At 70.1% G+C, this 54,722-nt stretch carries 59 protein-coding genes and 1 tRNA gene (1 of these 60 cut by a window edge); 33 read left to right on the forward strand and 27 right to left on the reverse strand.

Annotation, left to right across the window (positions count from 1 at the left end):
* Window positions 1-128: 128 nt before the first annotated feature.
* The 4 genes from ACIP98_RS01170 to ACIP98_RS01185 form a co-directional block, all read right to left on the reverse strand.
* Entirely contained in the window at window positions 129-350 is a 222-nt protein-coding gene (locus ACIP98_RS01170) for a hypothetical protein (protein WP_319660208.1), read from the reverse strand.
* A 4-nt stretch (window positions 351-354) separates the two neighbouring features.
* Entirely contained in the window at window positions 355-912 is a 558-nt protein-coding gene (locus tag ACIP98_RS01175; protein WP_401973088.1) for a DUF5994 family protein, read from the reverse strand.
* A gap of 203 nt (window positions 913-1,115) precedes the next feature.
* Window positions 1,116-1,361, reverse strand: a complete 246-nt coding sequence (locus ACIP98_RS01180; protein ID WP_319660210.1) for a hypothetical protein — start codon at window positions 1,359-1,361, stop codon at window positions 1,116-1,118.
* A gap of 71 nt (window positions 1,362-1,432) precedes the next feature.
* The gene (locus tag ACIP98_RS01185) at window positions 1,433-1,798 is read right to left on the reverse strand and encodes a DoxX family protein (RefSeq protein ID WP_401973089.1); all 366 of its coding nucleotides are present in this window, start codon (window positions 1,796-1,798) and stop codon (window positions 1,433-1,435) included.
* A 105-nt stretch (window positions 1,799-1,903) separates the two neighbouring features.
* Here ACIP98_RS01185 and ACIP98_RS01190 point away from each other — a divergent pair, with 105 nt between their 5' ends.
* From ACIP98_RS01190 to ACIP98_RS01200, 3 genes are all read left to right on the forward strand, one after another.
* Entirely contained in the window at window positions 1,904-2,281 is a 378-nt protein-coding gene (locus ACIP98_RS01190; protein ID WP_401973090.1) for a winged helix-turn-helix transcriptional regulator, read from the forward strand.
* Window positions 2,282-2,383: 102 nt separating this feature from the next.
* A complete protein-coding gene (locus tag ACIP98_RS01195; RefSeq protein WP_319660394.1) occupies window positions 2,384-2,899 on the forward strand; it encodes a SigE family RNA polymerase sigma factor in 516 nt (171 codons plus the stop codon).
* Between the two features lie 69 nt (window positions 2,900-2,968).
* Window positions 2,969-4,240, forward strand: coding sequence for a hypothetical protein (locus ACIP98_RS01200; RefSeq protein ID WP_401973091.1), 1,272 nt, complete (start codon window positions 2,969-2,971; stop codon window positions 4,238-4,240).
* A gap of 224 nt (window positions 4,241-4,464) precedes the next feature.
* Here ACIP98_RS01200 and ACIP98_RS01205 read toward each other — a convergent pair whose 3' ends face one another.
* From ACIP98_RS01205 to ACIP98_RS01220, 4 genes are all read right to left on the reverse strand, one after another.
* Entirely contained in the window at window positions 4,465-6,138 is a 1,674-nt protein-coding gene (locus tag ACIP98_RS01205) for an esterase-like activity of phytase family protein (RefSeq protein ID WP_401973092.1), read from the reverse strand.
* Window positions 6,139-6,299: 161 nt separating this feature from the next.
* Window positions 6,300-7,271, reverse strand: coding sequence for an alpha/beta fold hydrolase (locus tag ACIP98_RS01210; protein ID WP_401973093.1), 972 nt, complete (start codon window positions 7,269-7,271; stop codon window positions 6,300-6,302).
* A 21-nt stretch (window positions 7,272-7,292) separates the two neighbouring features.
* Window positions 7,293-7,697 (reverse strand): hypothetical protein, encoded by a 405-nt coding sequence (locus ACIP98_RS01215; RefSeq protein WP_401973094.1) that lies wholly within the window; start codon window positions 7,695-7,697, stop codon window positions 7,293-7,295.
* Between the two features lie 24 nt (window positions 7,698-7,721).
* Window positions 7,722-8,018 (reverse strand): hypothetical protein, encoded by a 297-nt coding sequence (locus ACIP98_RS01220; RefSeq protein ID WP_401973095.1) that lies wholly within the window; start codon window positions 8,016-8,018, stop codon window positions 7,722-7,724.
* Window positions 8,019-8,503: 485 nt separating this feature from the next.
* Here ACIP98_RS01220 and ACIP98_RS01225 point away from each other — a divergent pair, with 485 nt between their 5' ends.
* A complete protein-coding gene (locus ACIP98_RS01225; protein WP_401973096.1) occupies window positions 8,504-8,746 on the forward strand; it encodes a hypothetical protein in 243 nt (80 codons plus the stop codon).
* Window positions 8,747-9,549: 803 nt separating this feature from the next.
* Here ACIP98_RS01225 and ACIP98_RS01230 read toward each other — a convergent pair.
* Window positions 9,550-9,894, reverse strand: coding sequence for a hypothetical protein (locus ACIP98_RS01230; RefSeq protein ID WP_401973097.1), 345 nt, complete (start codon window positions 9,892-9,894; stop codon window positions 9,550-9,552).
* Between the two features lie 481 nt (window positions 9,895-10,375).
* On the opposite strand from ACIP98_RS01230, the gene ACIP98_RS01235 reads away from it, so the two are divergent.
* A complete protein-coding gene (locus ACIP98_RS01235; RefSeq protein ID WP_401973098.1) occupies window positions 10,376-10,912 on the forward strand; it encodes a hypothetical protein in 537 nt (178 codons plus the stop codon).
* 134 nt (window positions 10,913-11,046) lie between these two features.
* Complete coding sequence (locus ACIP98_RS01240; RefSeq protein ID WP_401973099.1) at window positions 11,047-11,391, forward strand: hypothetical protein; 345 nt, start codon at window positions 11,047-11,049, stop codon at window positions 11,389-11,391.
* A gap of 231 nt (window positions 11,392-11,622) precedes the next feature.
* On the opposite strand, the gene ACIP98_RS01245 is transcribed toward ACIP98_RS01240, so the two are convergent.
* Window positions 11,623-11,829, reverse strand: a complete 207-nt coding sequence (locus tag ACIP98_RS01245; RefSeq protein WP_401973100.1) for a hypothetical protein — start codon at window positions 11,827-11,829, stop codon at window positions 11,623-11,625.
* Window positions 11,830-12,255: 426 nt separating this feature from the next.
* Here ACIP98_RS01245 and ACIP98_RS01250 point away from each other — a divergent pair, with 426 nt between their 5' ends.
* On the forward strand, window positions 12,256-13,143 hold the full coding sequence (locus ACIP98_RS01250; RefSeq protein ID WP_401973101.1) for a hypothetical protein: 888 nt from the start codon (window positions 12,256-12,258) through the stop codon (window positions 13,141-13,143).
* Window positions 13,144-13,507: 364 nt separating this feature from the next.
* Here ACIP98_RS01250 and ACIP98_RS01255 read toward each other — a convergent pair whose 3' ends face one another.
* Both ACIP98_RS01255 and ACIP98_RS01260 read right to left on the reverse strand, forming a co-directional pair.
* Window positions 13,508-14,038, reverse strand: coding sequence for a DUF6083 domain-containing protein (locus tag ACIP98_RS01255; RefSeq protein WP_401973102.1), 531 nt, complete (start codon window positions 14,036-14,038; stop codon window positions 13,508-13,510).
* 100 nt (window positions 14,039-14,138) lie between these two features.
* A complete protein-coding gene (locus ACIP98_RS01260) occupies window positions 14,139-14,897 on the reverse strand; it encodes a GntR family transcriptional regulator (protein ID WP_401973103.1) in 759 nt (252 codons plus the stop codon).
* Between the two features lie 179 nt (window positions 14,898-15,076).
* Here ACIP98_RS01260 and ACIP98_RS01265 point away from each other — a divergent pair, with 179 nt between their 5' ends.
* From ACIP98_RS01265 to ACIP98_RS01310, 10 genes are all read left to right on the forward strand, one after another.
* Complete coding sequence (locus ACIP98_RS01265; protein WP_401973104.1) at window positions 15,077-15,406, forward strand: hypothetical protein; 330 nt, start codon at window positions 15,077-15,079, stop codon at window positions 15,404-15,406.
* 3 nt (window positions 15,407-15,409) lie between these two features.
* Window positions 15,410-16,792 (forward strand): FtsK/SpoIIIE domain-containing protein, encoded by a 1,383-nt coding sequence (locus ACIP98_RS01270; RefSeq protein WP_401973105.1) that lies wholly within the window; start codon window positions 15,410-15,412, stop codon window positions 16,790-16,792.
* An 84-nt stretch (window positions 16,793-16,876) separates the two neighbouring features.
* Window positions 16,877-17,065, forward strand: a complete 189-nt coding sequence (locus ACIP98_RS01275; RefSeq protein ID WP_401973106.1) for a hypothetical protein — start codon at window positions 16,877-16,879, stop codon at window positions 17,063-17,065.
* Window positions 17,066-17,144: 79 nt separating this feature from the next.
* Entirely contained in the window at window positions 17,145-17,837 is a 693-nt protein-coding gene (locus tag ACIP98_RS01280; RefSeq protein WP_401973107.1) for a DUF2637 domain-containing protein, read from the forward strand.
* 15 nt (window positions 17,838-17,852) lie between these two features.
* Window positions 17,853-18,041: a mobile element transfer protein gene (locus tag ACIP98_RS01285; protein ID WP_089225140.1), complete on the forward strand. Its 189-nt coding sequence runs from the start codon at window positions 17,853-17,855 to the stop codon at window positions 18,039-18,041.
* A 24-nt stretch (window positions 18,042-18,065) separates the two neighbouring features.
* A complete protein-coding gene (locus ACIP98_RS01290; protein WP_401580340.1) occupies window positions 18,066-18,335 on the forward strand; it encodes a hypothetical protein in 270 nt (89 codons plus the stop codon).
* Window positions 18,336-18,429: 94 nt separating this feature from the next.
* A complete protein-coding gene (locus tag ACIP98_RS01295; RefSeq protein WP_401973108.1) occupies window positions 18,430-18,612 on the forward strand; it encodes a hypothetical protein in 183 nt (60 codons plus the stop codon).
* Window positions 18,613-18,617: 5 nt separating this feature from the next.
* Entirely contained in the window at window positions 18,618-20,018 is a 1,401-nt protein-coding gene (repSA, locus tag ACIP98_RS01300) for a replication initiator protein RepSA (RefSeq protein ID WP_401973109.1), read from the forward strand.
* Window positions 20,015-20,227 carry a helix-turn-helix domain-containing protein gene (locus tag ACIP98_RS01305; RefSeq protein ID WP_401973110.1) on the forward strand — a complete coding sequence of 71 codons (213 nt, stop codon included), beginning with the start codon at window positions 20,015-20,017 and terminating at the stop codon, window positions 20,225-20,227. Before repSA ends, ACIP98_RS01305 begins: the two co-directional genes overlap by 4 nt.
* Window positions 20,227-21,387: a tyrosine-type recombinase/integrase gene (locus ACIP98_RS01310; protein WP_401973112.1), complete on the forward strand. Its 1,161-nt coding sequence runs from the start codon at window positions 20,227-20,229 to the stop codon at window positions 21,385-21,387. Before ACIP98_RS01305 ends, ACIP98_RS01310 begins: the two co-directional genes overlap by 1 nt.
* Before the next feature lie 51 nt (window positions 21,388-21,438).
* Here the strand turns inward: ACIP98_RS01310 and ACIP98_RS01315 are convergent.
* Window positions 21,439-21,512: transfer RNA gene (locus ACIP98_RS01315), tRNA-Gly, on the reverse strand.
* 313 nt (window positions 21,513-21,825) lie between these two features.
* On the opposite strand from ACIP98_RS01315, the gene ACIP98_RS01320 reads away from it, so the two are divergent.
* The 3 genes from ACIP98_RS01320 to ACIP98_RS01330 all read left to right on the forward strand — a co-directional run bounded on the left by ACIP98_RS01320 (window position 21,826) and on the right by ACIP98_RS01330 (window position 23,157).
* Window positions 21,826-22,005, forward strand: a complete 180-nt coding sequence (locus tag ACIP98_RS01320; RefSeq protein ID WP_384280842.1) for a hypothetical protein — start codon at window positions 21,826-21,828, stop codon at window positions 22,003-22,005.
* 71 nt (window positions 22,006-22,076) lie between these two features.
* Entirely contained in the window at window positions 22,077-22,652 is a 576-nt protein-coding gene (gene dcd, locus ACIP98_RS01325) for a dCTP deaminase (protein ID WP_319660220.1), read from the forward strand.
* 4 nt (window positions 22,653-22,656) lie between these two features.
* Window positions 22,657-23,157: a phosphoribosyltransferase gene (locus ACIP98_RS01330; protein WP_319660221.1), complete on the forward strand. Its 501-nt coding sequence runs from the start codon at window positions 22,657-22,659 to the stop codon at window positions 23,155-23,157.
* A gap of 75 nt (window positions 23,158-23,232) precedes the next feature.
* Here the strand turns inward: ACIP98_RS01330 and ACIP98_RS01335 are convergent, their stop codons facing one another.
* The gene (locus ACIP98_RS01335; RefSeq protein WP_401973114.1) at window positions 23,233-24,072 is read right to left on the reverse strand and encodes a calcium-binding protein; all 840 of its coding nucleotides are present in this window, start codon (window positions 24,070-24,072) and stop codon (window positions 23,233-23,235) included.
* A 593-nt stretch (window positions 24,073-24,665) separates the two neighbouring features.
* Here ACIP98_RS01335 and ACIP98_RS01340 point away from each other — a divergent pair.
* Complete coding sequence (locus ACIP98_RS01340; RefSeq protein ID WP_401973116.1) at window positions 24,666-25,532, forward strand: GNAT family N-acetyltransferase; 867 nt, start codon at window positions 24,666-24,668, stop codon at window positions 25,530-25,532.
* A gap of 86 nt (window positions 25,533-25,618) precedes the next feature.
* Here ACIP98_RS01340 and ACIP98_RS01345 read toward each other — a convergent pair whose 3' ends face one another.
* Complete coding sequence (locus ACIP98_RS01345; protein WP_401973117.1) at window positions 25,619-26,473, reverse strand: Yip1 family protein; 855 nt, start codon at window positions 26,471-26,473, stop codon at window positions 25,619-25,621.
* A gap of 226 nt (window positions 26,474-26,699) precedes the next feature.
* On the opposite strand from ACIP98_RS01345, the gene ACIP98_RS01350 reads away from it, so the two are divergent.
* A complete protein-coding gene (locus ACIP98_RS01350) occupies window positions 26,700-27,479 on the forward strand; it encodes a thioredoxin domain-containing protein (RefSeq protein WP_401973119.1) in 780 nt (259 codons plus the stop codon).
* A gap of 87 nt (window positions 27,480-27,566) precedes the next feature.
* Here ACIP98_RS01350 and ACIP98_RS01355 read toward each other — a convergent pair whose 3' ends face one another.
* Window positions 27,567-29,834 carry a (Fe-S)-binding protein gene (locus tag ACIP98_RS01355; protein ID WP_319660225.1) on the reverse strand — a complete coding sequence of 756 codons (2,268 nt, stop codon included), beginning with the start codon at window positions 29,832-29,834 and terminating at the stop codon, window positions 27,567-27,569.
* A 335-nt stretch (window positions 29,835-30,169) separates the two neighbouring features.
* Here ACIP98_RS01355 and dnaK point away from each other — a divergent pair, with 335 nt between their 5' ends.
* From dnaK to ACIP98_RS01375, 4 genes are read left to right on the forward strand one after another with little or no spacing between them, the layout of a single operon-like run.
* The gene (dnaK, locus tag ACIP98_RS01360; RefSeq protein WP_319660226.1) at window positions 30,170-32,014 is read left to right on the forward strand and encodes a molecular chaperone DnaK; all 1,845 of its coding nucleotides are present in this window, start codon (window positions 30,170-30,172) and stop codon (window positions 32,012-32,014) included.
* Window positions 32,011-32,682, forward strand: coding sequence for a nucleotide exchange factor GrpE (gene grpE / locus ACIP98_RS01365; protein WP_401973121.1), 672 nt, complete (start codon window positions 32,011-32,013; stop codon window positions 32,680-32,682). The genes dnaK and grpE (ACIP98_RS01365) overlap by 4 nt, the downstream gene beginning before the upstream one ends.
* Window positions 32,683-32,721: 39 nt before the next feature.
* A complete protein-coding gene (gene dnaJ, locus ACIP98_RS01370) occupies window positions 32,722-33,906 on the forward strand; it encodes a molecular chaperone DnaJ (protein WP_401973123.1) in 1,185 nt (394 codons plus the stop codon).
* Window positions 33,907-33,925: 19 nt separating this feature from the next.
* Entirely contained in the window at window positions 33,926-34,375 is a 450-nt protein-coding gene (locus ACIP98_RS01375) for a heat shock protein transcriptional repressor HspR (RefSeq protein ID WP_401973125.1), read from the forward strand.
* A gap of 9 nt (window positions 34,376-34,384) precedes the next feature.
* Here ACIP98_RS01375 and ACIP98_RS01380 read toward each other — a convergent pair whose 3' ends face one another.
* From ACIP98_RS01380 to ACIP98_RS01390, 3 genes are all read right to left on the reverse strand, one after another.
* Window positions 34,385-34,927, reverse strand: a complete 543-nt coding sequence (locus ACIP98_RS01380; RefSeq protein ID WP_319660229.1) for a hypothetical protein — start codon at window positions 34,925-34,927, stop codon at window positions 34,385-34,387.
* The gene (locus tag ACIP98_RS01385; RefSeq protein ID WP_319660230.1) at window positions 34,924-36,081 is read right to left on the reverse strand and encodes an ImmA/IrrE family metallo-endopeptidase; all 1,158 of its coding nucleotides are present in this window, start codon (window positions 36,079-36,081) and stop codon (window positions 34,924-34,926) included. Before ACIP98_RS01385 ends, ACIP98_RS01380 begins: the two co-directional genes overlap by 4 nt.
* A 65-nt stretch (window positions 36,082-36,146) precedes the next feature.
* Window positions 36,147-38,171 carry a PA14 domain-containing protein gene (locus ACIP98_RS01390; RefSeq protein ID WP_319660231.1) on the reverse strand — a complete coding sequence of 675 codons (2,025 nt, stop codon included), beginning with the start codon at window positions 38,169-38,171 and terminating at the stop codon, window positions 36,147-36,149.
* Between the two features lie 205 nt (window positions 38,172-38,376).
* Between ACIP98_RS01390 and ACIP98_RS01395 the strand changes: the two genes are divergently transcribed.
* Window positions 38,377-38,841: a hypothetical protein gene (locus ACIP98_RS01395; RefSeq protein WP_319660232.1), complete on the forward strand. Its 465-nt coding sequence runs from the start codon at window positions 38,377-38,379 to the stop codon at window positions 38,839-38,841.
* Here ACIP98_RS01395 and ACIP98_RS01400 read toward each other — a convergent pair.
* The 6 genes from ACIP98_RS01400 to ACIP98_RS01425 form a co-directional block, all read right to left on the reverse strand.
* Window positions 38,799-39,095 carry an NIPSNAP family protein gene (locus ACIP98_RS01400; protein WP_319660233.1) on the reverse strand — a complete coding sequence of 99 codons (297 nt, stop codon included), beginning with the start codon at window positions 39,093-39,095 and terminating at the stop codon, window positions 38,799-38,801. The genes ACIP98_RS01395 and ACIP98_RS01400 overlap by 43 nt on opposite strands.
* Window positions 39,096-39,111: 16 nt before the next feature.
* The gene (gene grpE / locus ACIP98_RS01405) at window positions 39,112-39,741 is read right to left on the reverse strand and encodes a nucleotide exchange factor GrpE (RefSeq protein WP_319660234.1); all 630 of its coding nucleotides are present in this window, start codon (window positions 39,739-39,741) and stop codon (window positions 39,112-39,114) included.
* The gene (locus ACIP98_RS01410; RefSeq protein ID WP_319660235.1) at window positions 39,738-40,898 is read right to left on the reverse strand and encodes a hypothetical protein; all 1,161 of its coding nucleotides are present in this window, start codon (window positions 40,896-40,898) and stop codon (window positions 39,738-39,740) included. Before ACIP98_RS01410 ends, grpE (ACIP98_RS01405) begins: the two co-directional genes overlap by 4 nt.
* A 22-nt stretch (window positions 40,899-40,920) precedes the next feature.
* Window positions 40,921-42,504 (reverse strand): Hsp70 family protein, encoded by a 1,584-nt coding sequence (locus ACIP98_RS01415; RefSeq protein ID WP_401973129.1) that lies wholly within the window; start codon window positions 42,502-42,504, stop codon window positions 40,921-40,923.
* Window positions 42,505-42,618: 114 nt separating this feature from the next.
* Window positions 42,619-43,023, reverse strand: coding sequence for a TIGR03618 family F420-dependent PPOX class oxidoreductase (locus ACIP98_RS01420; RefSeq protein WP_319660237.1), 405 nt, complete (start codon window positions 43,021-43,023; stop codon window positions 42,619-42,621).
* Between the two features lie 13 nt (window positions 43,024-43,036).
* Entirely contained in the window at window positions 43,037-44,794 is a 1,758-nt protein-coding gene (locus tag ACIP98_RS01425; RefSeq protein ID WP_401973132.1) for a PA14 domain-containing protein, read from the reverse strand.
* 166 nt (window positions 44,795-44,960) lie between these two features.
* Between ACIP98_RS01425 and clpB the strand changes: the two genes are divergently transcribed.
* Together clpB and ACIP98_RS01435 are read left to right on the forward strand one after the other, a co-directional pair.
* Window positions 44,961-47,558, forward strand: a complete 2,598-nt coding sequence (gene clpB / locus ACIP98_RS01430) for an ATP-dependent chaperone ClpB (RefSeq protein WP_401973134.1) — start codon at window positions 44,961-44,963, stop codon at window positions 47,556-47,558.
* A gap of 95 nt (window positions 47,559-47,653) precedes the next feature.
* On the forward strand, window positions 47,654-48,199 hold the full coding sequence (locus tag ACIP98_RS01435; protein ID WP_319660240.1) for a YbjN domain-containing protein: 546 nt from the start codon (window positions 47,654-47,656) through the stop codon (window positions 48,197-48,199).
* 134 nt (window positions 48,200-48,333) lie between these two features.
* Here the strand turns inward: ACIP98_RS01435 and ACIP98_RS01440 are convergent, their stop codons facing one another.
* Window positions 48,334-49,527 (reverse strand): pyridoxal phosphate-dependent aminotransferase, encoded by a 1,194-nt coding sequence (locus ACIP98_RS01440; protein WP_319660241.1) that lies wholly within the window; start codon window positions 49,525-49,527, stop codon window positions 48,334-48,336.
* An 809-nt stretch (window positions 49,528-50,336) separates the two neighbouring features.
* Here ACIP98_RS01440 and ACIP98_RS01445 point away from each other — a divergent pair.
* A complete protein-coding gene (locus ACIP98_RS01445) occupies window positions 50,337-50,873 on the forward strand; it encodes a hypothetical protein (RefSeq protein ID WP_319660242.1) in 537 nt (178 codons plus the stop codon).
* Window positions 50,874-51,144: 271 nt separating this feature from the next.
* Here ACIP98_RS01445 and ACIP98_RS01450 read toward each other — a convergent pair whose 3' ends face one another.
* Entirely contained in the window at window positions 51,145-51,783 is a 639-nt protein-coding gene (locus ACIP98_RS01450; RefSeq protein ID WP_401973136.1) for a hypothetical protein, read from the reverse strand.
* Here ACIP98_RS01450 and ACIP98_RS01455 point away from each other — a divergent pair.
* From ACIP98_RS01455 to ACIP98_RS01465, 3 genes are all read left to right on the forward strand, one after another.
* Window positions 51,761-52,306, forward strand: coding sequence for a tyrosine-type recombinase/integrase (locus ACIP98_RS01455; RefSeq protein WP_401973138.1), 546 nt, complete (start codon window positions 51,761-51,763; stop codon window positions 52,304-52,306). The genes ACIP98_RS01450 and ACIP98_RS01455 overlap by 23 nt on opposite strands.
* Window positions 52,307-52,953: 647 nt before the next feature.
* On the forward strand, window positions 52,954-53,487 hold the full coding sequence (locus ACIP98_RS01460) for a DUF2617 family protein (RefSeq protein WP_401973140.1): 534 nt from the start codon (window positions 52,954-52,956) through the stop codon (window positions 53,485-53,487).
* Window positions 53,488-53,595: 108 nt separating this feature from the next.
* Window positions 53,596-54,722: the 5' portion of a polyamine aminopropyltransferase gene (locus ACIP98_RS01465; protein ID WP_401973142.1), read on the forward strand. The gene runs 454 nt beyond the window's last position; 1,127 of the gene's 1,581 nt are visible here — the first part of the coding sequence; the start codon lies at window positions 53,596-53,598; its stop codon lies off the right edge, out of view.

A 54,722-nucleotide genomic window follows, 5' to 3' on the forward strand; every position in this document is an offset into this window, starting at 1 on the left:
AGGCCAGGCAGACATTCCAGACATAGGGGATGTTCTCCTCAGTGGTCTCACGGCGGTGCGGTCCCCTCGGGTCGAGGCGGCAGGTCGCCGGGTGGGGCGCCTGAGCACCCCACCCGTTGCCCCACCGGTCAGCGGAAGGTCCGTGCGGTCGCCCGGGTCTCTCGCGGCGGCCCGGGCCGCCCGCCACGCACGGACGCCCGTCCGCGGTGTCGCCGGCCGACGCCGGGCAGGGTGTCGCCGAATCGGTGGCCGGCGATGCGTTCCGCGTGCTGGACGTTCAGCAGGTGGATGAGCCACATGCCGACGCCGGTCATGACGAGGATCACGGCGACGAGGACGACGGTCTCCATCGGCTCACCTCCCCGACCCCGCGGGCAGGGGACCGGCCGACGGCCCGAAGGGGGACATGCACGCCCCGCCCTCGGTCTCCCAGTCGTCCTCCCCGCCGCGGACGTCCCGCGTGCTGCCCGTGGCGGCCTCGGCCGCCATCAGCGCGCCGGCGGTCAGGACGCTCCCCGGAAGCGCGGCGGCGGTCATCAGCCGGGCTGCCGCGGCCGGTGGTGTCTCGGGTGGGATCACCAGAAGGTCCCACCGGCCCATCGACCGGGACAGCAGGATCACCTTGTCCGGATCCTGCTCGCTGAACCAGCCCACGTGCACGGTGTGCCCGGTGACGGGCACCTTGCGCGGGATGAGAGGCCAACGGGCGGGGTTCACCGTGATGTTGGTGATCCGCCCCCAGGCACTGTCCAGCGTGGCGCACAGCGCGGGGAGTTCGACGGCGAGGTCACGGGACCGGGGCCACCAGGCCCCGTCCAGCTGTCCCGGGAGCGCGGTGTGCGGAGTGAGGGACAGGCGGGCGGAGAGGCCCGCTGCGACGTGGTGAGGGGTGCGTTCGACGAGCATGGTCATGACGCGGACCCGTCCCCGGGCTGCCTCGCAGCAGCCCGGCGGTGTTGATCGCCAGAAACGACACCCGCGTGGAAGCCGGTGTGCGAAATGCTCCCGGTGCTTTCAGCGTACTCCTGCCCCATGGGCCGAAAAGCATGTGCGGACAGGGCCCGGCGCCGCCTACGCGGCGGTGGCGCCGGCTTCACGGTCGCGCCGCGTCCCCGTCAGGAACCCTCGACGAAGCGGACCGACCAGGCGTAGCCGCTCAGGCCGTCGTGCGGGACCCGCCGGACCTCTCTGACCTGGCAACCGTCGTGGGCGTACTTGCGGGCGAACCGGTCGAGGCGCTGCGCCTCGGTGAGATCCTCCATGGACAGCGGTGCTCCGACGACGAGGTCTTCGTGGAGGACCTCCCCCTGCCCGGCACCGTTCGAGCAGGAGGAGCAGTTATGCGTTTTGGGTAGGGACATGAGATCAGTGTCCTCCTCGCGCGCCGCCCCCGGCGCCAGGGCGCGGACGGGCAGGCCGGACCGGGCGGGCCTCAGAGCCGGACCGTCCCCAGCCACACCGCCGCCGCGGCGGCGACCAGCAGGGCGATGTTGAGCCCGATCACCCGCACCTCGCCCCGGGACAGGTGCAGGACCGTCCCGCCGATCTGTATCAGCGCCAGGCCGACCGCCGCCGCGATCGCGAGCCCGGGCGCCACCCCCGTCAGGGGCGGGAGGACGAGTCCCAGCGCGCCGAGCACCTCCAGCCCGCCGATGACCCTGACCAGCGGCATCGGCACGCGGTCCACCCAGCCCATCATGGGCTGCAGTCGCTCCCGCGTCTGAAGGAGCTTCTTGCCCCCCGCATAGACGTAGAACAGGGCGAGGAGCCCGGCGACGATCCAGTACGCGACGTGCATGATGGCTCCCACACGATGGTCTCGAACGCGAGTGGCCACATCATGGGCCGGCGCCCGGCGCCGTACAAAAGGCACACGGATGTGAGCAACGCACAAGGAGTTGTCATGTCGCAGTACGAGCACACGTGCATGATCCGCGGGGACGGCGGCCGGACCATCCGCGCCGTACTGGACCGGATCTGCGACAAGTGGACGCTGCTCGTGGTGGCCACGCTCGACGACGGACGCATGCGCTTCACCGAACTCCACCAGCACATCCCCGGCATCTCGCAGCGGATGCTGACCCTGACCCTGCGCAACCTGGAGCGGGACGGCCTCGTCTCCCGCACCGCCTACGCGGAGGTCCCGCCGCGGGTCGAGTACGCGCTGACCGCCATGGGGAAGAGCCTCATCCCTCCCGCACTGGCCCTCGCGGGCTGGGCCATGGAGCACAACGCGGAGATCCAGGCCAGCAGGGCCGCGTACGGCCCCCGGGCCGACTGAACCGGCCGTCGCCGTGACCGGCCGCCAGAAATGCTGAAACATTTCGGCGGCCCCACCGCATCAGTGAGGTGTGAGGCTGGTGTCAACGACCACGGGGGCATGATGGGGCAGGGACGGGCGAAGGACTACGCCGAGTTCGCCGAGGCGCGGGCGGGGCACCTGTACCGGTCCGCCTGTCTGCTCACCGGTGGTGACACCCACCTCGCCGAGGACCTGGTCCAGGAGACGCTCGGCCGGCTGTACGTCAGTTGGCGACGGGTCTCCCGCGTCGGCAATCCCGCGGGGTACGCCCAGACCACCCTCACCCGTGTCTTCCTCAGCCACCAGCGGCGCCGCAGCAGCAAGGAACGGGCCACGGACGTCTTCCCGGACCTCCCGGACCCGCGGAGCGCCGGCCCGGACCCGCTCCTGCGGCTGACCCTGGTCGACGCGCTGGGCCAGCTGTCCCCCAAGGACCGGGCCGTGGTGTTCCTGCGCTACTGGGAGGACCGCAGCATCGAGGAGACCGCCGATGTGATGGAGGCCAGCTCGGCCGCGGTGCGCACGCGCTGCAACCGCGCCCTGGGCCGGCTCCGGGTGCTGCTCGGTGACGGCATCGGCGAGTACGCCTCACCCTGACCGGTCGCAGGCCATCCCTGTTCTCCTACTTCCCCCATTCCGACAACCGTGCAGAGACGGCGGTTTGCCATGCCCATTGAAGACCACAAGGAACACGACCACCTCTTCGAGGACCGGCTCGGCGAAGCCCTCGTCCACGCCAGTGGTGACTACGAGACGGACCGCAGGGCCCTGGTCGCGGCCGGTACGGCGCGCGGCCGCAAGCTCCTGCGACGGCGCAGGGCCGCCATCGCGGCAGGCGTGGCCGCGGTCGCCCTCGTCGGCGTGGGCGGATCGCTCCTCGTCCCCTCGGGCGGCGACGGGGGCGGGGGGCAGTCCATGGCGGCCGCCCGGCCGACCCCGCCCCCTCCCTCGGAGAACGACGGGGAGATCTCCGCCGCCGATCTGGTCCGTACCCTCAAGGGACTGCTCCCCGAGGGCGAGTTCCGCGAGGAGCAGGGGCGGGGCGTCGGCCCGAGGATGATGCCGTACGCACAGGTCGTGTACGACGACGGCAAGGGAGGCGGTGCGGTCTCCGTGGGGCTGAACCGCGTGGAGCCGCACAGCGAGCAGGTCCGCGAGGCCACGGCCTGCCCGGACAGGATCGCCGTCCCCTACGACCGCTGCGCCAGCACCGAACTGGCCGACGGCTCGCGGCTCATGCTCTTCCAGGGGTACGAGTACCCGGGCCGCCGTGTGAACAACCACCGCGTGGACACGAAGTGGTGGCACGCCGTGCTCGTGAGCCCTCTGGGGCACCAGGTCGACGTGAGCGAGTGGAACGCCGAGGCCGAGAAGGGCGCGCCGGAGACCAGGGACGAACCCCCCCTGACCATGGCGCAGTTGAAGAAGATCGCCACTGCCCCGGCTTGGCGCAAGGCCATCGACGCCATCCCCAGGGACCACCGGCCGGCACCCCCGGCCCCGCCGTCCCAGCCCGACGGTGCCGCGGTCAGGTACACGCTCGTCTCCCTGCTCCCCAAGGGGGTCACGGTCGTCACGAAGGGCCAGGGGCAGGACGGTTTCGCGGATCTCGTGCTCGACGACGGCAAGGGCCGGAGCCTGGTCCAGATCAACGTGCAGCCCCGTATGTCCGATGTCGAGGGCGAGCTCTTCGGCTCCGGCGCCGAGGTCCTGCCCGACGGCACGAAGGTCGTGTCGCACCAGGAACCGGGCGAGAAGGGCGGCGCGGGCGTCGTCATGTGGACCGTCGACACGATCAGGACCGACGGGCTGCGGGTGGTGGTCAGTGCCTTCAACTCCGGCGACCAGCACAGCGCCGCGACCCGCGGCACCCCCGCGCTCACGATGAAGCAGCTCAGGGCGATCGCCACCAGCGCCAAGTGGAAGAAGCTGGGCTGACCCCCTGCGGGAGCGAGCCGGTGCCGCGCGCACCGCGGTCGCGGCGGCCGTGCCGGCCACGATCCGGCACGGCCGCTCGCCGTCCCGCGGCGCGGCCGATCGCTCCCGTGAGCGTCCGCGCACCGGCTCGGCAGTGGGCCCGGGGCCGGGCGGCACGCCTTTCTGCAGGGCGCCGTCGGGCACGCCCACCCCGGTGGGCGTGCCGAAGGCGCCTCCGCGGCGCGTCAGCGCACGTGGACCGTGACCGTGACGGTCTTGAGCACCGCGGGCAGCTTCGTGGTGTCGACCTTCAGGATCTCGCCGTTGTCGGTCCGGCCCGTGGGCGGCAGCGTCTTCTGGTGGACGGTCCACGCGCCGTCGGGGTCGACGACGATGCTGTCGATGCCGAAGTCGTCGTCGTTGGCCAGGTACAGCGTCCGGCCGCCGTCGGTGGTGGCGACGCCCTCGACCTTGTCGTGCGCGAAGAACGCCCCGGTGGGGTCGAGCTGGCTGACCAGCGTGCCGACGTTGACGTACGGCTGCTTCTGGGCGACGTTGACGCCGGCACCGGTGAGCGCGGCGAGGGCCGCGTTGGTGCCGCTCGTGCCGACCAGCGCCTCGGGCGACTTGCCGCCGATCGTCAGGCCGCTGACGTCGGTGGCGCCGTTGATGTCGACCTGGTACAGCGTCTTCTGTGCGAACGGCTCGAAGGCGCCGTCGCGCTCGTCGATGAGGAACTTCGTGCCGGACAGCGCGGTGATCTCGCTGTTGGCGGTGCCCGTGCTCGCCGGGTTGTCCAGCAGGTACAGGTACTGCTTGGTCCGGTAGGTGCGCAGGTCGACTGTGACGATGCGGGTGGGCGCGACGTTGCCGGCCTTGACGCTGCCGAGGTCCGGCTGCTGGAGCGCGGACTGCATGACGCCCACCAGGGTCGAGCCGTCCGGGGTGACGGTCAGGCCCTCCATGCCCTTGTTCTTCGCGCGGAAGGCGAGTTCGGCCGGCAGGTACCCGACGACCTTGTGGTAGGCGTTGTCCGGGCTGTTGCGGTACGGCGTGAGCCGGCCCAGCTCGTAGCCGTTCTTGTCGAAGTGCGTGATGTACGGGCCGTACTCGTCCGAGACCCAGAACGAGCCGTCGGACAGCGCCACCAGGCCCTCGGAGTCGTAGCCGTACGGGTCCCGCGCGATGGGCGCCGGCGTGCCTCCGTTGGCGTTCGTCGCGGCGACGTCGTCGATGACCTCGCTCGTGTCGTGCGGCGGGCGGCCGCTGTACTTCACGCCGCCGAGGCTCTTCGGCCCCTTGAGGGTGACCTGCTTGAGCAGCTCGGCCTTGCCGTTCACGAGCTTGAACTCGCCGATCTCCGGCGTGAAGTCCGGGACCATCTCGGACTTGTTGCCGTCGGGGGCGTCGGCGTTCGGGCCGCGGTCGGTGAGCCCGTAGAAGTGGCCCGGCTTGCCCGGCACCGGGGCGAGCGAGGAGCCGAAGCCCTCACCGGAGAGCTCGGTGGTCGTGCCGGCCGGCCCGGCGACATGACCGAGCGGCGGCAGGGGAGCGCCGTCGGCCCCGGCGTCCTTGAACAGCTGCACCGCGTCGGTCGTGCTGTACGTGAAGGTGTCCGTACCCGTGAAGCCGGAGTTCGGCGTGTACGTGAACGTGCCGTCCGCGTCGACCGTCACCTTGCCGTTGGCGGGGTCGGTGTGCCGCACGACCGCTGTCGCGCCGGAGTCGTTCCGCAGTACGTCGCCCGTCACCCTGCCGTGGCCGGAGAAGGAGTCGGCGACCGCCCCGAAGTCGTGCGACGGGGCCCACAGCCAGCCACCGGAATGGGCCGCGGCCGTACCCGTGCCCGCCACGGCGATGGTGGCGCCGATCGCGATGACGAGCCGGATGCGCTTGCGAGAGAAGCGTCGTGAAGTCATACCCCTGAACTTGACGGTCAGTGGTGAATTTTGAGGTTGTCCCCGGTGAACCGCTGGTTCACAAAGCACCGGCTCTTCGTCTTTTCGCCGAGGCGTACCGGCAGGAGCCGGAGCCCGGGTGGGGCGGCACACCGTGCCGCCCCACCCGGGGCGTGTGCCGGTCAGTGGACCGTGCGCGCGGCCTCTTCGATGATGCGGGTGACGGCCTCCGGGTGGGACACGGTCGCAGCGTAGGAGGACCGGACCTTCTCGATGTGCGCGTGGGCGCGCTCGGCCATGGAGACCTTGAGCTTCTGGGGGATGATCCGGTCATTGGTGCCCACCAGGGCCCAGGACGGGACGGTCTTCCAAGCGGGCTCACCGGAGGACTCGTTGGGGGCGGTGCCGCTGCCCGGACGCTGGGTGACCGCCATCAGGGAGGCGGTCTCCGCGGGGACGTCCGCACCGAAGGCCTGGTGGAACTCGGACTGGTCGATGGTGATCGGGACGGGACGCAGCACCTTGCCGATGACACGGTCCGGGGCCTTGCTCGCCAGGTCGTTGGCGCTCTCGCCCTTGTCGGGGAGGAAGGCGTCGGCGTACACCAGCGCCTTGACCTTGTCGGAGCCCAAGGCGGCGTTGCTGATCACCACCCCGCCGTAGGAGTGCCCGACGAGGACCACCGGTCCGTCGATGCTCGCCAGCAGGTGCTTGACGGAGGCCGCGTCCCCGCTCACACTCCCCAACGGGTTGGCCGCGGCCACCATCGGATAACCGTCCTTCTTCAGCCTCTTGATGACGCCGTTCCCACTGGAGGAGTCGGCGAACGCACCGTGGACGAGGACGCGGTCGGTGTGGCGCTGCGGATGCGTGGCCTTGGCGGCGTTCGCCGAACCGACCGTATGACACGTACTGAGGCGAAACGAATCGAGCGTCGGTGGGGATGATCTCCGATTACGGCTCTGACCTGGGGTTCCATGGATCGGCGGAGTCGGCCCGATGCTCGGCGGGCGGGACGCCGCCCTCCGGGGCCCTGGGGGGAGGGCTGAGCCTGCGCATCGGCACGGAGTCCGTCGTCGGCCTTGGTTCACCACCGGGCCGACCGTGCGCCAGGCGTACGAGCCGCACCGTGCCGAGCCGCTGCCGGCCGACACCGTGAGGTCCGCCAGGGGGAGTCAATGCGTGAAGCCGGCCTCGCGGTCGGCGGCGGCGACCTCGCGGTGAAACCGCTGGTGCACCCAGTGGGGCTCGCCGAGGAGGGTCAGTCGGCCCCAACGACCCGAGACCGGACCGAGCCGAGTGCGACGCGGCAACGCGGCCACCAGGGACTGCGGCCTGGCGCCACCGGAGAGTTTGCTGCTCTCCAGTACGTAGACGGCATCCTGGGTGACCGCGACGCAGCGGTACCTGATCCAGAACATCGTCAGCCCCGTGAGATAGGTGACGAGGAAGAAGCCGAAGTTCGGCGCGGCCTGGCAGATGAACACCTGCCGGATCTCGCTTCCCTCCGGCAGGAAGGGCGCCGAACGCTCCACCAGGTCGTGCCGTGGGCTCGCGTGATCGTCAGGTCGATGAGTCACCGTCCCTTCGTACCACGGTCGTCGTCACACCTGTTCAGGTGGGCGAGGAATCGGATCGCCCGAAGGACCTGCGAGCCGCCGCCACCAGATCCAACCCCTCACGATCTCCCCGATGGCGGCCTTCATGTCCCGGGATCGCACCGCGAGGCTCGCGATCTTCTCCATCGTCTCGGCCATCCACCGCGGATCGCCGAGCTGTGCCGCCCGGCGATATTCGACGGTCTGCTTGAGGAGCTCATCCGCCTGGTGAATCTCCGGTCTGGGATATTTCCTGCGGGCGTGCGAGAAATGCGCGACCCAGTCCTCGTAGGGGTTGCGCAACGTGGCCGCAAGACAGGCCTCTCCGCCTCCGTGACGGGAGAATCCCGTGAGGGCCAGGGCGAGGTCCGTGGAGACGGCAAGCGCCCTGGAGTTTCCCAGCCGGCCGGCTGGGCCGAGAGGCGGAGGTCCATGAGCCGCGACCAGGGGACGACCTGGACCTCGGCTGCCTTGACCCGATAACTGAGGCCCTGCTGCTGGAACCTGAGGTACTTGCCCTCGCGGGCGGTCACGTCGCCGATGATCCACCCGCCTGCGACGAATTCGAGAGGACCCAGGACAAGAACGGTCATCGGTCACCCGTCCTCTGTCGATCACCGCGGGACATTCCTGGGGTGTGTCCGCTCTACTCTGCGTCCGCCGGCGAGCCGTGTCGCCCTGCTCGCGCCCGTTGGTGTGAGCCGGCGATGCCAGACGGCTCACCCCGGGCGGCAGCCCGGGGAGCAATTCGTACAAGCGACTTCTGTCGTCGGCCCTATGCTGATGCGGTGATCTGGGGAATGGTCATCTTCTTGGTGGCGGGGACCTGCTTGATCGTCACCCACTGTGTCAAGCGGCGGTGGCCCACAGCGGCTCTTTGTGCGCTGGGCCTGCTGTGCGCGGAGCTGGCGCTCGCGGCGCACGCGACCGGGGAACTGTGGCTCAGTGTTGCCGCGACGGTCGTGGGGCTTGTGGGCTTCGGCCTGCAGGTCGTCTGGTCGCGGCGTAGCGGCGAGGGGCCGCCCGCGTGACCGTACGGTGTGAGTGACAGAGGCCCGGCGAGCGATCCTCAGTGTGCGGCCGTCGCACACTGATCGGGTGGGACGTCCGCCGACGGCATCCTGAGGTTGATCCACCACACGAATACAGCTGACGCGATCGGCAGACCTACCAGCGCACCCAGGTTGAAACCGAGATCTTCCGCGCTGGGCGAGATCCACGATGCCGTTGCGCTGCCTGCCGCTGCCAGCCCCAGCATGGTGATAAACGTCAGGACAAGAGCAGTGCGCCGCCCAGGAGGTCGAGCCCGGTAGTGATGAGCGGTGGGTTCGGTGCCTCCTAGGAGGACCGCTGTGCAGAGGGGGGTCAGACCCTCCGGCAACCAGCCAAGGGGCCAGGCGACCAGCGCCAGGAGTCCGAAGGAAACAAGGGCCCAGAGCACGCCCCGAGCCGACTCCGTAGCCACATCCCACGGTCTGCGCGGCGTCGGACCCGCCTGGGGACCTCGTTCTCTGGTCATGCCGGGAGGGTAGCTGTGGCCAGGAGCGGACATGCGGTCAGGGCTTTCTCCGACGTGACTCACGACGGCGACTGCCCGATCGCGCTCCGCTTCCTCACGGCCGCTTCCTGGGACTGATCCGGTTCTTGACCGGTGGCGACGGGTGCCGGGGACGAATCGTCAGATGCACGCGGGCGTCCGGCGTTGACCGCGGTTTACCGACCTGCCGGGCAGGGATCGGGCACGAATGTGCGCCTTACCCAGCGGTTCAGGCACTCTCGCCGCTATCGGCCCGCCTCCAGCGGTGGGCCCGGCCATGGTTCCGTCGCGGCACGGCTACGACCGGCTGAGTCGGCCGCGAACCCGCATCCACTTTTCAAGGCAAAAGCCGGATACCAGGATGCAGACGCCCGTCAATCCTGCGACGTTGCGGAACAGGTCGTCGTGCCGATGTGCGGCGAGAAGCTCGATCGACAGGCCGAGTCCCATCAGGATGACGCCGAGCCCCCAGATCCGAGGCGATTCGACACGGCCTCTGAGCCGGGGGAACAACCAGCTGCGAAGGACTGCCGCTCCGCCCGGTACCAGCGTGATGGCCAGGACAGCTGCGAGAGCGGCCCACCCATAAGCGCCCATGACGAACGCCTCCCCGGAGATCGTCTGTGCGGCTCCGTACCGCACGAGCGGATCATGCCACGACCCTTGGTGCAGGGGAACGGCAAGGGAGTGGGCGCGATCTCCAGCGCTGGTCAGAGGCCAAGGTAGCTGTTGTCTCTCATTGCGCGCCGAGCACGCTGTGCTGATCCACCACTCGACGCTGGAGCGGCAGCTCCCAACGACGGTGTAGAGGGCGACCCTTGGGCGTAAAGCCTCGATGGCATGGGCCTCTGTGTCCCCAGTTTGGATGACTGAGGCCGCGGGATCCCTGAGCTGGGCAGACCCTGACCGGGACTCTGAGCTCGGGATCATTGGGCCTTGCGGCCCAGGTTCTGCGCTGACCAGCGTTAATGGCAGCCGGGGCGAACCAATGAGCTCGCCCCTGCACCCGCCGTTGACTGCAGTCTTGGCGAAGTTCTGACACGTGGACGGTTGATCCTGTCCTCGCTCACGGCGTTGGATCTTCCCTGCCCGTGCGAGTGTCCGGGCAGGAGGAGTTGGGGCGATGAACGAGGACGTCAGACCCGGGCTCGTACGGGTGGTGGACTGGGAGCGGACTTCCGCGCTGATGATGGGCGCGGCCGTGGTGCTGTCCGAAGGATTGCTGCTGATCTTGATCGGTACGGCTTACCCACTGGAGACCCTCCTGGTAGGAACAGTCGCTTTCGCTCTTGTGTTCCTGGCTTTGCTGCCGCTCGTCTTCCGCCTCCCTGCCCGGCTGCGCCGCAAGTACGAGCAGGCCGCACAGTTCGACGGCCTGAACGAATCGCGCGTCGTCCAGGCCGCGGCGCGGCGGATATCGCTACGGCGCGCGGCTGCAATTGCGGGCGTGTCAGCCTGCTGGATGATGCTCCTTGGCCTGGTGGGCCACGATCCGATGCCGCCCTTCGTACTGATCGCGGTCGCCCTGCCCCAGTGGGCGCGGTCCCGGACGACCGCGGAGTGGGAGCGGGTGAACAGGGCAGTCCTCTGGCAGGGCGTACCCGGAATACTCGGTGCCCGAGGGCCGGTTTTCCGCGTGCCGGCAGAAGGCGGCAGATGAGACCACAGCCTCGTCGTCCCATCAGCTTGGCCGCTGCTCGACGTGGCGGAATCCCTGCTGGATCCGCGGTGCGGGCAAAGAGTCCGCGCCGGAGCGACCGGTGGCCGCTGTGGACAGCGGGGAGGAGGCTCATCGTGCTGCCGGAGTTCATGCACAGGGATGTGGATCGCCACGTGAAGTGGTTCGCGGACAAGGTCCCGAACGGGCTGCTGTTCTTCGGCGAAAAGGGCGCCCCGTTGGCGGTCGTCCTTCGGACGGAAGTGGCGGAAAGCCCGCGCGAAAGTCGGCCTGCCGGAGACGACGCCATGGCCTGCGCCGGTCAGTCCCCCGAGCGTGCTGCGCTGATTCAACGGCACTCGACGCTGGAGCGACAGAAGGGGATCGCCGCCGCGCTCGATGCTCGCGTGCGGGCTGACCGCAAATCGATCGACGGGCACAACGACGCCCCATCGGGCACGCGGCGGGCACGGGAGGGATAAAGAGGTCTGGACAACAAAGAAGCCCCGGACCGTTGGCCTGGGGCTTTCTCGTGGAGCGGGTGACGAGAATCGAACTCGCGCTCTGAGCTTGGGAATCACCGCTCGTCGGTACGCACGTGTGGTCGTGACCTGGGCAGATGGCCCACTGCTGCGCATGCAAGAGGGCCATGCGCTGCCCGGCGTTGACCGTGGTTCGCCGCTTGATCTGGCACGCATCTGGCACGACAGCAGTCAGACGAGACGCCAGGACCAGCACCACGGAGTCCAGTGGCCGGCGGGCCTCTCTTCGTGTGCGCCAACGCGCTTGATGACGACTTGCTCGTCCTGGACGACGTGCACCTCGTCGCTGGGAGCGAGCATCAGGGGGTGGTCGAGTTCGTAGATCGCGTCTGGATCGAACCGCAGCTCGTTCAGAAGCAACGCTCTGTCTGTCGTCACCGGGTCACCGTGCGGCCTTATGGAGACAGGATGAGGCATCCAGCCCTCGTGAGTACCGCCTTACAAGTTCGTTCTCTACCCCGCTCGGCTAGAGCCCGCCTCGTGGCGCGGTGTCGCACGGGGCAGCTGACTGGCGGTGCCGTCCACTGTCACAAGTTGGTCACCCAATCCACTATCCGCGCAAAATCGCCAACGCACGCAAACATCTACACCTAAGCTGTCCGCACCACGCGCAGGAATTACCGAAGATGGGGGCGTAATTTGGGCAGGTGGCGGCGGCAGAGCCGAACGGCAGGACGGGGTTCAAGAAGAGAGAGCCCCAAAAGACGGCACGACGAACTAGATGACCTTCGCAACAAAGCAACCAGGCGTTCCAGCGCCCTAGCTAATATTCCGGCGTATGCAAGTGCGGCAGTCATCCTTCTCGTGATCGTGAAGATTGCAATCGTGTCTCACGGCGTTCCGTCGACCATGCTGGAGCTGGTATCTGCCGCTGGCCCAGTGCAGGTAATCGTCGGCACCATCATCTTGTTGTTGCCATTTTCTGGCATCATCGTCGTGTACGCAAATGATGAGATCTATAAGCGCTCGGGCATGTCGGAGGTTGCAAAGAACGAGGTGCGCCTCGGTGTATACCTGGCGATTTTCGTTCTTTCGTTTTTGCTCGTGTGGTACTGGGTCGTATCAGTCGTCATACTTCTTGCTGTGCGTCACCTCCTATTTCTGCGGGATAAGAAGAAGGGTCGCACGGTTGATAGCGCCGAGCCAATTCCGCTTGAGGAATGGCTAAAAAAAGAGCCTTCCGATGTCCGCTTGCATGAACTGTGGATTGAAGCAAAAGAAAAAATAGACGAGCTAAACGGCGCTCGACGTGCAGGCACGGTGGACCTTGCCAGGATATCGACACTCAGGAATTCCGTCCAGGAAACTATTGACGAGTTCAACGGGCGTGCAGCCGAGATTCGCAAGTTTCAGTACTCCCAAGGAACCGCCGTAGCCTCCGTGCTGGCAAGTTACGCGTTCGCGCTACTGATCCAATTCCTCGGAAGCGACACGCCTTGGATTCCCGCAGAGCAGGTAAATGTTAAGGGAGGAGGGAGGGAAATCGGCTACGTTATACAAGCTGGCGACTCTTGGACGACCCTCCTCGACGAAAGTTCGCGGTCTGTAATTCGGATTCCTTCGGACTCCATCGCGTCACGAAAAGTGTGCTCGGTAAAGGGGCAAGAGAAAGGAACTGAGACCCTTTGGCGTCTCGCTGACGGTCACGCAACTGTCTATAAAAGGTGCCCGTCCCCGAAGCCTGGCCGATGAACATGAGGGCGGTGGAGCGGCTTTGGGCGGGAGCTGCTTTGGGGCGAGTGATCATGGCCCCTTAAGCTTCCGGCGAGTCGGGCAGTCTGTAGACCTGCCCGTTAAAGCACGACGTTGGGGCCATGATCTTAGAGGCTCGCCCCAAAGTGGCTGCCTAAAGCCGTGGAGCCGACCGCCCCAGCCATGACGTGTTCTGACCTCATGCCCTCCGGGCCCACTCATACGGGCGCGCGGTGGCGGGCGGCGCGCCGAGCGGGGCGAAGACTGGAGCGTGGGCGCGGCCGGACGCCGGCCGCGCGCCCGGCGGAGCGTGAGCGACGCCGGGTGCCTTGATGAGGTAGAGAAATCTGTAACAAGATCGGGTTCAGTCGTCATCTCCGGGCTCACGCTGGCGAGGCAACTGATCGATGGCAAGCTCTCGCTCGACTTCTCTCACGGCGTCTGGGCTCGGGCAAAGGGCCCTGTGAGCAGGCATGATCAGTTCGCCGGGGGTCGGCTCGATGGCTCCGACCTTGACGGCGATGACATCAGTGATGACGGTCGCAGACCGGGGGTGGATGCTCAGGAGCCGCCAACGATAACGGCGCGGAACGTCCTTTGCTCGGACAGCGACAGTGCCGAGATCAACCCATCGGTCATAGTTCGTAGGCGTACGCCGAACTTGTAGCCCGCACGCGCGACACGTCGGCGGTTCGATCCACCGGGTGTCGTCCTGGTCCGGCTCCTCGCGAGGCGGAGCCGTAGCCCCTTCAGCTTCGGCGATCTCGTTCGCGTAGCGGTTCCAGCACCGCTCACAGAGCGTCGCCATCAGGTCGATACGCCCGCGCCTCAGCGCCAGGCGACTCGCGTCTCCGCATTGCTCACAGACATGCCGATCAACGCCCGTAGACCCCATATGTCGGATTGTGAGCGAACTTGCTCATCCCGCAGTAGAGCGAGAACCCGCCTTTGTGAAGCCCACTTGAGCGAGTCACATGAGGCTGACGTGCCCGAAGCTACGCGTCGAAGTCGTATTCGAGGATGTAGGCGGCGGAGTCCAAGGTCATCTCGTTGACCTCGACTGGGCGCCCCTCATCGGCGAACGCGGTGCGGCAGATCAGGATGACGGGCATACCCATGGAGAGGCCGAGCCGGGTCGCCTCATCCTGGGACGGCATCCGGCTGCGGATCTCCTCACGGAAGTGCACGGGCTTGTAGCCGAGTTCGGCAAGGCGGGCGTAGGTGCCGCCAGGGCCGGTGTCTTCCTGCGTGATGGCTGATCCCGCCACGAGATCCGCCGGCAGGTACGACGTCGACAACAGGACCGGCTTCCCGTCGAGTACGAAGCGCCGGCTGCGGACGCAGACCGTTTCGCCTGCCGACACGTCGAGAACGCCGGCAATGCGTTCCGGGGCGGGCTCCTCGGTCACGGCGACCTGGTCCACCACCAAGGTGCGGTTGTCGATGTCGGCCGACCAGATGGAGCGGCCCGATCCCCACTGTTCCTGCGCCAGGCGCTGGATGCCGCGGCGTCGCAGTGGCCGGAAGTCGCGCACGAAGACGCCGGCTCCCTTCCGGGACTCGGCGAGGCCTTCGTTTTGCAGAACGCCAAGGGCTTGCCGTGCCGTCATACGGGCGACGCCATGGACAGCCATGAGCTCGTTCTCGCCCGGCAGTCGATCACCAGGGCCGTACTCACCTGCCGTGATTGCGTCCTTCAGCGTGTCGGCGATCCGCTGGTACTTCGGGCGGCGGTCGGTGCCCTCGGTGGTCATAAGCGATCCCTCCTTCCTCTCTAGACAGCCTAGCGGTTAGTCGCTCGGCCGCCTCCTTGCGAGATGCTTCAAGCCAACGTCTCTAGACAGGTTGACGTGTATAGAGATGTCGGCTTCACTGGAGACATCTCTAGACAGGCTGCCCATCCGGGGGGGCCTCACGGACAGGGAGACGCTTCATGTCGTCGTTCAAGATCGACCTTTCGACCGCCGTGGTGTTCGTCGCGACTGCGCCTACCCCGAAGCTGGTGAGCAAGCAGACCGGTGAGGTGGCGATCGACCGGGAGACCGGTGCGCAGTTGATGACCGTGGGTCTGCTGATCTCCGATGAGGGTGAGGGGAACCTGTATCAGGTGACCGTGCCGTCGACGGGGGTGGAGGCGACGCTGACGCCGGGGACGCCGGTGTCGGTGATCGGCCTGCGGGCCCGGGACTGGGAGAACACGTTCAACGGCCAGACCCGGCACGGGATCTCGTTCCGCGCGGTGGCCATCACGGCGGGAGTCTGAGCCATGGTGGATCTGGCGACGCTGATCGAGATCGGCACCCCCCTGGTGGGGGCTGCCGGCGGCCTGGGCTATGCCAAGGTGAAGGCGCCGGGCGTGTACTGGTCGCTGGTGGGTCTGCCGGTCGCGTTGGGCCGGTTCCACTTCACCTACGCCTCCACGATGGACGTGTGCGGGCTGACGGTGGCCCCGTCCCGGCTGCGGGCGTTCATGGTCCGCAACGTCGCCCGTCGTGAGGTGCAGCCGGTCCCGCCGAAGATCCGCCGCGTCGCCGGCTCCGCCACCGGCATGCGGGTCCGCCTCCGGCTCCCCGCCGGCCTGGAGCCCGATGACGTCGCCGCTGCCTCGAACCGGCTCCGGCACGCCTGGGGCGTCCACGCGGTGCACGTGGCGGAGATCAAGCCCGGTGTGGTGGAGCTGCGGATGACGGGCTACGACGTCCTGCGCACGGTGCGGATGCCGCGCCGTCTGCCGTCCGGCCCGATGGTCGTGCCGGTCGCGTTGCGGGAGGACGGGACCGCGTTCGCCCGGAACTACCGGGAGATCCCGCACGCCCTCACGCTCGGGGCGAATCAGTCGGGCAAGTCGATGTATCAGCGCAACCTGATCAAGCAACTCGCCAAACTACCGGTGGCGCTGGTGGGGATCGACTGCAAGCGCGGCGTGGAACAGACCCCGTATGCGCCGCGCCTGTCGGCCCTCGCGACTGATCCGGAGCAGGCTGCCGGCCTGCTGGACGCGCTGGTGGGGGAGATGGAGTCCCGGTTCGATCTCCTCAAGGACTACCAGGGCACGGCCCTGTCCACGCCGAACGGGGAGATCACCTCCGACATCTGGGGTCTCCCCGAGAGCGTTCGGCCGGTCCCGGTCGTCGTCCTGGTGGACGAGGTTGCCGAGCTGTTCCTGACGGCGACGAAGAAGGATGAGGAACGCCGGGACCGCATGGTGACCCAGTTGATCCGGCTGGCGCAGATCTCCCGGGCGGTCGGGATCTACCTGGAGATCTGCGGCCAGCGCTTCGGCGCGGAACTCGGCAAGGGCGCCACCATGCTCCGCGCGCAGCTCACCGGCCGCGTGGTCCACCGGGTCAACGACAAGCAGACCGCCGAAATGGGCCTCGGGGACATCTCACCCGAAGCCATGCACGCCGCAACCGCCATCGCCGCCGACCGGCCAGGCGTCGCGGTCGCTGGTGACGCCTCCGGCGGCTGGACCCACATACGCACCCCCCTGACCTCCATTACCGAGACCGCCGCCGTCTGCCGCGCGCACGCCGATCTGGTCCCCGATCTGCCGGCCCTGGCGCTGTTCCGACCGGACGTTCCGCCCGTCCTCGCGCCGGCCGGTGACGCCGTGCCGCTGGCCCGGCCCCGCCCGGTCACCGAGTAATACCCCTGCCCCGTCGGTTGGCGTGACCGCTTCGCGCCAGGTCCCTACCCCACCCATGCCACAGCCCGGAAGGAGTGATCCGTAATGGCTGCTCGCAAGACCACCGCCCGCCGCCTCGCCCCGGCCAAGACCGAGCCGAAGTGCCCGGACTGTCAGGGCGACGGCGAGACCACCGAGACCGTCCGCGTTGGTGCCCGCAAGGGTCGCGAGACCGGTGACCGGCAGGCCGCACTGTGTCTGACCTGCTTCGGTACCGGCACTGCCCCGTCCTGACCCCCAACGCCCCGGCGTCGGGCGGCCGGAGAACCGCTCCCCGCCCGGCCCCGGGACCAACCCGAAAGGAGGTGACCCGGTGTCCCGCCCCAACCGCTTTGACCCCGTGCTGATTCAGGCCGTGATTGCCGGTGCGCTGTCCTTCGCCCACCTGCACGACATCGCCGAAGCCGCCGGCCAGCACGGCTGGAAAGCCTGGGCCTACCCTGTCTCCGTCGACCTGCTCCTGGTCGCCGCATGGCGCCGCATGCGCACCCTGCGCGCTGCTGACCGTCCCGCCCGTGCGGCGTGGACCTGGTTCGTCATCGCGTTGACCGCGTCACTGGGCGCGAACGTCTCCACCGCAGGGCTGCTCGACATGAACGCCGTTCCGGCCTGGCTGCGCATCCTCGTCGCCGGCTGGCCCGCCCTGGCCTTCCTCGGCGGCACCCTCCTCGCCCACACACCGGCACCCGACGCGGCGGAGGAACCTGCTGCGGAGACCGTTCCGGCCCGCGAACCGGTCCCGGCTGCGGAACCGGCTCCTCAGGTCACGGTCGAACGGGCCCCTGACCCCGTGCCGGAACTCCCCGCGGCGACAGCGCCCGAGACCGCTCCCGTACCGGCGCTGGTGTCCTCGCCGTCTGTGCCGCCTGCCCTGCTGGCGCACGCCCGGAAGGTCGCTGACACCCACCACGCCGCCACCGGCGAACCGATCGACACCGCGACCCTGCGCACCCGCCTCGGCGTCCCGCCGGCCCTGGCCGACGTGATCGCCGCCCAACTCACCTGAAAGGAAACCCGGACCATGCCGCGCCCAAACCGCTTCTACGACGTGATCCGCATCGGCCCCGTGCGGGTCGGCAGCTACCACGACGGCCGCGGACGCACCCGCCACTCCGCCGCCTGCACCGCACCCGGCTGCGGCTTCTCCACCGACTACCGCGACCGCTCCGGCGCCGAACTCGCCGCCCGCACCCACCGCTGCCAGCCCTGACCCCCAGAGAGGAGATGACCCACCGTGCGCTACCCCGACGCGCAACTGCGAGCGAACCACCGCCCGTCCGAGCTGATCCCGCCCGGCGTCCACCCCGGACAGGTCGTCGTCATCCAGGCCGCGCCGCCCTCCTACGCCGGGAAGATCCTGCTCACCCTCACCGTCAGCGCCGGCACCGCCCTCGTGATCGTCGTCCTGGCCTTCGCCCTCCAGACGATCGCCGCCGCCGCTGCCGCGGCCATCCCCACCGTGGGCGGCGCATCCGTCTCGATCAACCTCGCGCGCAAACGCTGAACGGCCCCCGGAGCGGCTTCCGTCGCCAAACATCCACCGCCCCGGGGACCAACTGCCCCTTCCTGATCCAACAGACCCGAAAGGGACCCTCATCATGCCCCAGCACGCCCCGAGCCGGCCGGTCTGCCGCGACTGCGACGGCTTCCCCGTCGTCGCCATCACCACCGGCACCCGCCTGACCGATGGAACCCGCGCCACGCTCCGCGTTACCTGCCCCGGCTGCCACGGCACCGGCCTTGCCCTCTCCGCCCGCGTTCTCGCCCGGACGGGGAGGTGACCGCTTTGACCGACACCGCCACCGCGGCGGGCCTGGACCCGGCCACCCTCGCAGACCTCCTGCGGGTGGCCGGGTCAGACGGCTTCGACCGCTGGCAAGACCAGATCCGCCGCACCGGCGGCTGCTCAGACCCCATCCACCTGACCGGCTACACCAAGACCCTCGACCGGGCCACCGGCACCGTCCTCCACGCTTACTCCACGGACACCGAGCCCGGCGGCAGGCTCCGCGTCGCCTGCGGCAACCGCCGCGCCTCTCGCTGCCCGTCGTGCGCCTGGACCTACGCGGGCGACACCTACCACCTCATCCGCGCCGGCCTCGTCGGCGACCCGGGCAAGGGCACCCCCGAGACGGTGCGGGTGCATCCGAAGGTGTTCGCCACCCTCACCGCCCCCTCCTTCGGCCCCGTCCACAACCGCCCGACCTCCGGCCGCTGCCGATGCGGCACGGCTCACCGTGAGGACGACACGGCGTTAGGCACGCCCCTCGACCCCGAGAGTTACGACTACGCGGGCGCAGTGTTGTGGAACAACCACGCCTCTGACCTGTGGCGGTACTTCACGATCTACCTGCGCCGCGAGATCGCCGCCCGCGCCGGCCTCACCCAACAAGCCGCCCGCGAACAGTGCCGAGTCTCCTTCGGCAAGGTCGCCGAATACCAACGCCGCGGAGCCGTCCACTTCCACGCCATCGTCCGCTTCGACGGCCCCGAAGGACCCGACACCGAGCCCCCGCCCTGGGCGACCCTCGACCTCCTCACCGACGCCATCCACGCCGCCGCACGCCGTGTGGCCGTGGCTGTCCCGGCGGCCGGCGACTACCCGGCCCGCACCCTCGGCTGGGGCACACAGCTCGACGTCCAGCCCATCCGGTCCACCGACGCTGACACGGACGGGGAACTGACCGAACAGGCCGTGGCCTCCTACGTGGCCAAGTACGCCACCAAAGCCGCCGAAACGACGGGCACCGTGGACCGCCGCGTCGGCAACCGCGAAGCGCTCGAACTCCTCGGCGTCCCCCCGCACCCGCGCCGCCTGATCGAAGCCTGCTTCGACCTCCACCGCCTCTACCCGGACCGCAAGCTCCTCGACTGGGCCCACATGCTCGGCTTCCGCGGCCACTTCTCCACCAAATCCCGCCGCTACTCCACGACTTTGGGCGCGCTGCGGCAGGTCCGCGCCGACTACCGCGCCGCCCAACAACGCGAAGCCCTCGGCCTGCCCGACCTAGACGACTCCCCGGAGGCCACCACGCTCGTCCTCGCCCACTGGGCCTACGCCGGGCACGGCCACACCCCCGGCGAATCCTGGCTCGCCGCCACCATCCACCGCGACATCCAAACCAACCGCGAAACCGCCCGCGAAGCCTTGTACGACCTCCATGCCACGGAAGGAGACCGGCTGTGAGTGACGTCCTGCTGACTGTTGAGCAAGCCGCGGAACACCTCGGCACTACCGTCCGCTTCCCCCGTCGGCTGATCGCCGAACGCCGCATTGCCTTCGTGAAGGTGGGGCGTCACGTGCGCATCCCGGCGGTCGCCCTGGCGGCATACATCGAGAGCAACACTGTGCAGCCCATCCGCCGGGCTCGCGCTCGCCAGGGGAGGGCTGCCTGATGGCCAACAGGAAAGGAAGGCGTCGCACCTTCGGCGCGGTCCGAAAGCTGCCCTCCGGTCGCTACCAGGCTCGCTATCCGGGCCCGGACGGCGTCATGCGGCCTGCCCCTGACACCTTCGAGACGACTCGGGATGCGGACGGCTGGCTCGCGGAGAAGCAGACTGAGATCCGCCGTGGGGACTGGCAGGACCCGGACACGGGCGCAGTCAACTTCGAGGAGTACGCGCTCCGCTGGGTCAAGGAGCGCCGCCTCTCTCCGACCACCGATGAGCTGTACCGACGTCTGCTCCGCCTGCACATCCTGCCCAGTCTCGGGGACCTGGACCTCGATGAGATCACCGCCCCGCGCGTCCGGAGCTGGCGGTCCGAACGGCTCGATGTCACGGGGGCGGAAACCACGATCGCCAAGAGCTACCGGCTGCTCAAGGCAGTGATGGAGACCGCCGTAGAGGATGAACTGATTCGGCGGAACCCCTGCCGTATTCGTGGCGCCGGCAAGGAGTCCGCGGCCGAACGGCCCGTCGCCACCGTCGACCAGGTCGACGCTCTCGCTCAGGCCATCGGCCCGCGCTGGCGGTTGATGGTCTACCTCGCCGCCTACGGGCCGCTCCGCCCGGAGGAGCAAGCGGAGCTCCGCCGTGGCGACGTCGACCTCGACAGCCTGACCGTCCGGGTCCGGCAGGCCGCTCCCGAGCTGACGACCGGCAAGCGTGCCGAGGGGCCCACCAAGTCCGAAGCGGGCAGGCGGCTTGTGGTTCTGCCGGCCTTCGTGCGTGTAGAGCTGCGGCGGCATCTCGACTGGTACGCCGAGAAGGGCGCCGACGGGCTGCTGTTCGTGGGGGAGAAGGGCAAGCCGTTCCGCCGGTCCACGTTCGGTCGAAAGTGGCGGAAGGCCCGTGCGACTGTCGGGCTGCCGGAGAGCTTCCGTTTCTACGATCTTCGTCACACCGGGCACACCCTGACGACCCGCTCGGGGGCCACGCTCAAGGACACGATGGTGCGCGCGGGCCAATCGACGGAGCGGGCCGCGCTGATCTATCAGCATTCGGATCTGGAGCGACAGACGGAGGTCGCGGCCGGTCTGGATCGCCTGGTCCGCGAGCGGCGTGCGGCGGCAGATGACACGGCATCTGGCACGGATCTGGCACGAGATGCTTGATCCGGTCTAGACAACAAAGAAGCCCCGGGCCACTGGCCTGGGGCTTTCTGGTGGAGCGGGTGACGAGAATCGAACTCGCGCTCTGAGCTTGGGAAGCTCATGTTCTACCATTAAACTACACCCGCGTAAGACGCCCGTTGAGGCGGCTCATCGTCGGACACTATACCCCATGGTCGGCCCCGGACGCATGCGCGCCGGGGCCGTCGTGTTGCGGTCGCGGGCCTGGTCGGGGCCCGGCCGGAGGTCGGGCGGCCGGCGTGGTGAAGGGGTTGTGGAGGGGCGTCTCGCGGAGTGGCGGAGCGTGCGCCGTGGTGGCGATCGGGCGTACGGTGAGGGCCGGTTGGCCGGGCCGGGGTGGGCGGAGTGCCGTGCGGGGCAGGGGTGGGTTCATCCCCTAATGTGGCTTTCGTCGTTGAGGTACCGGGGAGAAGGGGAGCGATGGATCGCACCGTCGTTCGTTGTGCCGAAGGGCACGTGTTCAGCACCGCCACGCTGCCGATGCAGAACCTGGGAGCCGGACGGCTGGGCCCGGGCCGGTTGATCAGGTGCCCGCAGTGCGCGCGCATGCGGAGCGTGGTGCCGGTGTCGGTGGCGGTCCCGGCCGAGGACGAGAAGTAGGCAGGCCGGACGGGACGCGGGGGCCCGTGGCCGATTCGGCCACGGGCCCCACCGCCGCGTAATCTGCTGGTGTGCTGCTCTCAGACAAGGACATCCGGACCGAAATCGACAACGGACGGGTCAGGGTCGATCCGTTCGAGCCGACCATGGTGCAGCCGTCGAGCATCGACGTGCGGCTGGACCGCTTCTTCAGGGTGTTCGAGAACCACCGCTACCCGCACATCGATCCGGCCGTCGAGCAGCCGGACCTGACGCGGCTGGTGGAGCCGGAGGGGGACGACGCGTTCATCCTCCATCCCGGGGAGTTCGTGCTGGCGTCCACCTACGAGGTCATCTCGCTGCCGGACGACATCGCCTCCCGTCTGGAGGGCAAGTCCAGCCTCGGCCGGCTGGGGCTGCTGACGCACTCGACGGCGGGCTTCATCGACCCCGGTTTCTCCGGGCACGTGACCCTGGAGCTGTCGAACGTCGCGACGCTGCCGATCAAGCTCTGGCCCGGTATGAAGATCGGGCAGCTCTGCCTGTTCCGGCTGACGTCGGCGGCGGAGTTCCCGTACGGGTCTGACAAGCACGGCTCGCGCTACCAGGGCCAGCGGGGGCCGACGCCCTCGCGGTCCTACCTCAACTTCCACCGGACGCAGGTGTGAGCATATGACCGGGCCGGCGCGGGAGAACCTGACCTACGAGGCCTTCGGCGACGCCGTGCGCGAGATGGCACAGGCGATCGCCGACGACGGCTTCGAGCCCGACATCGTGCTGTCGATCGCCCGTGGCGGCGTCTTCGTGGCCGGCGGCCTGGCCTACGCGCTGGACTGCAAGAACATCCACTTGGTCAACGTGGAGTTCTACACCGGGGTCGGCACCACGCTGGAGATGCCGGTGATGCTGGCGCCCGTGCCGAACGTGATCGACTTCTCCGACAAGAAGGTGCTGATCGCGGACGACGTCGCCGACACCGGCAAGACGCTGAAGCTGGTCCACGACTTCTGCGTCGACCATGTCGCCGAGGTGCGCAGCGCGGTGATCTACGAGAAGTCGCAGTCGCTCGTGAAGTGCGACTACGTGTGGCGGCGTACCGACGACTGGATCAACTTCCCGTGGAGCGTCGATGGGCCCGTGGTCCGTCGGGCGGGTCAGGCCTTCGAGGCCTGACCGGCGGCAGCAGGGGCTGTGGGCATCTGCACCTGAGCGGAGGACCAGGCCGGTGGGCGGCTTTCGAGGCGGCCGTCAAGCGGGACAGCCGGGCCCGGTGGAGGGGTTGGCGCAGGTGTTGGTGCCGGCACCCCCGTCATTGAAGTTGAAGCCGGTACCACCGTTGAGCGCGTCATTGGCTTCGCCGCCGTAGAGGTCGTCGTCGCCGGCCTCGCCGTTGAGGGTGTCGTTGCCCGGGTTGCCGAAGAGCGCGTCGTCGCCGTCGCCGCCGAAGAGGTAGTCGTTGCCGTCGCCGCCGAAGAGGTGGTCGTTGCCGCCGCGGACACTGTTGTGGCCGTCGTTGGCGCCGTGGAGCCCGGCGTGGCCGGCGCCGCCGTGCAGAGTGTCGTCGCCGGCACCGCCGTAGAGGCTGTCGTCGCCGGCGCCCCCATCAAGGTCGTCGGTACCGGCGCTGCCGTTGAGGGCGTCATTGCCGTCGCCACCGTTGAGGTCGTCGCTGTTGGCGCCGCCGTAGAGACTGTCGTCGCCGGCCTCGCCGTTGAGGGTGTCGTTGCCGTCGCCGCCGGAGAGAGCGTCGTTGTCCTTGCCGCCGTTGAGGGTGTCGTCCCCCGCGCTGCCGTCGAGGCTGTCGCGGCCGTCGCCGCCGAAGACGACGTCGCTTCCGGTACTGCCGGAGAGGATGTCGTTGCCGCCGTCGCCGCAGATGAGATCGTTGCCGCCGAGGCCGTCGACGCGGTCGTTCCCACGCAGGGCGACGATCACGTCGTTGCCCGGGGTGCCCACGATGTTGTCGTCGCGGTTCGTGCCGACGATCGTCGCGGGCACGCCCGCACAGGTCGCGGTGCCCGATATGGGGGTCCGCGGGTAGGTGGCGGGGACGTCGGCGGATGGGCGACCGGCGGTGGTGAAGAACATCGCGGCCGCCAAGGCCGGCAAAGGCAGCAGCAGAGCGCGGGCCCGGCCCGCCGCCCTGCAGCACGTGCCGGGAGCCACAGTCGATCCGGAACCCGGACCCAGGGTCTCGCGAAGTGCGCTTGCACGCCGCTTGTCGCGGCGAACGAACAGTTCCAGTTCCATCGACGTGCACCCTCCGCAGCAGAGAATCATTCAACTCGTACAGAAGGCCACATCCCAGTCGGTCCCGCCTCTTCACCAGGGCAGCCACCGCACCCCACCTGCCCATTCCGCCGGTCAGGTCCGGGCGCACCACGGAAAGAACCACTCCGACGGCCGCCCGCCGCTCAGGCCGCTCCACCGCGGCCCGCCGCCTCGGCGATCAGGGGGTTTCGACATGGGTACGACGTGGTGCCGACCACCTTCATCAGGTCAAGGGCTCCTGGAGTGTCCTGCCTCCGGTGCGCAAGCCGGGGGAGCAGGGCAAGCCGAACACCGAGGCGCTCTGACCCGGGGCTGCCGCCGGATCACGCTCCGGACCGGCTGCGCGTCCACGGACGTCAAGACCGGCCCGTTCGTCCGACCGGAGCGCTCCGGGCGTACGACCATGGAGCATGCGCCCGGATGACTGGCACCTCACAGCAGACGTCGACGACTTTCTCGCCCGGGCCGGGGACTTCCTGCGCTCGCGGCCCGGCCTGCACACCATGGCCCTGACGACGACCGAGAAACTGCGCACCGGCGGGGCGGACGTGCACGGCCCCGGGGCCCGCGTCTTCGGCCTGCTGGAGCGGGCGGGCGAGGTCGGCGCCGCCTTCTACGGCCTCCTGACCCGCGGCCTGAGCGTCACCGCGCTGACTCCCGGGCAGGCCGACACCCTCGCCGCCCGCCTGGTTTCCCTCGGGCACTCCTTCGGCTACGTCAGCGCGGACCGCGACAGCGCCGCCGCCTTCGCCGGGGCCTGGCAGCGGCACACCGGCGCGGTGCCGGCGCTCCGCAACCGGCTCCTTCTGTACCGCCTCGGCACGCTCACCGCGCCCGGTCCGGTCCCGCCGGGCCGGGGCCGGCTCGTGGGCGAGCGGGACAGTGAACAACTCATGGGCTGGTGCCGTGCGTTCGCCGCGGATGTCGGGGAGGCCGTCACCATCGACGCCGCTTCCTGGGCCGGCACCCGTTTCGCCGAGAAGTACTACACGTTCTGGGAGACGCCGGACGGCACGCCCGTGTCCATGGCGGGGGCGAACCCGATGGTCGGCGGCCAGATCCGGGTGGACCCGGTCTACACCCCGGCCCCTCTGCGCGGTCGCGGATACGCGGGCGCCGTGACGGTCGAGGTGAGCCGGGCCGCGCTGGCCGCGGGCGCCGAGGAGGTCGTGCTGTTCACGAACCCGGCCAACGCCACCAGCAACGCCCTCTACCGGCGGATCGGGTACGTCCCGCTCACCGAATGGGCCGTGCACGACTTCGCGCGCGCCGCCTGAAACGCACGGACGGGCGGCCACCCCGTGAGGTGGCCGCCCGTACGGAGGCGGATACGTACCCCGGCTGCCGGGCTACGGCTACCGGGTCAGATCACCGGCAGCTTGAAGAGCACCAGCAGTGCGATCAGCTGGATGGAGGCCGCGCCCAGCGCCTTCGGCCAGGGCAGGTCGTGGGACTTGCTCACCATGGACGTCAGGAGCGCGGCGCAGGCGATCCAGGTGATCCAGCCCAGGACCTGGACGAACATGTTGGCGCTGCCGAGGAAGATCGCGAAGACCAGGCGCGGTGCGTCGGTGATCGACGTGATCAGCATCGCGAGACCGACGGTGGGCGCCCAGGCGCCGTCGCCGCCGAGCTGGCGGGCGAGGGCGTTGGTGACGGCGCCGAGCATCAGGCCGCTGAGGATGACGGCGACGGCGGTGCTCAGCACCCAGGGGATGCTGTTGGAGAGCGTGGCGTCGATCACGTCCTCACGGGCGCTGTCGAAGCCGAAGACGGCGAGCAGCCCGTAGAGGAAGGTGATGGTGAGCGCGGGCGCCCACACCTGGTAGTCGCGCATCTGCCAGAAGGTGGCCGCCGGGCGCATCACGATCCCGCTGAGCAGCTGCTTCCAGGGCAGTCGCGGGCCGGCCGGGGGCGCCGTGGTCTGGCCGGCGCGGTAGGTGGAGATGTTGTCGGGGTGCTGCGTCCCCTGGGGGTCGTAGGCGTCCGGGGCGTCGCCGATGGAGAAGGCGCGGGTGTGCCCGGGGTTGTCGTCGTACGAGTGGTGCTGCGCCGGCGTGCCGAAGTACTCGGGCTCGCCGTCCGCGGCCTGCGAGAACCCGTACTGGGGCGGCTGCTGGCCGCCCGGCCGCGTGTTCTGCTGAGGGTGTCCGCCGTACTGCTGATGCGGGTGCTGCACGTCCCCGTCCCGTCCGCGTCCGTTGTCGAATCCAGCCACGTCCTCGAACGTACCCGTTCCGGCGGGTGAAGGGCGGGGCCCTCCGCCCGTGGGCGGGCTTTGCGGCCAAGCTGTGACAGTGGGCGGGCGGGCCGCCGGAAGCGTTCATGGGGGCGGGTTTTCGCGGGCGGGGGTGTGAGCGCTTAGCGTTCGGGGGCAACGTGATCCGAAGGGACGGGAACCGCCGATGGCCATCAGGGTTGTACCGAACGCAGCACGCCCGCGCGTGCGTCATGCCGCCCGCGTCGCGGCCGGGGCGGCCGCCACCGGGCTGCTGGCCCTCTCGCTGTCGGCGTGCGGCCTGCTGACGACCGACTCCGAGGGTTCCTCCGGTTCCTCCGGTGTGTCGGGGCCCTCGGCCTCGCCGGCGGCCGGTTCCGCCCCCGGAGTGCCGACCGCGACCGACCCCAAGGTGCTGGCCGGGCTGCCGGCCCGTATGGAGGCCGACGGCACGACGATCACCGTCGGCGACCCGGCGGCGCCGAAGACCGTGCACGTCTACGAGGACCCGCGCTGCCCCATCTGCCAGGCCTTCGAGAAGGCGGCCGCACCGCAGTTGGCGGCGCTCGCGGCGGACGGCCGGATCCGGCTGCAGTACACGCTGGCCTCGTTCCTGGACGACAAACTGGGCGGTGAGGGCTCCAAGAGGGCCGCGAACGCCCTGCGCGCCTCCGTCGAGGCCGGCACGGGTGCCTTCGCGACGTACCACGAGACGCTCTACGCCCATCAGCCCGCCGAGACCGAGGACGGCTTCACCGACGCGTACTTGCTGAAGCTCGCGTCCGACGTCGACGGGCTGCGCGGCGCCGCCTTCGACCAGGCCGTGGCCAAGCGGTCCTACGGGGACTTCGTGACCGCCTCCGAGGAGGCGTTCATCAAGAGCGGTGCCACGGGCACCCCTTACGTGAAGATCGACGGCAGGCCGGTGTCCCAGGACGACCTGCAGAAGCTGTTCGACCCGGCGTCCTTCGCCCTGCTGCTGCGGCAGGCCGGGATCGGCGCCTGACGGGGTCCGGGCAGCGACCCTCACAACGCCGGTGGGCGCGTACGGACTTCCGTACGCGCCCACCGGCGTTGCGCCGTGCGGGGCCCGCTACGTCGCCGGCTCGGGCTCCGGCTCCACGGCCGACTCCTGCGCGCCGTCCGGGTCGAGCGGGGTCCTGACGGAGTCCAGCAGCAGCTGGGCGACGTCGACGACCTGCAGCGACTCCTTGGCCTTGCCCTCGTTCTTCCGGCCGTTGACCGAGTCCGAGAGCATCACCAGGCAGAACGGGCAGGCGGTGGAGACGATGTCCGGGTTGAGGGACAGGGCCTCGTCCACGCGCTCGTTGTTGACGCGCTTGCCGATCCGCTCCTCCATCCACATGCGGGCACCCCCGGCGCCGCAGCAGAAGCCGCGCTCCTTGTGGCGGTGCATCTCCTCGTTCCGCAGTCCCGGCACCTTGGCGATGATTTCGCGCGGCGGTGTGTAGACCTTGTTGTGGCGGCCCAGGTAGCAGGGGTCGTGGTAGGTGATGATGCCCTCGACCGGGGTGACGGGGACGAGCTTGCCCTCGTCGACCAGGTGCTGCAGCAGCTGGGTGTGGTGGATGACCTCGTACTCGCCGCCGAGCTGCGGGTACTCGTTCGCCAGGGTGTTGAAGCAGTGCGGGCAGGTGGCGACGATCTTCTTTTTCGAGGCGGGGAGCTTGGTGCTCTCGTCCTCGTCGTCCTCGCCGAAGGCCATGTTCAGCATGGCGACGTTCTCGGCGCCGAGCTGCTGGAAGAGGAACTCGTTGCCCAGGCGGCGGGCGGAGTCACCGGTGCAGTTCTCCTCGCCGCCCATGATCGCGAACTTCACGCCCGCGATGTTCAGCAGCTCGGCGAAGGCCTTGGTGGTCTTCTTGGCGCGGTCCTCCAGGGAGCCGGCGCAGCCGACCCAGTAGAGGTACTCCACCTCGGTGAGGTCCTCGATGTCCTCGCCCACGACGGGGACCTCGAAGTCGACCTCCTTGACCCATGCCAGGCGCTGCTTCTTGGGCAGGCCCCAGGGGTTGCCCTTCTTCTCCAGGTTCTTGAGCATCGTGCCCGCCTCGGACGGGAACGAGGACTCGATCATGACCTGGTAGCGGCGCATGTCGACGATGTGGTCGATGTGCTCGATGTCCACCGGGCACTGCTCGACACAGGCGCCGCAGGTGGTGCAGGACCACAGGACGTCGGGGTCGATGACGCCGTTCTCCTCGGCGGTGCCGATCAGCGGGCGCTCGGCCTCGGCCAGGGCGGCCGCGGGGACGTCCTTGAGCTGTTCCTCGGAGGCCTTCTCCTCGCCCTCCATGGTCTTGCCGCCGCCGGCCAGCAGGTACGGGGCCTTGGCGTGCGCGTGGTCGCGCAGCGACATGATCAGCAGCTTCGGGGAGAGCGGCTTGCCGGTGTTCCAGGCGGGGCACTGCGACTGGCAGCGGCCGCACTCGGTGCAGGTCGAGAAGTCGAGGATGCCCTTCCAGGAGAACTGCTCCACCTGGCTGACGCCGAAGACGTCGTCCTCGCCCGGGTCCTCGAAGTCGATCGGCTTGCCGCCGGAGGTCATCGGCAGCAGGGCGCCGAGCGCGACGGCGCCGTCGGCGTTGCGCTTGAACCAGATGTTCGGGAAGGCCAGGAAGCGGTGCCAGGCGACGCCCATGTCGGTCCTGAGGCCGACCGTGATCATCCAGATGAAGGAGGTGCCGATCTTGATCATCGCGGTCAGGTAGACCAGGTTCTGGAGCGTGCCGACGCTCAGCCCCTTGAAGGCCGCGACCAGTGGGTACGAGGCGAAGTAGGCGGCCTCGTAGCCGTGCACGCCCGCCAGGGCGCCCTCCAGGCCGCGCAGCGTCATGATCGCGAGGCCGATGATGAGGATGACGGCCTCGACGAAGTACGCCTGGCCGAGGTTGGAGCCGGAGAAGCGGGACTTGCGTCCGGGCCGGTCGGGCAGCGACAGCTGGCGGATGACGATCAGCGTGAGGATGCCGAGCGTCGTCATCAGGCCGATGAACTCGACGAAGACCTCGTAGGGCAGCCAGTGACCGATGACCGGCAGCGCCCAGTCGGCCCGGAAGAGCTGCCCGAAGGCGTTCACCAGGGTGAGGACGAGGGAGAAGAAGCCGACGGCGACGAACCAGTGGGCGACGCCGACCACGCCCCAGCGGTTCATCCGGGTGTGACCCAGGAACTCCCGCGCGACCGTGACGGTGCGCGCGCGCCAGTCGTCGGTGCGCGTGCCCGCGGGTACGTCCTGGCCGAGTCGTACGAACCGGTAGATCTGGGCGATGGCTCGGCTGAACAGCGCCACGCCGACCACGGCGAGTACCAGCGACACGATGATCGCGGCGAGTTGCATTTCAGGGCTCCTCGGACCTGCGAGAGCGGAGGCGCGGGCCGACTGCCCGGCTGACTACTAAGCAGTAACTTATTCGTTTCTCCTGAGGGTACCCAGTATCGGCGCACGTGCGCAGCCGCGCCGCCGGTGATCTGCGTCGCTGAGGGCCGCCTTGCCCGGGCCGGGACGCGTCGGAGCCCGGGGTGGGGAGGCCCGTGAACGCGCTGCGCAGGCAGCCATGCGCGGAGCGTCCGCCCTAAAGTTGAGTGGCCACGACTCATGTCTGTTGACACCGGGAGAACCGTCCGGCACTCTTGAGTCTGTTCCACTCAAGTAGGCAGTTGGAGGATTTCACCATGGCACGTGCGGTCGGCATCGACCTGGGCACGACTAACTCCGTCGTCAGCGTTCTCGAAGGCGGCGAGCCCACCGTCATCACCAACGCCGAGGGTGCCAGGACCACGCCGTCCGTCGTCGCCTTCGCGAAGAACGGTGAGGTGCTCGTCGGCGAGGTCGCCAAGCGCCAGGCCGTCACCAACGTCGACAGGACCGTCCGGTCGGTCAAGCGCCACATGGGCACCGACTGGCGGATCAACCTGGACGGCAAGGACTTCAACCCGCAGCAGATGAGCGCCTTCATCCTGCAGAAGCTGAAGCGTGACGCCGAGGCCTACCTGGGCGAGAAGGTGACCGACGCGGTCATCACCGTCCCGGCGTACTTCAACGACTCCGAGCGCCAGGCCACCAAGGAGGCCGGCGAGATCGCGGGCCTCAACGTCCTGCGCATCGTCAACGAGCCCACGGCCGCCGCCCTGGCGTACGGCCTGGACAAGGACGACCAGACCATCCTCGTCTTCGACCTCGGTGGCGGCACCTTCGACGTTTCGCTGCTGGAGATCGGCGACGGCGTCGTCGAGGTGAAGGCCACCAACGGCGACAACCACCTCGGTGGTGACGACTGGGACCAGCGCATCGTCGACTACCTGGTGAAGCAGTTCGCCTCCGGTCACGGCGTGGACCTGTCCAAGGACAAGATGGCGCTGCAGCGTCTGCGCGAGGCCGCCGAGAAGGCGAAGATCGAGCTGTCCTCGTCCACCGAGACCTCGATCAACCTGCCCTACATCACCGCCTCGGCCGAGGGCCCGCTGCACCTGGACGAGCGCCTCACCCGCGCCCAGTTCCAGCAGCTGTCCGCGGACCTGCTCGAGCGCTGCAAGATCCCGTTCCACAACGTCATCAAGGACGCGGGCATCCAGCTCTCCGAGATCGACCACGTCGTTCTCGTCGGTGGCTCCACCCGCATGCCCGCCGTCGCCGAGCTCGTCAAGGAGCTGACCGGCGGTCAGGACGCCAACAAGGGCGTGAACCCGGACGAGGTCGTGGCCATCGGCGCCGCGCTCCAGGCCGGTGTGCTCAAGGGCGAGGTCAAGGACGTCCTGCTGCTCGACGTCACCCCGCTGTCCCTCGGCATCGAGACCAAGGGCGGCATCATGACCAAGCTGATCGAGCGCAACACCACGATCCCGACCAAGCGCTCGGAGATCTTCACCACGGCCGAGGACAACCAGCCGTCGGTCCAGATCCAGGTCTACCAGGGCGAGCGCGAGATCGCCGCGTACAACAAGAAGCTCGGCATGTTCGAGCTCACGGGCCTGCCGCCGGCGCCGCGCGGCATCCCGCAGATCGAGGTCGCCTTCGACATCGACGCCAACGGCATCATGCACGTCTCCGCCAAGGACCTCGGTACCGGCAAGGAGCAGCGCATGACCGTCACCGGTGGCTCCGCGCTGCCGAAGGACGACATCGACCGCATGATGCGCGAGGCCGAGCAGTACGCGGAGGAGGACCACAAGCGCCGCGAGTCCGCCGAGACCCGCAACCAGGCCGAGCAACTGGTCTACCAGACCGAGAAGTTCCTCAAGGACAACGAGGACAAGGTCCCCGCCGACGTCAAGACCGAGGTCGAGGCGGCCGTGGCGGACCTCAAGGAGAAGCTGAAGGGCGAGGACTCCGCCGCCATCCGCGAGGCCACCGAGAAGGTCGCCGCCACCTCCCAGAAGCTGGGCCAGGCGCTCTACGCCAACGCCCAGGCCGAGGGTGGCGCGGCCGGTGCCGCCGGTGCCGCGGGCGGTGCCCAGGCCGACGACGACGTCGTCGACGCCGAGATCGTCGACGAGGACAAGAAGGACGGTGCCGCGTGACGGAGGAGACCCCGGGCTTCGAGCAGGAGCCTGACGTCCCCTCTGCCGAGGCCGGTTCCGCGTCGTCCGCGGACTCCGCGGGCGACACGGCGCCGGGCGCCGGGTCCGCCGAGCAGGCGGCCCCGGCGGCCCCGGCCGGGGACGCGAACGCCACGGTCGCTCTGCAGGCGCAGCTGGACCAGGTGCGCACGGCGCTCGGCGAGCGCACGGCGGACCTGCAGCGGCTCCAGGCGGAGTACCAGAACTACCGCCGCCGGGTGGAGCGGGACCGTATCGCCGTCCGCGAGGTCGCGATCGCCAATCTGCTCACCGAACTGCTCCCGGTGCTCGACGACATCGGCCGGGCCCGGGACCACAAGGAACTGGTCGGCGGCTTCAAGTCGGTCGGCGAGTCCCTGGAGACGGTGGCCGCCAAGCTGGGCCTCCAGCAGTTCGGCAAGGAGGGCGAGCCCTTCGACCCGCTGGTGCACGAGGCCCTGATGCACAGCTACTCGCCGGACGTCACACAGACGACCTGCGTGCAGATCCTGCAGCCCGGGTATCGCATCGGAGAGCGCACCATCCGCCCCGCGCGGGTGGCGGTCGCCGAGCCCCAGCCGGGGACGCAGGGCACGCAGGGCAACGCCGACTCGGCGGACGAGGAGAACGGTGGCCCGGAGCAGGGCTGACGTGAGTCACGCGAAGGCACGGAAGGAGGGACGCCGGGGATGAGCATCAGCAGGGATTTGTTCGAGAAGGATCTCTACAAGGTCCTCGGCGTCCCGAAGGACGCCACCGAGGCGGAGATCAAGAAGGCGTACCGGAAGCTCGCCCGCGAGTTCCACCCGGACGCCAACAAGGGCGACGCCAAGGCCGAGGAGCGCTTCAAGGAGATCTCCGAGGCCAATGACGTGCTGTCGGACCCCAAGCGCCGCAAGGAGTACGACGAGGGCCGCGCCCTCTTCGGCAACGGCGGCTTCCGCGGCGGCCCGGCCGGCGCGGGCGGGTTCGGCTTCGACCTCGGCGACCTCTTCGGCGGCGGTGCCGCCGGCGGTGCCGGCACGGCCCAGGGCGGCGGCTTCGGCGGCGGCCTCGGGGACGTGTTCGGCGGCCTGTTCAACCGGGGCGGTACGACGACCCGTACGCAGCCCCGGCGCGGCCAGGACGTCGAGACCGAGGTGACGCTCAAGTTCACCGAGGCGGTGGACGGCGCCACGGTTCCGCTGAAGATGACCAGCCAGGCCCCCTGCAAGGCCTGTTCGGGTACCGGCGACAAGAACGGCACGCCGCGGGTCTGCCCGACCTGCGTCGGCACCGGCCAGGTCTCGCGCGGTGGCGGTGGCGGCTTCTCGCTCACCGACCCCTGCGTGGACTGCAAGGGCCGCGGCCTGATCGCGCAGGATCCCTGCGAGGTCTGCAACGGCAGCGGCCGGGCCCGCTCGGCGCGCACCATGCAGGTGCGCATCCCGGCCGGCGTCACCGACGGGCAGCGCATCCGGCTGCGCGGCAAGGGCGCGCCCGGCGAGCGCGGCGGCCCGGGCGGCGACCTGTACGTGACCGTGCACGTCGACGCCCACCCGGTCTTCGGCCGCAAGGGCGACAACCTCACCGTCGTGGTGCCGGTCTCCTTCACGGAGGCGGCCCTCGGCGGCGAGATCAAGGTCCCGACGCTCGGCGGCCCCCCGGTCACCCTGAAGCTGCCCCCGGGCACGCCCAACGGGCGTACGCTGCGGGCGCGTGGCAAGGGTGCCGTCCGCAAGGACGGTACGCACGGCGATCTGCTGGTCACCGTCGAGGTCGCCGTTCCGGCGGCCACCGAGGGCAAGGCGCTGGACGCCCTGGAGGCGTACCGGGAGGCGACCGCGGACATCGATCCGCGGGCAGAGCTGTTCAAGGCCGCGAAGGGAGTCTGAACCGATGAGCATGGGCGGCATGCGAGGCGGACGGGGTCGCAACCCGTACGAGCTGACGGACGAGTCCCCTGTCTACGTCATCTCGGTGGCGGCCCAGCTCTCCGGCCTGCACCCTCAGACCCTTCGGCAGTACGACCGGCTCGGCCTGGTCTCGCCCGACCGCACGGCCGGGCGAGGCCGCCGCTACTCGGCCCGTGACATCGAGCTGCTGCGCGAGGTCCAGCGCCTGTCGCAGGACGAGGGCATCAACCTCGCGGGCATCAAGCGCATCATCGAACTGGAGAACCAGGTCGCGGCCCTGCAGTCCCGGGTGGCCGAACTGGCCGCGGCCGTCGAGGGCGCCGCGGCGGCCATGCAGCAGCGCGAAGCGGCCGTCCACGCCTCCTACCGGCGGGACCTGGTGCCGTACCAGGACGTGCAGCAGACCTCGGCGCTGGTGGTGTGGCGGCCCGCCAAGCGGCCCGAGTAGCCGCTCCCGCTACGCCAGCAGGTCGGCGGGCCCCTGCGACACATGGTGCAGGTGCCGGCCCGAGGCGATCATGGCGTGCAGCAGCCGATGGCCCTCGGCCGCGGGCACGAGCCCCTCGGCGCACGCGTCCCGCATCAGGTCGAAGGTCTCCTTCGTGGTGATCCCGCGCCGGCGCGTGAAGTTGCGGGCGGAGCGGTCGTCGGTGATCCAGACGGAGCCGCGGAACTCCCGCCGCCGCGTGATCAGTACGCAGGTCTCGGCCTCCCCGAGATGCCGGGTCGGCGCGTTCGCCGGGCCACCGAAGACCGCGCGGCGCAGCCGGTCGACCTCCCGCAGCTCGTCCCTCTCGGTGATCTCCACCGGCTCGCCCAGCCAGCCGGCCTCGGCCAGCCCCGCCAGGCGCGGGAGGAACCGCGCGGAGCGGGCCGCCTCGTAGGCGACGGCCTGGGTCCAGCGACCGCGGCCGTCCAGCACCTTCTCCAGCAGCAGCATCCGGTCCACGGCGGCGAAGTTGCACAGGACGGTGTTGTCCGGGAACCACCAGGCGGTCATGGCTGGAAGACCAGGTCCCCTTCTTCGGCGTCCTGTTGATCGGCGCCGTTGCCGGGTGCGGATTCGGGGGCCAGCAGGTCGTGCAGCCGCTCCACGTCGGTGTCCAGCAGCGCGGCCAGCGGGCGCAGCGTCGTCTCGCCCGCCCGGTAGGCCTTGTACAACTCCGAGGCCAGGCGCGGCGGAAAGCGTTCCGCCGAGGCCCGCGCCGCCTGCCGCTGGTACTCGTCACCGGCGCCCGCCAGCAGGTGGCAGGACTCGGTGGTCAGGCCGCGCAGGTGCTTGCGGCGTACGGCGTCGATCAGGCCCAGTTGGTGCAGCCGTGCGGCGAGCGCGCTCGGCGACACCCGGAAGCGGACGACCAGCCGCTCGAAGGCGGTGTCCGTGAGCTCCCCCTCCGCCGCGGCGGCATCCGTCAGCGCCCGGGCGGGCATCAGCAGATGCGAGGCGAAGACATTGGCCCGCACCTCGGCCAGGTCCTTCTGCCGGCCGGGGGCGACGTGGGACTCCACGACGACGCTGCGGGCGTCCTTGGCGAGGATGTGGCAGAGCTCGTGGGCCAGGGTGAAGCGCTGCCGTGTCCACAGGCCGGTGGGCGCGACGAGCACGAGGCGGAAGGTGTCGGTCTGCCACGCGAGCCCGTCCACAGCCTGGGGAAGGCCCGTGATGGCCACGTCGACCCCGAAGTGCTCCTCGACCGCGGCGATCAGCTCGTCGGTCTCCAGCTCCGCCGCCGGCAGCCGTTCCCGCGCCTGCTCCGCCAGCCGCTCGCCCTGCGCCGCGTACCGCTCCAGCGCGGGGTCCGGCTCGGGGACGGCAGGCAACTCCGCTGTCCGGTCGAGGAGTTCCAGCACCTCATAGGCGGCCGCGAAGCGCGCCGTGACCTCCTGTGTGCCGACCGGGTCGGGGGCGCTGTCGCTGCGCGTCCGGGCCGCGAGGGCGGGGCGCAGCGGTTCGTTGCCGGTCAGCAGCCAGTCCACCGTGGTGCCGCCGGCCTCGGCGATGAGCGCCAGGTCGAGCGAGGTGAAGCGGCGCACCCCGCTGAGCGACTTCGACAGCTTGTCGGGCGTGAGCCCGACCGTCCGGGCGAAGGCGGCCTTGGTCATCGCGGCCGCGTCCATCACGGTGCGTACGCGTTCGATGACATGCGGGTCCATGAAAACAGCGTAGGCGGGCCTTGCGATAATCGCAAGACCCGCCTACGTACTGTGCTGCGGTGGTGCTACGGGGCCAGGATCACGGAGGCCCCGCCCGGCGCGGACTCCGTGCCGTCCGCGTCCACGGCGGTCACCCAGTAGTAGTGGGTGGTGCCGCGGGGCGCGGTGGTGTCTGTCCAGGCCGTGCCCGTCACCGGATCCGGCGTCAGGCTCTCGTACCGGCCGGCGGCACGGTCCCAGCGGTAGACGCGGTAACCAGCGGCGCCGGAAACCCCGTCCCAGCCCAGTCGCACGCCGCTGAGCACGTCCTCGGCGGTCAGCCGCACGGGCGAGTCCTCCGGGGTCGCGACGGAGGGCGTCAGGTCGAGTTCGGTGAACTCCACCACGGAGGCCTCCTGTTCCCACAGGAACATGGAGTTGCCCCAGGTGTCCTCGGCGTCGACGAAGTAGCAGCCCCGCTCGCCGTCGGGCAGCCGCTCGGCGAGGTACCCGGTGGCGTCCGGGCCCAGCCACTCGACCGCATGGCCGAAGCAGGTCCACTGCCCGTCGTCCTCGTACAGCTCACCGCTGTAGACCGTGTAACGGGCAAGGTCCGGCTCGGTGTTGGGGTCCCAGTGCAGGCGCACCCCGTACTCCGTCGGTTCGGCGGTCAGTCCGGAGACCAGGGCCGGGGGGACCTCGTCGCCGGGCACGGTGAAGGTGACCTCGTTCGAGGGTGCCGAAGTGAGGCCGTCGGCGCTCTGGGTCACGGCGTAGTGGTAGGTCACGCCGCGTCGCAAGGACATGCTGCTGTCGGTGCAGCTGTACCGGGCCGGGTCGGCGCCGAGGTTGCCCTCGTGATCGATCGTGCAGGTGACGCGGGTCGCGGTGGCCGGGTTCACCGGCGAGGTGGTCGAGCGGTACACCGTGTACGTCCCGACGTCCTGGGCCGCCGGGAGGCTCCACGTCAGCTTGACGCCGAGCAGGTTCACGAGGGGCGTCGCCGCCACGTCATGGGGCGCGACCGGCCGGATCACCAGCGGGGCCGTGCCGGCGGCGGCGGACCTGCCCGACAGGTTGCCGGCGGCGTCGACGGCGTGCACGGCGTACAGGTACGTCGTCCTGGAGGCGGCCGTGGTGTCCGTGTACGAGGCGCCCGACGGGGTGCCGAGCGCGGTCCACGGGCCGGTCGCCGACGTCGCCCGGTACACCTGGTACTTCACCGCGTCCGCGATCGCGTTCCAGGTCAGCGCGTAGCCCCTGCCGTCGGCGGTGGCCGCCACCTTCAGGCCGGTCGGTGTGGCCGGGGCCTGCTCGTCGATCGAGGTGACCGTGACCGCGGCCGACAGCGCCGAGGCGTTGCCCGCCTTGTCGACGGCCGCGACCGCGTAGGAGTACTTGGCGCCGGTGGACGCCGGCAGGTCCCGGTAGGACGTCGAGGTCACCGCCGGCGCGCCGCTGATCCGGACCCAGCTGCCCGAGCCGGTGCGGCGGTAGACGCGGTACCCCGCGAGGTCCATCTCCGCGCCCTTGGTCCACGCGAGCGTGAACGCGTGCCCGGTGGCCGGGGCCTTCAGCCCGGTCGGCGTCAGCGGCCCGGTCTTGTCCACCGACGCCGACGTGCGCGGCGCGTAGGTGAACTTGACGTTCGCGGCGCTCTTGAAAGCGGCGAAGTCGACGCGCAGGGTGTGGCGGCCCTTGGGGACGGTGAGGTTGAGGGTCTTGTTCTGTGTGGTGCTCACGTCCTTCCAGAGGTTGATCTTGAGGCTGGAGTCCAGGTAGACGCGGATGCCGTCGCGGGCCGCGGCGGTGAAGGTGAACGGCCCGCCGGAGCCGAAGTCGCGGGTGAGGCTCCACCGGACGCCGAAGTTGTCGTTGGGGAGTGCGATGCCGGCGGGGTGGCCGGTGCCGTAGTTCTCGTTGATCGAGGCATCGCAGGCGGTCTTCTTGGGGCTGCCCTTGAACGTGGTGTTGGCGTAGTAGGACGCCACCCACACCCCGGTGGAACAGGTGGTGGCGGCGTGGGCGGTGCTCGCGGGCAGTGTCGCGAGGCCCGCGGCCGCCGTGGCGAGGACGAGCGCGGTGGCGGTCGTCCGTATGTGCGTGGTCAAAGATCCCTCCCTGAGGAGCAAAATCCTGACACTCCCGACCCCTTGTGCCCAGGGGTTGTGCATGCCCGTGATCATGCCGTGTCCTGCGACGCCCTGCCCGCCCCGCTTTCCGAACCCCGCGCGCGGCGCCCGAGGCGTGACGCCGAAGGGGTGGCGGGGCGGGCGGGGGAGGCCTGTGGGGGGCGGGACGGGGAAGACGCGGGACATGTCACGTGGAGCGGTGTGGACAGGAGTGGTGACGGGTCTCGCCTTCGGGATGCTGGCCGCGGCGGTGCCGCACGCGCTGGCGTGGAGCTCCGAGGGGCTGGACGTGGCCATGGCGACGGTGGGCCTGTGGGCCGCGTTGCGACTGGCCTCGGACCGTGAGGGGCCCTGGTGGGTCATGGGCGTTCTGGCGCTGGTCCTGGTGAGCCTCGGGGTGGCGGCGTACGGGGTGGAGGAGGTGCCGCGCTACGCGGACCTGGTGCCGGTCCCGGTCGTGGTGGCGCTGCTCGCGGTCGGCGGTGTCGGCTCCGTGTGGGCCCGGCGCCGGGAGGTGACCGTGGCGGGTGCGGCGCTCGGCGCGGGGGCGCTGCTCGCGGCCGCGTGGCTGCCGCTGTGGGCGGCCGTGGCGGTGTGGGGCGCGGCTCAGGCCGGTTCGACGTCGCGGACCTCGCTGCGCACGAGGTAGTCCTCCGGCTGCAGGGGCATCCGCTCGCGCTCGGGGCTGTTCCAGTAGCGGGCGTTGGCGGCCTCGAAGCCGTCCTCGCCCGCGTAGCCGATCAGCCAGACGAACTGGCTGCGCTGCCGGTCCACCCAGGCCTGGCCGATCTCGAAGCCGTGCGCCCGGCGCAGCGGGACGATCTCGGTGTGCCACAGCGCGAGCCAGGCGTCGAGCGCGTCAGGCCTGATGGTGTACGTGCGCAGCTGCAAGGTCCTGGGCATGCGGGACTCCTGGGGGTCAGGGGGCCGCGTGGACGCGGACCTGCTGGGGACGCACGACGCGGTCGCCGACGCGGTAGCCGTGCCGGACCACTTCCGCGACGTCGCCCGCGAGTTCGGGCCGGGGGGCGGGGACGGTGCCGACGGCCTCCTGGTGGCCGGGGTCGAAGCGGCCCGCGGCGACCGGGATGCGGGTCATGCCGTACTTCTCCAGGACGGTGAGGAGTTCGGCGCCGACCGAGTCCGCGAAACCGCCGTCGATGCCGGGGTGGCGGTCGATGCGGTCCAGGAGCAGCACGAGGTCGTACAGCAGCGGCTGCATCAGGCGGCCCTCGGCGGCCTTGCGGGTGTGGTCCAGTTCGGCGCGCAGTTCGTCCAGGCCGCGCCGGCCCTCGCGGTCGTTGAGCAGCCTGCGCCGGAACTGGTCGCCGAGCGCGGCCATTTCCTCCCTGAGCCCGTCCACGGCGTCGGCGACGATCGCGAACGGATCGGGGGAGGGCGCCGGCACCGGTGCCGACGCCTGCGCGGGCACCGGCACCGGCTCGGCGGCGACGGCCTCCGGCGGCATCGGAAGTCCCGGCGGCGCGGGCGGTGCGGGAGGCGTGGGCGGCGTGGGCGGGACCGGGGGTACGGACGGCGGAGTGCTCATGCGGTGCTCCAGGGCTGCTGCTGTCGCTGCGGGTCCCGGGCGTGCCGGGGAAGGGACTTGCGGGTGTGGAACCAGCGGGGCCGGTAGCCGAGCCAGGCGACGAGCGCGGCGGTGACGGCCAGCACCAGCAGGCTGTAGAGACCGGCCTTGCCGTCGCCGACGGCGAACGCCAGCGCCACACCGGCGAGGACGACCAGGAGCATGCCGCCGCGCCAGTTCCAGGTCTTGCGCAGGGCGTCGCGCGCGAGCGCGCCGTAGAACTCCAGCCGTCCCGTCAGTTCCGGGTCGCCGGGGCGGACGGCCAGTCCCTGGTCGACGCAGTGCAGCACCCGCTGCGCGGTCTCCGCGGCCGCGACGACCAGCCGGCGGGTGTACGGGTGGGTGACCATGGCGCCCTCCGCGCGCAGCGACCAGATGCGGGCGATCTGGTTGCGCAGCCCGGCGTGCCCGGGGGAATGACTCAGGGCCGTCTCGTACCAGCTCAGGGCCTCGTCGAAGCGCGAGGCGGCGTACAGCCCGTCGCCGATGGCGATCTCGGTCCCCAGGTCGCCGGGGGCGAGGGTGGCGGCCTTCAGGTACCAGCTCAGCGCGGTGCCGTGGTCGCCGAGGGCGGTGTGGACGGTGCCGACCAGGTAGTGCGTGCCGGCGTCGGCGGGCTCCAGTTCCAGGGCGCGCCGGTGCTCCTGGAGGGCGTCCCGGTACTCGCCGAGGTCGGTGTGGACGGCGCCGAGCAGCCGCCAGGCGAAGGCGTTGCGGTCGTCGTGGTGCACGGCCTGGCGCAGCTCGTAGGCGGCGGCCTGCAGGTCGCCCTCGGTGATGAGCTGCTGGGCGGTGCCGACCCAGTCGCGGACGGTGCCGCCGAGGGTGGGCTGCACCGGTTCCGGCCGGGGCGGCTGCCGCGGCCCGCCCTTCTTGGCCCGGGCGAGCCGCTGGTCGTACAGGGCGCGGGCGGCGGGGTCGGTGAGCGCCTTGCGGGCGTCCAGGACACGCCGCACCTTGTCCTCGGCCTCGCGGCGCTTCTCGGCGGAGGGGGCCTTGCTGGCCTTGCCCGCCCAGGTGCGGTGCTCGCGGTCGAGGTGTTTGCCGATCTCCTGCGGTGTGGCGCTGGTGCTGATCCCGAACTCGGCGTAGTAGTCGGGGACATCGGTCGCGGTCATGGCGCGGCGCCTCCGGCTCCGGTCAGAGGGCGGCGGTACGGGCCACCCGGTCGCTGAGTTCTTCCAGTTGCCCGGTGCCGAGGTTGTCGGGGCGCTCGACCTCGAACTCGCCCAGCCACTCCCCGGAGGTCAGGTCCTTGACCTCGACGTGGATGATGCCGTCGACGTCGTAGGAGTAGAAGACCTCGAAGGGCGCGCCCTTGGGGTACGGCGGGATCTTGAGGGTGCTCTCCCCGACCACCTTCACGTAGTCCAGGTCCTCGCCCTCGCCTTCGGTGACCTGCACCCGCAGCGCGGTCTGGCGCTCCCGGATCGTGTAGAAGGTGTCGCTCTCCTTGGCCGGGACGGTGGTGTTGTGCGTGATGATCACCGCGTTGTACTCGGGGGAGCCGGGGGCGTCGTCGTGCACCGCGACCATGCCCAGCGACTGCGAGGTGACGTCCTTGATGGACCTGACCCTGCCCTTGGTCAGCCGGGCCAGGCCGTCGCCGGGGGCGGACTCCACGTGGGCGCCGCTGCCGATGTACTTCTTGCGTTCCGCGGCCTGTTCGGCGCGCACCTCGGCGTCCAGGGCGATCAGCGCGGCGCCGAGCGCCACCACCTCGTCCTGGTTGACGCCGCGTTCCGCGCTCTTCCCGGACAGCCGCTCGACGAGCGCCGGGACCTGGGGCATCCGCGTGGAGCCGCCGACGAGCAGCACCTTGTCGATGTCACCCCAGGTCAGGCCGGACTCCTCCAGGACGCCCTCGGTGAGGATGCGGGTGCGGTCCAGGAGTTCGGCGGTCAGCTCCTCGAACCGGGCCTGGGTGATGCGGATCTGCTCGTGGCGCCCGCCCGCCGAGAGCACGACCACGGCCTGCGGGGCGTTGGACAGCGTGCGCTTGGCGATCTCCGCCTTGTCCCGCAGCTCGGCGAGGGTAGCGCTGTCGTCGGTGAGGTCGGGGCCGCCGGCCGCCATGAAGGCTCCGTTGAGGTGCTCCATCAGCACCCCGTCCCAGTCGAAGCCGCCGAGGTTGCGGTCGCCGTCGGTCGCGACGACCTCGTAGTCGCCGTCCTCGACCCTCATCACGGTCACGTCGAAGGTGCCGCCGCCCAGGTCGTAGACGAGCACGGTGCCGACGCGCTCGTCGTCGTCCTGGTCGACGCCGTAGGCCAGGGCGGCGGCGGTCGGCTCGTTGACGATCCGCAGCACCTCCAGGCCGGCGATCCGGCCCGCGTCCTGGGTCGCCTTGCGGCGGGCGTCGTCGAAGTACGCGGGGACGGTGATCACGGCGCGCTCCACCGGCTCGCCGAGCATCATCTCGGCGTCCTCCTTGAGCCGCTTGAGGATCAGCGCCGAGATCTCCTCGGGGCGGAAGTGCGTGCCGGACTCGGAGGTGTAGACGGGGTGGGGCTCGCCCATGTAGCGCTTGACGAACTGCACGACGTGGTCGGGGGCGGTCGCCGCGGACCGCTTGGCCTGCGAGCCGACGACGACCGTGTCGCCCTGGAACATCACCACGGACGGGGTGATGTTCTCCCCCTCGCGATTGCGGACGATGGACGCGGTGCCGGTCCGGTCGGCCACCGCCACAGCGGAGTACGTCGTTCCGAGATCGATTCCCACAACCCGTGCCACCCCCGGGCACCTCCCCGTAACTCGTGCCGCCCGAATCTGCCGGAGCGTCAATCATGCAGCATGCAGGGGTGTTCAGGGGATGGGATTGACGGGGTCGGAGGGTCAGGCGCGGCCCATGGCACGGGTCAGCGTGATCTCCACGACGACCCGGTCCGGGTTGGGGGCGGGGGTGCGGCCGTACCGCTCGGCGTACCGGCGCACGGCGTCCGCCACCGCCTCCGGATCGGTGTTGACCCGGGCCACGCCCTCCAGCGTCGCCCACCGCCCCTTGTCCACCTGGCAGACCGCGACCCGGGCGCCCCCGGACCCGGCGGCCAGCACGTGGGCGACCTTGCGGCTCGCCTTGTTGGTGATCACCCGTGCCAGCCCCGCCTCCGGGTCGTACGTCACCCCCACCGGCACGACGTGCGGAGTGCCGTCGGGCCGGTGGGTGGTGAGCGTGCTCATCAGGTACTCCCGCCAGAAGGCGAGGTAGCCGGGATCGGGGTCGCGTGGGTCGAGCGTCATACCGGGAAGGATGTCACCCGGCCGGCGCCAGGGCGATGGAGCCCCACGACGGGAAGGACTCCGTCCCGTCGTCGAGGACGGCGGTCACCTGGTAGACGTGGGTCGTGCCCCGGGCCGGCGTGGTGTCGGTCCAGCTCGACGGCACGGTGGGCAGGGGTGCGGCGTCGAGCTTGACGAAGGCGCGGGTGGTGTAGTCGAAGTCGTACACGTTGTAGCCGGTGATCCGGTCGCACACGGAAGCGTTCGAGCAGTACCAGTCCAGGAGCACCCCGCCCGCGCCCGTCTCCGAAACGCTGTCCAGCCTCACCGCGAGGGTGCCCGGCGCCGGGTACGGGGTGTCCACCATGTCGATCGGCGTGACGTCCAAGGTGGCGGCCACGGTGTCCACCGTCGCGTTGCCCGCGGTGTCGACGGCCACGACCAGGAAGCTCACGGGCCGGCTGCCGAGCGCCTTGACCAGGCGGTAGTGCGTGGTGCCGGCGGCGACCACGGCCGTGGTGTCCTTCTCGAAGTACGGCTCGCCGGTGTAGGCGTTGATCTCCCAGGAGCCGGTGGAGACCTCGTAGTGGTCGAGGTCGGCCGCCGTGCCGGCGTCCCAGTCGAGTTCGACGCCGTACTTCTCGGCCGTGCCGGTGAGGCCGGTGACGGCGGCCGGCGGGCCGGAGGTCTCGGTCAGGGTGACCGAGGGTGCCTGCGACCTGGCGGACTGGTTGCCGGAGGCGTCGACCGCGGTGACCGCGTAGGAGTACGTCCCGGCCGTGCCGCCGGGCAGCTGGTCGTTCAGGAACAGCTCGGTGGACGGGGTGCTGTCCGGGGCGAGCCGGACCCAGGCGCCGTCGGCGCCGGTGCGGCGGTACACGCGGTAGGAGCGCAGGTCGCCCTCCTTGCCGGCGGCCCAGGTCACCTTCACGGCGCCGGTGGACTCGGAGTACGTCGCCCGGACCCCGGTCGGCGCGGCCGGGGCCTTCCGGTCGATGCTGGTGACCGTGACGGGGGCGGAGACGCCGGAGGCGCGGCCCGCCCTGTCGACGGCGGTGACCACGTAGACGTACTTCGCGCCGGTGGCCGGCGGGGTGTCGGTGAATCCGGTCGAGGTCACCGGGCCGGCGCCGCTGATCCGGGTCCAGGTGGTCGCGGTCGGGAACCGGCGGTAGACGCGGTAGCCGGCCAGGTCCATCTCGACGTTCCTGGACCAGGTCAGGCCGGCCCTGCCCGTGCTGCCGGAGTACGTGACGTGCAGGCCGGCCGGCGCCAGCGGCGCGACCTTGTCGACGGAGGCCGAGGTGCGGGGCGCGTAGGCGAACGCGACGTCGGCCTTCCCCCTGAAGGCGGCGAAGTCGACGCGGACGGTGTGCGTGCCCCTGGGGACCGTGAGGTTGACCGTCTTCCGCTGGGTTTTGGTCACGTCCTTCCAGAGGTTGATGTCGAGCTTGCCGTCGAGATAGACGCGGATGCCGTCCTGCGCGGCGGCGCTGAAACCGAACGGGCCGCCGGACCCGAAGTTCCTCGTCAGGGTCCAGCGGACGCCGAAGTCGTCCTTGGGCAGCGTGACCCCGGCGGGGTCGCCCGTGCCGTAGTTCTCGGCGATCTTCGTGTCGCAGACGGTCTTCCTGGGGGTGCCCTTGAAGGTCGTGTTGGCGTAGTAGGACGCCTTCCACGTATGGGCACCGCAGGTGACGGTGGTGGTGGCGTGTGCCGGAACGGCGGCCGCGGTGGTGGCCGTCGCGAGCGCGGCAGCGGCGGTGAAGGCCGCTAAGTGGCGTATGGACATGTCAATGATCCCCTCCCGGTGGAGGATCTTGGCAGAGATAACGGGAGATGCCCAGGCATTTCGGCCTCCGGCGCTGGCATTCATAGACTTGAGTGGAATAGACTCAACTTGTCTCACGCTGAACAAGGCAGCTTCGAAGGGGCTTCAGAAGGAGGAGTACGCGGACGTGGATGCCGAGCTGACCAACAAGAGCCGGGAGGCCGTGGGCGCCGCCAACACCAAGGCGGTGTCGGCGGGACACGCGGACCTGACCCCCGCGCACCTGCTGCTCGCGCTTCTGGAGCAGCCGGAGAACGACAGCGTGCTGGACGTGCTCGCGGCGACCGGGGCCGATGTCGCCGCGGTCCGGTCCGGGGCCGAGCGGCTGCTGGGCGGACTGCCCAGCGTGCAGGGCAGCACCGTGGCGCCCCCGCAGGCGAGCCGTGATCTGCTCGCCGTGATCGCGGACGCCACCACGCGCGCGAAGGAACTCGGGGACGCGTATGTGTCCACCGAGCATCTGCTGATCGGCATCGCCCTCAAGGGCGGGGCCGCCGGCGAGCTCCTGGCGCAGTACGGTGCGACAGGCAAGAAGCTGCAGGACGCGTTCGAGCAGATCAGGGGAGGTCAGCGCGTGACGACACCCGATCCCGAGGGCACGTACAAGGCGCTTGAGAAGTACGGCACCGATTTCACCGCCGCGGCCCGCGAGGGCAAGCTCGACCCGGTCATCGGCCGGGACAACGAGATCCGGCGCGTGGTGCAGGTGCTGTCGCGGCGCACGAAGAACAACCCGGTCCTCATCGGCGAGCCCGGCGTCGGCAAGACGGCGGTCGTCGAGGGCCTGGCCCAGCGCATCGTCAAGGGCGACGTGCCCGAGAGCCTGCGCAACAAGCGCCTGGTCGCCCTGGACCTCGGCGCCATGGTCGCCGGCGCGAAGTACCGCGGCGAGTTCGAGGAGCGGCTGAAGGCGGTGCTGGCGGAGATCAAGGCCAGCGACGGCCGGATCGTCACCTTCATCGACGAGCTGCACACCGTCGTCGGCGCCGGCGCGGGCGGCGACTCCGCCATGGACGCGGGCAACATGCTCAAGCCGATGCTGGCCCGCGGCGAGCTGCGGATGGTCGGCGCGACCACGCTGGACGAGTACCGCGAGCGCATCGAGAAGGACCCCGCCCTGGAGCGCCGCTTCCAGCAGGTGCTGGTCGCCGAGCCCAGCGTCGAGGACACCATCGCGATCCTGCGCGGGCTCAAGGGCCGCTACGAGGCGCACCACAAGGTGCAGATCGCCGACGCCGCCCTGGTCGCCTCCGCCACCCTGTCCGACCGCTACATCACCGCGCGCTTCCTGCCCGACAAGGCCATCGACCTGGTGGACGAGGCCGCCTCGCGGCTGCGCATGGAGATCGACTCCTCCCCCGTCGAGATCGACGAACTGCAGCGCTCCGTCGACCGGCTCCGCATGGAGGAGATGGCGCTGGAGAAGGAGACCGACCCCGCCTCCAAGCAGCGGCTGGAGAAGCTGCGCAAGGACCTCGCCGACAAGGACGAGGAGTTGCGCGGCCTGACCGCCCGCTGGGAGAAGGAGAAGGAGGGCCTGAACCGGGTCGGTGAGCTCAAGGAGCGCCTGGACGACCTGACCACCCGCATCGAGCGCGCCCAGCGCGACGGCGACTTCGAGGCCGCGTCCAAGCTGATGTACGGCGAGAAGCCGAAGCTGGAGGCGGAGCTCGCCGAGGCCACCGAAGCGGAAGAGGTGGCCAAGCGCGGCACCATGGTCAAGGAGGAGGTCGGCCCCGACGACGTCGCCGATGTGGTCGCCGCCTGGACCGGCATCCCGGCGGGCCGCCTGCTGGAGGGCGAGACCCAGAAGCTGCTGCGCATGGAGGACGAGCTCGGCAAGCGGCTGATCGGCCAGACCGAGGCCGTGCGCTCGGTCTCCGACGCCGTGCGCCGCTCGCGCTCCGGCATCGCCGACCCGGACCGCCCCACCGGCTCCTTCCTCTTCCTCGGCCCGACCGGCGTCGGCAAGACCGAGCTGGCCAAGGCGCTCGCTGACTTCCTCTTCGACGACGAGCGGGCCATGGTCCGCATCGACATGAGCGAGTACGGCGAGAAGCACTCCGTCGCCCGCCTGGTCGGCGCGCCTCCCGGCTACGTCGGCTACGAGGAGGGCGGCCAGCTGACCGAGGCCGTGCGCCGCCGCCCGTACACGGTGGTGCTGCTGGACGAGGTGGAGAAGGCGCATCCCGAGGTCTTCGACGTCCTGCTCCAGGTGCTCGACGACGGCAGGCTCACCGACGGCCAGGGCCGCACCGTCGACTTCCGCAACACCATCCTCGTCCTCACCTCCAACCTGGGCAGCCAGTACCTGGTCGACCCGGTGCTGGGGGACGACGAGAAGAAGGAGAGCGTCCTGGAGACGGTCCGCGCGTCCTTCAAGCCGGAGTTCCTGAACCGGCTGGACGACATCGTCGTCTTCACCGCTCTCGGCAAGGAGGAGCTGCGCCGCATCGCCCGGCTGCAGACCGACCGCCTGGCCCTGCGGCTGCGCGACCGCCGGATCGGCCTCGACATCACCGACGAGGCGCTGGACTGGCTGGCCGAGGAGGGCAACGACCCGGCGTACGGCGCCCGCCCGCTGCGCCGCCTGGTGCAGACCGCCATCGGCGACCAGCTGGCCCGCGAGATCCTGGCCGGCGAGGTCAGGGACGGCGACACCGTGCGGGTCGACCGGGTCGGTGACCAGCTGCTGGTGGGGACGGCCACCGGCAAGACCCTCTGAGTCCGGCGACGCGTCGCCGGACAGACGGGCCGCGCTTGCACAGCGCGGCCCGCCGTGAGGGAGGATGGGGTTATCCGTACGAAGGGAACTCCAAGGTGAGCATCGACCCGTCCTCGATTCCGAATTTCGGGGGCCAGCCGGACCCCCAGCCCGGCCCTGCCGGGAACGTGGTCATTCCTGACCAGGATCTGGTCAAGCAGCTGCTGGAGCAGATGGAGCTCAAGTACGTCGTCGACGAGGAAGGCGACCTCGCCGCGCCGTGGGAGGAGTTCCGCACCTACTTCATGTTCCGCGGGGAGGAGGACCAGCAGATCTTCGCGGTCCGCACCTTCTACGACCGCCCGTACAGCATTGAGGACAAGCCCCAGCTGCACGAGGCGCTCGACGACTGGAACCGCCGCACCCTGTGGCCGAAGGTCTACACGCACACCCACGACGACGGCACGGTCCGCCTGATCGGCGAGGCCCAGATGCTGATCGGTCTCGGCGTCGGCCTGGAGCACTTCGTCTCCAGCACCGTCAGCTGGGTGCGCGCGTCCATCGAGTTCGAGAAGTGGATCCTCGAGGCTCTGGGACTGGAGAAGGACGCCGACTCCGCCGACGGCGAGGGTGACGACGGCGACGGCGCCGCCCACGACTGACGCAGCGGCCCCGCGGGGCGCACGCCGGCCGGCGTCCCGTGGCAGAACGGCAGCCCGGCCCCTCCCGACCGCCTCCGGCGGCCGTGGCGGGGCCGGGCTGCCGTCATTCGGGCATGCCGGTCGGCACGCGCGGGTCAGCCGGCGAACGCCTTGCGGAGGCGGGCGGCCGCGTCGGTGAGGACGTCGTCGCGTTTGCAGAAGGCGAAGCGGACCTGGCTGCGGCCGGCGTCGGGGTCGTCGTAGAAGACGGAGTTGGGGACGGCGACGACGCCGCAGCGTTCGGGGAGGGCCCGGCAGAAGGCGAGGGCGTCCTTCTCGCCGAAGGGCGTGATGTCGGTGGTGATGAAGTACGTGCCCTGCGGCTGGTGGACCTCGAATCCGGCGGCGCGCAGGCCGTCGGCGAGCAGGTCGCGCTTGCGCCGCAGGCCGTCGCGGAAGTCCCGGAAGTAGGCGTCGGGCAGGGCGAGGGCCTCGGCGACGGCGTACTGGAACGGGCCGGAGGCCACGTACGTGAGGTACTGCTTGGCCGCGCGGACCGCGCTGACCAGGGGCGGGGCGGCGGTGACCCAGCCGACCTTCCAGCCGGTGAAGGAGAAGGTCTTGCCGGCACTGGAGATGGTGACGACGCGCTCGCGCAGCTCCGGGAAGCGGTCGGCGAGGGCGGCGAGCGGGATGTGCTCGGCGTCGTAGGTCAGGTGCTCGTAGACCTCGTCGGTGACGACCAGCAGGTCGTGCTCGACGACGAGTTCCGCGATCGCGGTCAGTTCCTCGCGGCTGAGCACCGTGCCGGTCGGGTTGTGCGGGCTGTTGAGCAGCAGCAGCCGGGTGCGGGGGGTGATCGCGGCACGCAGCGCGTCGAGGTCGGGGCGGAAGCCGGGGGCGCGCAGGGTGAGGGGGACGCGGACGGCCCCGGCCATGGCGATGCAGGCGGCGTACGAGTCGTAGAAGGGCTCGAAGGCGATCACCTCGTCGCCCGGCTCCAGCAGGCCGAGCATGGCGGCGGCGATGCCCTCGGTGGCGCCGGCGGTGACCAGTACCTCGGTGTCCGGGTCGTAGCCCAGGCCGTGGAAGCGCGCCTGGTGGGCGGCGACGGCCTGCCGCAGCTCGGGCACGCCGGGGCCGGGCGGGTACTGGTTGCCGCGGCCGTCGCGCAGTGCCCGGACGGCGGCCTCGCGGACCTCCTCGGGCCCGTCGGTGTCGGGGAATCCCTGGCCGAGGTTGATCGCGCCGGTGCGGGCGGCGAGGGCCGACATCTCGGCGAAGATGGTGGTGCCGAACTCCGCGAGGGCGCGGTTGAGCGGGGGTCGCGAGGAGGTCATGCCCGCCATCCTCCGCCGAACCTCTGGACTTCCTCAACTGACGTTCGGGGATGAGCACCTGCGCCGGTGTTCGGAGCATCGCCCCTGAGCAGGGGAAAGGGCGTCGACGACTGTCATTATCTGTCGTCGCTGGCTACCGTCGGACGGCCCAGGGACGGCCCCGCGGCGGTTCTCAACTTGCACGACGCCACCCGCTTTGAGGAGTTCGGGCCGGAGCTGGAGCGACCTGCGGGAACCCACGTTTGGTGAGGAATTCTGGCCTGCCTGTAGCCGGGGTGATGCGCTCCAGTCCGGCGTCGTTGATGTCAGACTTCGATGTCAGGTGCGCGCGAGGCACGCTTCCGACGGCGCCTGATCAGGTCGCCAATCAACAGAGCGCTCCAGAAGACTGCGAAGACTGCGGCCGGGACCCGAACATAGATTGAGCTCCCGCTGCTTGCAGCAGTCCAGACCCATACGACTATCACCAGCAGCGTGTACCCCGGGCTCTCAACCAAGGTTTGTCTCTTGGCCACCGCTCCCCAATCTCATCAGCGAACCGCATCCGATCAATGCTGAGGCCATGAGCACCAGTTTGGAAGACTGAGGCTCCGGATAGCCCCTGAGCTGCACCGACGTGGACCTGGACGAACGCCGGATGCTGTCCGTGGTTCCCCGCCATTCCCCGCTTGGCCCCGTCGTATCTGGCACGGCTGTGGCACGTCGACGCGAACCGGCACCCGTCTGACGCGCAGCGCCCCGGCAGATAGCCCGCGAAACGCGTCATGCATCATTCTTCGGGCAGCGCTGGACGGCGCGGCGGAACGAAGGACCAGAACATGCCCGATCGACTCGGACCCCTTGCGTTCACGGACGGGGAGTGGGTGATCGGTGATCCCGCTGGGGACCATGTAAGGCTGAGGGGGGACGGTTTCTCGCAATGGGTGGAGGGCGTCGAGGCTCAGCAGATTCCGTGGGCGCGCGTGATGGACATCGCGCTCGACGTCCAGCCTCACCGGCGCGACCACTCGAAGAGGCTGCGGAAGGTTGCGGTGATCCTGTCTTGGCTTGGCCAGCCGACCGAGCACGTGGGGCTCCCCGCTTCCATCGGGGGGCTTGCGCGCTGTCCCTATGAAGAGTGGAGCGCGAACTTCACCCACCATGCCTACCGGTACCCCCGGCGTGAGATCACCGCAGCTTGCAAGCTACTCGACGAGGTATCGACCAGCGGCCGAGTCGCGCAGCTCGGCGACCCCGAGTGGCTCACCGCAGTCATCCAAAAGCTGAGCGGCCACCGGTACGGCTCACGCGCACTCTTCCCCCGCAAGCGAGCAATCCGAGAGGTCCTGGAAGCGGGCCCGGACCGCCGCCTGTGACCGTCGTTTACTCGCAGCCCAACCATTCCGGCGTCGCCGAGGTCGACGGCTGTGCTGACGGCGTGGATTTCGACGTTGGTGGGGCCGAACTCGGTGTCGAAGTCGTTGCGGTCGGATCTATTGGTGGCGGCGATGCGCCGGGCTTCGGCGATGTGGGCGTGGGTGGCGGAGCGGTCTCCCTCGCGGGCGCTGATGACGGCCATGACCAAGTGCATGGCGCCTGGGAGCGACCTTTCCTCCGGGGGGCTGGCGTCTGCCTGGCTGCGAGGTGTCAGCACGTTGATCGCCGACATGGCGGCTTGTCGGCCTGGTCCGGGCGCTGTTGCCTTATGAAGGCGTGAGCCAGGCGGAAGAGACCCGCAACGACTTCCAGCGGTTGGCCGGCGCGTTCGGCTGCCTGGAGTGCTCGGTCGGCGGCGACCCATGCGGCGTCCGGCTCGTCCTGGCGCACGAAGCTCGCCGCGGCTACCTGGTAGGTCCGCGCCAGTAGGGCATGGAGCTCTGCGCGCTCGGCTTCGGGACCGTGGCGTACGGCGGCTTCGAGTTGCGGCAGCACCTTGGAGAGCCGGTCGCTCAGTGCCGCGTAGCTCGCCGCATGGGCGAGGTCCCACAGCTCGTCGACGTGCCGGTGGAAGTCGTCGAGCGAGGGCTCCGGGCAAGCCGTGATCTGCCCGAAGAGGCTTCCCAGCGTGGGGTGTCCGGTCAGCGCGACGCGCAGCGGGTCGAGGTCGTTGCTCGGCGGCTCCTGCTCAGGCTCGGGTTCGGGCGCGATCTCGGCGCGGGACGTGCCACTGCCCGACTCCGTGGCGGCTACTCTCCGCGCGCACATGGACGCCTGCAGGTCCGCAGAGATCACGCTGCCGTGGGACGTGCCGGAGGGACCGAAGGTGTCCGCCCGCCTGATCTTCACGGCTGAGCAGGGCGGCATGGTGTGGCGCAGCAACTTCAACGGCAAGGAGTGGAAGCCCGCCCTGGCGGTCGCCGGCCTCATCCCGGAAGCGGATCAGAACGGCAAGTGCGACTCGGCACGCGAACACGGGATGCACGCCCTGAGGCACTTCTACGCCTCGGCGCTGCTGGACGCGGGGGAGAACATCAAGGCCGTCAGCGAGTACACGGGCCATGCCGATCCGGCGATGACGCTGCGGGTGTACGCCACCTGGTGCCCGACAGCCGAGAGCGTGCCCGTAGAGCTATCGGTACCGTTTTTCAGCGCATGGCCCGGGAAGATCACGGCCCACACGCGGCCAGGTAGGACTCCGACGGCCCCTGGTCTGTCCATCTGTACATGTCAGGGGCCGTTCCTCCGTGAGAAGGCTCTGAACTTCCTCAACTCTGCTTTCGGCCGCGAGGGGCAGGGGCATCACCGTGGCACAACGGAAAGCAAGGAAAGCGGGGGGTGGTACCGATGGGACCTCTTGTCATTCTGCTGATCCTCTTCGGGTTCGGCGTGGTGCTGGTACTGGCGATAGCGGCCGCGCGGAACGCGCATCGCGGGGGCGGCGGACGCCGGCACCGCCACGGCTCGACGGCCGCCGACGCCGGCGGTGCGGGGGTCGCCGCCTGGTGGGCGGGGGACAGCGGCTCGTCGTCGCACGGGGGAGGCGGCGGCCACCACGGCGGGGACCACGGGGGCGGTCACCATTCGTGCGGCGGCGGCGGTCACTCCTCCTGCGGCGGGGGGAGTTCCTGCGGCGGGGGCGGTGGCTGCGGCGGCGGAAGCTGACGATACGAAATTGCGCATTGCCCGTGCCGAATCGCATATGCGCCCGGTGGGTTACTCGCCCGCCTGGCGCATTTGTGGTGAACACCTGAACCCCTACGCGCCCTTGGGGATGTAAAGCGGGTGGAGATGGGTAAAAACGCTGAAGACGGCGCGCCTTTCATGATTGCGTATTCTCCGACCCCTGCGTGGGCGCAAGCCGGCGGGCGATTTCCCCACAGGCGCGGGTCGTCCCGTCTTCTTCCGTGTGAATTTTCTCCATCCTGGCCTGCTCCCCCTGCCCCCCGCACCTGGTTCCCACCCCTTCCCTCTTCCCCCTTCCCTGCTTGCTCGCGATGTGCCTGCGGAGCCGACTCCATGCTCACCACCCTTCAGACCGCCTACACCGACACCCGCGCCGGGGACCTGGCCTGGTGTCTGGGAAAGGAAGAGCTGCCGGCGCTGGCCGTGCTCGACCGTGAACTCCCGGGCATCGGGACGGCGGTCGCCGCGCCCGCGGTCCAGGTCCAGATGCGGCTGCTCGGGGCGTCCCACCAGGTCGTCCTGGACTCGCCGAACGGCCGGTGCTCGGAGACCGTGGCCTGCATGCCCGGCAGCAGCACGCCGCTGCCCTTCGGGGTGGCCAGACGGGTGTCCGGCTGGGACTACGAGTTCGCGGCACGGATCGAGACGCTGACGCGGGGCGGGTTCGCCGGTCGGGCACAGGAGTTGCTCGCACTCGTGGCCGATCACCCCAATGGAATCGCCGGAACGTTCCCCGGCGATCCGCACGCGTTCACCGCGATGCTCGTGCAGTACAGCGGCGGAAGCGTGCTGTGGCGCACGTGGCACGCGTATCCCCAGGAAGGACGGCTGGTCGCCACCCGGTCGCGGCTGAGCGCGCAGACGTGAGCGTGGGTGCGGCGGGCGACCTCCGGGGCGTCAACGCGCCGCCGGGTGCCACTGGTCGCACCCCTGTGGGTGACATGTGAGGCCGCAAACGTGACATAGCGTTCAGACATGATCGACCAGTCGACCTCCACCGCGGCCGGGTCACGAGCCCCGGCGGGACACCCGGGCCGGCTCCGGCTGCCCGTCCCGGCGGGGCGGGCACGGGCGCTGGTGCTCGCCGCGGTCTTCGTCTGCGCCGCCTGCGGGCTGGTGTACGAGCTCGAACTGGTCGCCCTCGCCTCGTACCTGGTGGGCGACTCCGTCACCCAGGCGTCCGTCGTGTTGTCGGTCATGGTCTTCGCCATGGGCGTCGGCTCGCTGCTCGCCAAGCGGCTCAACTGCGCGGCGGCGGTCGGTTTCGCCGCGGTGGAGATCCTGCTGGCGCTGGTCGGCGGCCTGTCGGTGATGGGGCTGTACGCCAGTTTCGCCTGGTGCGGCCAGTCCCGTGCGGCCATGGTGGGCTTCGCGTTCGCGATCGGGGTGCTGATCGGGGCGGAGGTCCCGCTGCTGATGACGCTGATCCAGCGGATCCGCCGGCAGGACGCGGGCGGGGCCGTCGCCGACCTGTTCGCGGCGGACTACGTGGGCGCCCTGGTCGGCGGGCTGGCCTTCCCCTTCCTCTTGCTGCCCGCGCTGGGCCAGTTGACCGGGGCGCTGCTCACGGGCGCGGTCAACGCGGTCGCGGGCGGCCTCATCGTGCTGTGGCTCTTCCGCGCCGACGTCACCGCCCGGGCACGTACCCGGCTGCTCGTCGCCAACGCCGCCGTGCTGGCGGTGCTGGCCGGCGCGGCCTGGGCGGCCGGACCCTTCGAGCGGGCGGCACGGGAGGCGGTGTACGGCGGCCATGTGCGGCTGGCCGAGCGGACCGCGGTCCAGGAGGTCGTGGTGACCGGCTCCCCGCTGCGGCTCTACCTCGACGGACGGCTGCGCGTGTCCGGCCGCGACGAGTACCGCTGTCACGAGGCACTGGTCCACCCCGCGATGGCCGGCCCGCACGGCCGCGTCCTCGTCCTCGGCGGGGGCGACGGCCTCGCGCTGCGGGAGGTGCTGCGCTACCCCGACGTCCGCTCGGTGACGCTGGTCGACCTCGACGCCGAACTCGTCGCCCTGGCCCGCACCGACCCGGAGCTCTCCCGGCTGAACCGGCACGCCTACCGCGACCCCCGGGTGCGTGTGCGGACCGGGGACGCCTTCGA

The organism is Streptomyces sp. NPDC088354, assembly GCF_044753585.1.
Taxonomy (GTDB): Bacteria; Actinomycetota; Actinomycetes; order Streptomycetales; family Streptomycetaceae; genus Actinacidiphila.

What these genes read in the sequence shown, in the direction of transcription:
- ACIP98_RS01170 (WP_319660208.1), bottom strand. Translation starts at nt 350, where the DNA reads ATGGAGACCGTCGTCCTCGTCGCCGTGATCCTCGTCATGACCGGCGTC.
- ACIP98_RS01175 (WP_401973088.1), bottom strand. Translation starts at nt 912, where the DNA reads ATGACCATGCTCGTCGAACGCACCCCTCACCACGTCGCAGCGGGCCTC.
- ACIP98_RS01180 (WP_319660210.1), bottom strand. Translation starts at nt 1,361, where the DNA reads ATGTCCCTACCCAAAACGCATAACTGCTCCTCCTGCTCGAACGGTGCC.
- ACIP98_RS01185 (WP_401973089.1), bottom strand. Translation starts at nt 1,798, where the DNA reads ATGCACGTCGCGTACTGGATCGTCGCCGGGCTCCTCGCCCTGTTCTAC.
- ACIP98_RS01190 (WP_401973090.1), top strand. Translation starts at nt 1,904, where the DNA reads ATGTCGCAGTACGAGCACACGTGCATGATCCGCGGGGACGGCGGCCGG.
- ACIP98_RS01195 (WP_319660394.1), top strand. Translation starts at nt 2,384, where the DNA reads ATGGGGCAGGGACGGGCGAAGGACTACGCCGAGTTCGCCGAGGCGCGG.
- ACIP98_RS01200 (WP_401973091.1), top strand. Translation starts at nt 2,969, where the DNA reads ATGCCCATTGAAGACCACAAGGAACACGACCACCTCTTCGAGGACCGG.
- ACIP98_RS01205 (WP_401973092.1), bottom strand. Translation starts at nt 6,138, where the DNA reads ATGACTTCACGACGCTTCTCTCGCAAGCGCATCCGGCTCGTCATCGCG.
- ACIP98_RS01235 (WP_401973098.1), top strand. Translation starts at nt 10,376, where the DNA reads ATGAACGAGGACGTCAGACCCGGGCTCGTACGGGTGGTGGACTGGGAG.
- ACIP98_RS01255 (WP_401973102.1), bottom strand. Translation starts at nt 14,038, where the DNA reads ATGGGGTCTACGGGCGTTGATCGGCATGTCTGTGAGCAATGCGGAGAC.
- ACIP98_RS01260 (WP_401973103.1), bottom strand. Translation starts at nt 14,897, where the DNA reads ATGACCACCGAGGGCACCGACCGCCGCCCGAAGTACCAGCGGATCGCC.
- ACIP98_RS01265 (WP_401973104.1), top strand. Translation starts at nt 15,077, where the DNA reads ATGTCGTCGTTCAAGATCGACCTTTCGACCGCCGTGGTGTTCGTCGCG.
- ACIP98_RS01270 (WP_401973105.1), top strand. Translation starts at nt 15,410, where the DNA reads ATGGTGGATCTGGCGACGCTGATCGAGATCGGCACCCCCCTGGTGGGG.
- ACIP98_RS01275 (WP_401973106.1), top strand. Translation starts at nt 16,877, where the DNA reads ATGGCTGCTCGCAAGACCACCGCCCGCCGCCTCGCCCCGGCCAAGACC.
- ACIP98_RS01285 (WP_089225140.1), top strand. Translation starts at nt 17,853, where the DNA reads ATGCCGCGCCCAAACCGCTTCTACGACGTGATCCGCATCGGCCCCGTG.
- ACIP98_RS01295 (WP_401973108.1), top strand. Translation starts at nt 18,430, where the DNA reads ATGCCCCAGCACGCCCCGAGCCGGCCGGTCTGCCGCGACTGCGACGGC.
- ACIP98_RS01310 (WP_401973112.1), top strand. Translation starts at nt 20,227, where the DNA reads ATGGCCAACAGGAAAGGAAGGCGTCGCACCTTCGGCGCGGTCCGAAAG.
- ACIP98_RS01320 (WP_384280842.1), top strand. Translation starts at nt 21,826, where the DNA reads ATGGATCGCACCGTCGTTCGTTGTGCCGAAGGGCACGTGTTCAGCACC.
- ACIP98_RS01330 (WP_319660221.1), top strand. Translation starts at nt 22,657, where the DNA reads ATGACCGGGCCGGCGCGGGAGAACCTGACCTACGAGGCCTTCGGCGAC.
- ACIP98_RS01335 (WP_401973114.1), bottom strand. Translation starts at nt 24,072, where the DNA reads ATGTTCTTCACCACCGCCGGTCGCCCATCCGCCGACGTCCCCGCCACC.
- ACIP98_RS01340 (WP_401973116.1), top strand. Translation starts at nt 24,666, where the DNA reads ATGCGCCCGGATGACTGGCACCTCACAGCAGACGTCGACGACTTTCTC.
- ACIP98_RS01355 (WP_319660225.1), bottom strand. Translation starts at nt 29,834, where the DNA reads ATGCAACTCGCCGCGATCATCGTGTCGCTGGTACTCGCCGTGGTCGGC.
- dnaK (WP_319660226.1), top strand. Translation starts at nt 30,170, where the DNA reads ATGGCACGTGCGGTCGGCATCGACCTGGGCACGACTAACTCCGTCGTC.
- dnaJ (WP_401973123.1), top strand. Translation starts at nt 32,722, where the DNA reads ATGAGCATCAGCAGGGATTTGTTCGAGAAGGATCTCTACAAGGTCCTC.
- ACIP98_RS01375 (WP_401973125.1), top strand. Translation starts at nt 33,926, where the DNA reads ATGCGAGGCGGACGGGGTCGCAACCCGTACGAGCTGACGGACGAGTCC.
- ACIP98_RS01380 (WP_319660229.1), bottom strand. Translation starts at nt 34,927, where the DNA reads ATGACCGCCTGGTGGTTCCCGGACAACACCGTCCTGTGCAACTTCGCC.
- ACIP98_RS01385 (WP_319660230.1), bottom strand. Translation starts at nt 36,081, where the DNA reads ATGGACCCGCATGTCATCGAACGCGTACGCACCGTGATGGACGCGGCC.
- ACIP98_RS01395 (WP_319660232.1), top strand. Translation starts at nt 38,377, where the DNA reads ATGTCACGTGGAGCGGTGTGGACAGGAGTGGTGACGGGTCTCGCCTTC.
- ACIP98_RS01400 (WP_319660233.1), bottom strand. Translation starts at nt 39,095, where the DNA reads ATGCCCAGGACCTTGCAGCTGCGCACGTACACCATCAGGCCTGACGCG.
- grpE (WP_319660234.1), bottom strand. Translation starts at nt 39,741, where the DNA reads ATGAGCACTCCGCCGTCCGTACCCCCGGTCCCGCCCACGCCGCCCACG.
- ACIP98_RS01410 (WP_319660235.1), bottom strand. Translation starts at nt 40,898, where the DNA reads ATGACCGCGACCGATGTCCCCGACTACTACGCCGAGTTCGGGATCAGC.
- ACIP98_RS01420 (WP_319660237.1), bottom strand. Translation starts at nt 43,023, where the DNA reads ATGACGCTCGACCCACGCGACCCCGATCCCGGCTACCTCGCCTTCTGG.
- ACIP98_RS01425 (WP_401973132.1), bottom strand. Translation starts at nt 44,794, where the DNA reads ATGTCCATACGCCACTTAGCGGCCTTCACCGCCGCTGCCGCGCTCGCG.
- ACIP98_RS01440 (WP_319660241.1), bottom strand. Translation starts at nt 49,527, where the DNA reads ATGGCGGGCATGACCTCCTCGCGACCCCCGCTCAACCGCGCCCTCGCG.
- ACIP98_RS01445 (WP_319660242.1), top strand. Translation starts at nt 50,337, where the DNA reads ATGCCCGATCGACTCGGACCCCTTGCGTTCACGGACGGGGAGTGGGTG.
- ACIP98_RS01460 (WP_401973140.1), top strand. Translation starts at nt 52,954, where the DNA reads ATGCTCACCACCCTTCAGACCGCCTACACCGACACCCGCGCCGGGGAC.